This window comes from Streptomyces chlorus, from assembly GCF_042655885.1.
GTDB classification, from domain to species: Bacteria; Actinomycetota; Actinomycetes; order Streptomycetales; family Streptomycetaceae; genus Streptomyces; species Streptomyces chlorus.
Window position 1 is genome coordinate 147,064 of the sequence record NZ_JBHSOA010000018.1, and the last position, 56,885, is coordinate 203,948.

The 56,885-nt window shown below is 71.0% G+C and carries 51 protein-coding genes and 2 pseudogenes; 41 read left to right on the forward strand and 12 right to left on the reverse strand.

Annotation, left to right across the window (positions count from 1 at the left end; genetic code table 11):
* Nucleotides 1-404: 404 nt before the first annotated feature.
* Complete coding sequence (locus tag ACFPZI_RS10485; protein WP_381361264.1) at nt 405-806, reverse strand: hypothetical protein; 402 nt, start codon at nt 804-806, stop codon at nt 405-407.
* A gap of 839 nt (nt 807-1,645) precedes the next feature.
* Here ACFPZI_RS10485 and ACFPZI_RS10490 point away from each other — a divergent pair.
* Nucleotides 1,646-2,299 (forward strand): annotated as a pseudogene (locus ACFPZI_RS10490) (tyrosine-type recombinase/integrase); the annotation flags it as partial.
* A gap of 20 nt (nt 2,300-2,319) precedes the next feature.
* On the opposite strand, the gene ACFPZI_RS10495 reads toward ACFPZI_RS10490, so the two are convergent.
* A complete protein-coding gene (locus ACFPZI_RS10495) occupies nt 2,320-3,687 on the reverse strand; it encodes a CAP domain-containing protein (RefSeq protein WP_381361472.1) in 1,368 nt (455 codons plus the stop codon).
* A 165-nt stretch (nt 3,688-3,852) separates the two neighbouring features.
* Here ACFPZI_RS10495 and ACFPZI_RS10500 point away from each other — a divergent pair, with 165 nt between their 5' ends.
* The 5 genes and pseudogenes from ACFPZI_RS10500 to ftsY all read left to right on the forward strand — a co-directional run bounded on the left by ACFPZI_RS10500 (nt 3,853) and on the right by ftsY (nt 10,885).
* Nucleotides 3,853-4,134 (forward strand): acylphosphatase, encoded by a 282-nt coding sequence (locus ACFPZI_RS10500; RefSeq protein ID WP_381361267.1) that lies wholly within the window; start codon nt 3,853-3,855, stop codon nt 4,132-4,134.
* 379 nt (nt 4,135-4,513) lie between these two features.
* Entirely contained in the window at nt 4,514-4,717 is a 204-nt protein-coding gene (locus tag ACFPZI_RS10505) for a hypothetical protein (RefSeq protein WP_004924871.1), read from the forward strand.
* 250 nt (nt 4,718-4,967) lie between these two features.
* The gene (smc, locus tag ACFPZI_RS10510) at nt 4,968-8,633 is read left to right on the forward strand and encodes a chromosome segregation protein SMC (RefSeq protein ID WP_381361270.1); all 3,666 of its coding nucleotides are present in this window, start codon (nt 4,968-4,970) and stop codon (nt 8,631-8,633) included.
* A 243-nt stretch (nt 8,634-8,876) separates the two neighbouring features.
* A pseudogene (locus ACFPZI_RS10515) lies at nt 8,877-9,170 on the forward strand (MFS transporter); the annotation flags it as partial.
* 515 nt (nt 9,171-9,685) lie between these two features.
* On the forward strand, nt 9,686-10,885 hold the full coding sequence (gene ftsY / locus ACFPZI_RS10520; protein WP_381361272.1) for a signal recognition particle-docking protein FtsY: 1,200 nt from the start codon (nt 9,686-9,688) through the stop codon (nt 10,883-10,885).
* Nucleotides 10,886-11,036: 151 nt separating this feature from the next.
* Here the strand turns inward: ftsY and ACFPZI_RS10525 are convergent, their stop codons facing one another.
* The gene (locus tag ACFPZI_RS10525; RefSeq protein ID WP_381361275.1) at nt 11,037-11,702 is read right to left on the reverse strand and encodes a bifunctional DNA primase/polymerase; all 666 of its coding nucleotides are present in this window, start codon (nt 11,700-11,702) and stop codon (nt 11,037-11,039) included.
* A gap of 447 nt (nt 11,703-12,149) precedes the next feature.
* On the opposite strand from ACFPZI_RS10525, the gene nsdA reads away from it, so the two are divergent.
* From nsdA to ffh, 5 genes are all read left to right on the forward strand, one after another.
* Entirely contained in the window at nt 12,150-13,643 is a 1,494-nt protein-coding gene (gene nsdA / locus ACFPZI_RS10530; RefSeq protein WP_381361277.1) for a transcriptional repressor NsdA, read from the forward strand.
* Between the two features lie 465 nt (nt 13,644-14,108).
* On the forward strand, nt 14,109-15,449 hold the full coding sequence (locus tag ACFPZI_RS10535; protein WP_381361280.1) for an ammonium transporter: 1,341 nt from the start codon (nt 14,109-14,111) through the stop codon (nt 15,447-15,449).
* On the forward strand, nt 15,446-15,784 hold the full coding sequence (locus ACFPZI_RS10540) for a P-II family nitrogen regulator (protein WP_381361283.1): 339 nt from the start codon (nt 15,446-15,448) through the stop codon (nt 15,782-15,784). Before ACFPZI_RS10535 ends, ACFPZI_RS10540 begins: the two co-directional genes overlap by 4 nt.
* A 28-nt stretch (nt 15,785-15,812) precedes the next feature.
* Complete coding sequence (locus tag ACFPZI_RS10545) at nt 15,813-18,338, forward strand: [protein-PII] uridylyltransferase (protein ID WP_381361286.1); 2,526 nt, start codon at nt 15,813-15,815, stop codon at nt 18,336-18,338.
* 220 nt (nt 18,339-18,558) lie between these two features.
* On the forward strand, nt 18,559-20,109 hold the full coding sequence (ffh, locus tag ACFPZI_RS10550) for a signal recognition particle protein (protein ID WP_381361287.1): 1,551 nt from the start codon (nt 18,559-18,561) through the stop codon (nt 20,107-20,109).
* Nucleotides 20,110-20,203: 94 nt separating this feature from the next.
* On the opposite strand, the gene ACFPZI_RS10555 is transcribed toward ffh, so the two are convergent.
* Complete coding sequence (locus ACFPZI_RS10555) at nt 20,204-21,112, reverse strand: class I SAM-dependent methyltransferase (protein ID WP_381361290.1); 909 nt, start codon at nt 21,110-21,112, stop codon at nt 20,204-20,206.
* A gap of 607 nt (nt 21,113-21,719) precedes the next feature.
* Between ACFPZI_RS10555 and ACFPZI_RS10560 the strand changes: the two genes are divergently transcribed.
* The 17 genes from ACFPZI_RS10560 to ACFPZI_RS10640 all read left to right on the forward strand — a co-directional run bounded on the left by ACFPZI_RS10560 (nt 21,720) and on the right by ACFPZI_RS10640 (nt 35,105).
* Entirely contained in the window at nt 21,720-22,322 is a 603-nt protein-coding gene (locus tag ACFPZI_RS10560; RefSeq protein WP_381361293.1) for a hypothetical protein, read from the forward strand.
* Nucleotides 22,323-22,658: 336 nt separating this feature from the next.
* Nucleotides 22,659-23,078, forward strand: a complete 420-nt coding sequence (gene rpsP / locus ACFPZI_RS10565) for a 30S ribosomal protein S16 (protein WP_381361296.1) — start codon at nt 22,659-22,661, stop codon at nt 23,076-23,078.
* Nucleotides 23,079-23,080: 2 nt separating this feature from the next.
* A complete protein-coding gene (locus ACFPZI_RS10570; RefSeq protein WP_005479813.1) occupies nt 23,081-23,320 on the forward strand; it encodes an RNA-binding protein in 240 nt (79 codons plus the stop codon).
* A gap of 81 nt (nt 23,321-23,401) precedes the next feature.
* Complete coding sequence (gene rimM, locus ACFPZI_RS10575) at nt 23,402-24,010, forward strand: ribosome maturation factor RimM (protein WP_381361299.1); 609 nt, start codon at nt 23,402-23,404, stop codon at nt 24,008-24,010.
* Nucleotides 24,010-24,843, forward strand: coding sequence for a tRNA (guanosine(37)-N1)-methyltransferase TrmD (gene trmD, locus ACFPZI_RS10580; RefSeq protein ID WP_381361302.1), 834 nt, complete (start codon nt 24,010-24,012; stop codon nt 24,841-24,843). Before rimM ends, trmD begins: the two co-directional genes overlap by 1 nt.
* Before the next feature lie 131 nt (nt 24,844-24,974).
* Nucleotides 24,975-25,325 (forward strand): 50S ribosomal protein L19, encoded by a 351-nt coding sequence (rplS, locus tag ACFPZI_RS10585; protein ID WP_381361304.1) that lies wholly within the window; start codon nt 24,975-24,977, stop codon nt 25,323-25,325.
* Nucleotides 25,326-25,358: 33 nt separating this feature from the next.
* Entirely contained in the window at nt 25,359-26,111 is a 753-nt protein-coding gene (lepB, locus tag ACFPZI_RS10590; RefSeq protein WP_381361306.1) for a signal peptidase I, read from the forward strand.
* A complete protein-coding gene (gene lepB / locus ACFPZI_RS10595; RefSeq protein WP_381361309.1) occupies nt 26,104-27,198 on the forward strand; it encodes a signal peptidase I in 1,095 nt (364 codons plus the stop codon). The genes lepB (ACFPZI_RS10590) and lepB (ACFPZI_RS10595) overlap by 8 nt, the downstream gene beginning before the upstream one ends.
* Nucleotides 27,086-28,078: a signal peptidase I gene (gene lepB / locus ACFPZI_RS10600; RefSeq protein WP_381361312.1), complete on the forward strand. Its 993-nt coding sequence runs from the start codon at nt 27,086-27,088 to the stop codon at nt 28,076-28,078. The genes lepB (ACFPZI_RS10595) and lepB (ACFPZI_RS10600) overlap by 113 nt, the downstream gene beginning before the upstream one ends.
* A gap of 77 nt (nt 28,079-28,155) precedes the next feature.
* On the forward strand, nt 28,156-28,941 hold the full coding sequence (gene lepB / locus ACFPZI_RS10605; RefSeq protein WP_381361315.1) for a signal peptidase I: 786 nt from the start codon (nt 28,156-28,158) through the stop codon (nt 28,939-28,941).
* Nucleotides 28,931-29,485, forward strand: a complete 555-nt coding sequence (locus ACFPZI_RS10610; protein ID WP_381361318.1) for an NUDIX hydrolase — start codon at nt 28,931-28,933, stop codon at nt 29,483-29,485. Before lepB (ACFPZI_RS10605) ends, ACFPZI_RS10610 begins: the two co-directional genes overlap by 11 nt.
* A 114-nt stretch (nt 29,486-29,599) precedes the next feature.
* Nucleotides 29,600-29,908 (forward strand): DUF2469 domain-containing protein, encoded by a 309-nt coding sequence (locus ACFPZI_RS10615; protein ID WP_003965949.1) that lies wholly within the window; start codon nt 29,600-29,602, stop codon nt 29,906-29,908.
* A gap of 100 nt (nt 29,909-30,008) precedes the next feature.
* Nucleotides 30,009-30,413, forward strand: a complete 405-nt coding sequence (locus ACFPZI_RS10620) for a YraN family protein (RefSeq protein ID WP_381361323.1) — start codon at nt 30,009-30,011, stop codon at nt 30,411-30,413.
* Nucleotide 30,414: 1 nt separating this feature from the next.
* Nucleotides 30,415-32,040 carry a YifB family Mg chelatase-like AAA ATPase gene (locus tag ACFPZI_RS10625; RefSeq protein WP_381361326.1) on the forward strand — a complete coding sequence of 542 codons (1,626 nt, stop codon included), beginning with the start codon at nt 30,415-30,417 and terminating at the stop codon, nt 32,038-32,040.
* Nucleotides 32,037-33,224, forward strand: coding sequence for a DNA-processing protein DprA (gene dprA / locus ACFPZI_RS10630; RefSeq protein WP_381361329.1), 1,188 nt, complete (start codon nt 32,037-32,039; stop codon nt 33,222-33,224). Before ACFPZI_RS10625 ends, dprA begins: the two co-directional genes overlap by 4 nt.
* 334 nt (nt 33,225-33,558) lie before the next feature.
* Nucleotides 33,559-34,401: an RNA polymerase sigma factor WhiG gene (whiG, locus tag ACFPZI_RS10635; protein WP_381361332.1), complete on the forward strand. Its 843-nt coding sequence runs from the start codon at nt 33,559-33,561 to the stop codon at nt 34,399-34,401.
* 146 nt (nt 34,402-34,547) lie between these two features.
* Nucleotides 34,548-35,105: a TetR/AcrR family transcriptional regulator gene (locus ACFPZI_RS10640; RefSeq protein ID WP_381361474.1), complete on the forward strand. Its 558-nt coding sequence runs from the start codon at nt 34,548-34,550 to the stop codon at nt 35,103-35,105.
* Nucleotides 35,106-35,153: 48 nt separating this feature from the next.
* Here ACFPZI_RS10640 and ACFPZI_RS10645 read toward each other — a convergent pair whose 3' ends face one another.
* On the reverse strand, nt 35,154-35,852 hold the full coding sequence (locus ACFPZI_RS10645) for a peptidoglycan DD-metalloendopeptidase family protein (RefSeq protein WP_381361334.1): 699 nt from the start codon (nt 35,850-35,852) through the stop codon (nt 35,154-35,156).
* 279 nt (nt 35,853-36,131) lie between these two features.
* On the opposite strand from ACFPZI_RS10645, the gene rpsB reads away from it, so the two are divergent.
* The 11 genes from rpsB to ACFPZI_RS10700 all read left to right on the forward strand — a co-directional run bounded on the left by rpsB (nt 36,132) and on the right by ACFPZI_RS10700 (nt 47,190).
* Entirely contained in the window at nt 36,132-37,106 is a 975-nt protein-coding gene (gene rpsB / locus ACFPZI_RS10650) for a 30S ribosomal protein S2 (RefSeq protein ID WP_381361336.1), read from the forward strand.
* Nucleotides 37,107-37,308: 202 nt separating this feature from the next.
* Nucleotides 37,309-38,145, forward strand: a complete 837-nt coding sequence (gene tsf / locus ACFPZI_RS10655) for a translation elongation factor Ts (RefSeq protein ID WP_381361339.1) — start codon at nt 37,309-37,311, stop codon at nt 38,143-38,145.
* A 189-nt stretch (nt 38,146-38,334) separates the two neighbouring features.
* Nucleotides 38,335-39,090, forward strand: coding sequence for a UMP kinase (pyrH, locus tag ACFPZI_RS10660; RefSeq protein WP_381361341.1), 756 nt, complete (start codon nt 38,335-38,337; stop codon nt 39,088-39,090).
* Nucleotides 39,091-39,271: 181 nt separating this feature from the next.
* Nucleotides 39,272-39,829, forward strand: a complete 558-nt coding sequence (frr, locus tag ACFPZI_RS10665) for a ribosome recycling factor (protein ID WP_381361344.1) — start codon at nt 39,272-39,274, stop codon at nt 39,827-39,829.
* A complete protein-coding gene (locus tag ACFPZI_RS10670) occupies nt 39,829-40,956 on the forward strand; it encodes a phosphatidate cytidylyltransferase (protein WP_381361347.1) in 1,128 nt (375 codons plus the stop codon). The genes frr and ACFPZI_RS10670 overlap by 1 nt, the downstream gene beginning before the upstream one ends.
* 83 nt (nt 40,957-41,039) lie before the next feature.
* Complete coding sequence (locus ACFPZI_RS10675; RefSeq protein ID WP_381361349.1) at nt 41,040-41,216, forward strand: hypothetical protein; 177 nt, start codon at nt 41,040-41,042, stop codon at nt 41,214-41,216.
* Between the two features lie 43 nt (nt 41,217-41,259).
* Nucleotides 41,260-42,366 (forward strand): dual-specificity RNA methyltransferase RlmN, encoded by a 1,107-nt coding sequence (rlmN, locus tag ACFPZI_RS10680; RefSeq protein ID WP_381361352.1) that lies wholly within the window; start codon nt 41,260-41,262, stop codon nt 42,364-42,366.
* Nucleotides 42,367-42,604: 238 nt separating this feature from the next.
* Nucleotides 42,605-43,693 carry a thiamine ABC transporter substrate-binding protein gene (locus tag ACFPZI_RS10685; protein WP_381361355.1) on the forward strand — a complete coding sequence of 363 codons (1,089 nt, stop codon included), beginning with the start codon at nt 42,605-42,607 and terminating at the stop codon, nt 43,691-43,693.
* A complete protein-coding gene (locus ACFPZI_RS10690) occupies nt 43,669-45,342 on the forward strand; it encodes an ABC transporter permease (protein WP_381361358.1) in 1,674 nt (557 codons plus the stop codon). The genes ACFPZI_RS10685 and ACFPZI_RS10690 overlap by 25 nt, the downstream gene beginning before the upstream one ends.
* The gene (locus tag ACFPZI_RS10695; protein WP_381361361.1) at nt 45,343-46,368 is read left to right on the forward strand and encodes an ABC transporter ATP-binding protein; all 1,026 of its coding nucleotides are present in this window, start codon (nt 45,343-45,345) and stop codon (nt 46,366-46,368) included.
* A 24-nt stretch (nt 46,369-46,392) separates the two neighbouring features.
* The gene (locus ACFPZI_RS10700; protein WP_381361364.1) at nt 46,393-47,190 is read left to right on the forward strand and encodes a maleylpyruvate isomerase family mycothiol-dependent enzyme; all 798 of its coding nucleotides are present in this window, start codon (nt 46,393-46,395) and stop codon (nt 47,188-47,190) included.
* 83 nt (nt 47,191-47,273) lie between these two features.
* Here the strand turns inward: ACFPZI_RS10700 and ACFPZI_RS10705 are convergent, their stop codons facing one another.
* The 5 genes from ACFPZI_RS10705 to ACFPZI_RS10725 all read right to left on the reverse strand — a co-directional run bounded on the left by ACFPZI_RS10705 (nt 47,274) and on the right by ACFPZI_RS10725 (nt 52,776).
* Nucleotides 47,274-48,008 (reverse strand): LAETG motif-containing sortase-dependent surface protein, encoded by a 735-nt coding sequence (locus ACFPZI_RS10705; RefSeq protein WP_381361365.1) that lies wholly within the window; start codon nt 48,006-48,008, stop codon nt 47,274-47,276.
* Between the two features lie 499 nt (nt 48,009-48,507).
* A complete protein-coding gene (locus ACFPZI_RS10710) occupies nt 48,508-49,899 on the reverse strand; it encodes a hypothetical protein (protein WP_381361368.1) in 1,392 nt (463 codons plus the stop codon).
* Nucleotides 49,881-50,630 (reverse strand): ABC transporter ATP-binding protein, encoded by a 750-nt coding sequence (locus tag ACFPZI_RS10715; protein WP_381361371.1) that lies wholly within the window; start codon nt 50,628-50,630, stop codon nt 49,881-49,883. The genes ACFPZI_RS10710 and ACFPZI_RS10715 overlap by 19 nt, the downstream gene beginning before the upstream one ends.
* 251 nt (nt 50,631-50,881) lie before the next feature.
* Nucleotides 50,882-52,255, reverse strand: coding sequence for an aspartate aminotransferase family protein (locus ACFPZI_RS10720; protein WP_381361374.1), 1,374 nt, complete (start codon nt 52,253-52,255; stop codon nt 50,882-50,884).
* Nucleotides 52,256-52,257: 2 nt separating this feature from the next.
* A complete protein-coding gene (locus ACFPZI_RS10725) occupies nt 52,258-52,776 on the reverse strand; it encodes an Lrp/AsnC family transcriptional regulator (protein WP_381361378.1) in 519 nt (172 codons plus the stop codon).
* A 181-nt stretch (nt 52,777-52,957) separates the two neighbouring features.
* On the opposite strand from ACFPZI_RS10725, the gene ACFPZI_RS10730 reads away from it, so the two are divergent.
* Nucleotides 52,958-54,397 (forward strand): gamma-aminobutyraldehyde dehydrogenase, encoded by a 1,440-nt coding sequence (locus tag ACFPZI_RS10730; protein WP_381361381.1) that lies wholly within the window; start codon nt 52,958-52,960, stop codon nt 54,395-54,397.
* Nucleotides 54,398-54,511: 114 nt separating this feature from the next.
* Nucleotides 54,512-55,039 (forward strand): hypothetical protein, encoded by a 528-nt coding sequence (locus ACFPZI_RS10735; RefSeq protein ID WP_381361384.1) that lies wholly within the window; start codon nt 54,512-54,514, stop codon nt 55,037-55,039.
* Between the two features lie 15 nt (nt 55,040-55,054).
* Here ACFPZI_RS10735 and ACFPZI_RS10740 read toward each other — a convergent pair whose 3' ends face one another.
* Both ACFPZI_RS10740 and ACFPZI_RS10745 read right to left on the reverse strand, forming a co-directional pair.
* A complete protein-coding gene (locus ACFPZI_RS10740; RefSeq protein WP_381361385.1) occupies nt 55,055-55,741 on the reverse strand; it encodes a glycerophosphodiester phosphodiesterase in 687 nt (228 codons plus the stop codon).
* Between the two features lie 59 nt (nt 55,742-55,800).
* On the reverse strand, nt 55,801-56,877 hold the full coding sequence (locus ACFPZI_RS10745; RefSeq protein ID WP_381361388.1) for an adenosine deaminase: 1,077 nt from the start codon (nt 56,875-56,877) through the stop codon (nt 55,801-55,803).
* Nucleotides 56,878-56,885 lie beyond the last annotated feature (8 nt).

Sequence of the window (56,885 nt, forward strand, 5' to 3'; positions counted from 1 at the left end):
GCGTACTGCTGTGAACCTCTGGTACGGGAACCTCTAGTAGCCGAAGAAGTGACGCGCCGGGTCTCCGACCTGCGGTCGCCTCACCGATCAACGCTGTGACCTGTGGCTGAGCCGTCAACGGTTGTCAGCGTTGGTCGCCGTTGAGCACCCCCGCACGGCCCAGAGACGGCCCGAGCAGGGGTGCTGTGGTGCGCGCCCCTCGATGCGAACTACGGGCGGGACGGTCGCTGAGGTCTGCCCGGCTGATCAGACGTTCGCCGGCAGATGATGTTGGTCGGCTGCAGTCGCGGCAGTTGCTGTACTTCACTGCTGTACAGCACCGGTCGACCACCAAAGAGGGCGCGGTGTGTGCGTACTCCGACTAGAGAGCCGTACAACGGCCACACACCGCGCTCCGAAGGTGCTCAGTCTCCGTAGTCTCCGTAGCCGCCGTAGCCGCCGTAGCCGCCGTAGCCGCCGTAGCCGCCGTAGCCGCCGTGGTCTCCGTAGCCGCCGCCGTAGCCGCCGTAGCCGCCGTAGCCGCCGTAGCCGCCGTGGCCGCCGTAGCCGCCGCCGTAGCCGCCGTAGCCGCCGTGGCCGCCGCCGTAGCCGCCGCCGTAGCCGCCGCCGTAGCCGCCGTGACCGCCATAGCCACCGCCGTAGCCGCCGTGACCGCCGCCGTAGCCGCCGTAGGAGCTCACGGAGGTCTGGGCGTGAGTCGGAGCGGCGGCAGCTGCGGTCCCCGCCGTACCGATCGCGGCACCAGCGGCCACGAGAACGCCGGCTGCGGAAACCGCAAAGAGGTGCTTCAGACGCTGCGCCTGCATGATTTATGCCTTCCCTCTGGTCGACTTGCGCGTTGTCGGACGCGCGATTGTCGGCCGCGGCCATAATGAAGATGCGCGGCGTGATCTTGAATTCGCCACGTGTCATGCGGGAATAGCTTCCCTGCCCGGCTCCGTAGTCCCGCAGTGCGGGGGTTTCACGAATGCGCGGAGGCCGCGGTCTTCAAGGATCCGCCGGAAGGGGCATACCGCCGGGTTCCGGCTCCTCCTGATATACGCTAGTCGCCCTTTGAGCAATCGCATCTTGGGCGGGCTGTCAACCGTTTGCCGCTTCGAGCGTGGCGGGTCCAGGTCGGCCCGGTGGTCCGCGATGACTGCGGAAGACCCGCCTGCCGCCCCGATTGCCCCAGCCTGCAAGATCGCGTAACCGGACTTGGGTTGACCTGGCGGTGGGCCCACCAGCGCCTTTCTGGCGCCCTCACCGGGGTTCCCCACTGTTTCCCCTCCGGAACCCGTCCGATCGGGCACGCAAGGGGTACGAGTGGCTGCCTGTGCGTGGCTATGGCGACGGGGTCGGCTTCCTGCGCCGGGTGAATCGACGGCAGGCTACCCAGAGGTTGATCAAGAACAGCACTGATCCGGCGATGGGGTCTGTACGGTCAACGGCTCTGTCTCACATGCGGTGGTGACAGAACGTCATCGCTGATGTGCCTGGTCCGAACTCCGAGGAGAGCAGTCGCAGACGCACCATCGAGCGGAACAGACACGGTGTCGACGGTCGCGTCACCCGTGCTGGTCTGGGAGTGTTACTGCCAGCCACGGCAACTGCTTACCGTCACCGCCACATGTGAGACAGAGCCGTTCGCTGTACAGACCCCATGGCAGTGCGAGCGGCCTTGCCGGAGAGCTACCAAGCTCTCGTGAACGTCGCCGCCGGATGCGGCCTGCGACAGGGGGAGGTCTTCGGCTTGGCCGTGGAAGACGTGGACTTCCTCGGCGGGGTTATGCACGTCGTCCGGCAGGTCAAGCTTCTGCAGAGGCATCGGCCGGTGTTCGCTCCACCCAAGGGAGGCGAGGAACGTGACGTGCCCTTGCCCGAGTCGGTGGCCTTCGCGTTGGCTGCGCACCTGAAAAGTCAACCGGCCGTAGAGGTCACCCTGCCGTGGAAAACACTCGACGGCCCTCCGGTCACGGCATCGCTGGTCTTCACCGGTTCCATGGGGCTGTCCCTCGATCGGAGCCGCTTCAACGATCGCGTGTGGCGGCCGGCACTTCGGGCTGCGGGCGTGGAGATCGGGCGGGACAACGGCATGCACGCGCTGAGGCACTTTTACGCCTCGGTGCTCCTGGACGCGGGGGAGAGCATCAAGGCTCTCAGCGCGTACCTGGGCCACCACGACCCCGGCTTCACGCTGCGCACGTACACGCACCTGATGCCGTCCAGTGAGACCCGGACCCGGGCCGCCGTCGATAACGTGTTCCAGGGTGATGACCCTACGGAAGACGGCCCGGAGACGGCCCAGGGCCCGGTCTAAGCCTCTGACCTGCGGTTATCTCAGTAGCCGAAGTTCTGGGTCCACCACGGGCCGCCGGAGTCGAAGTGCACGCCCACGCCCAGGGTCTTGAAGTCGCAGTTCAGGATATTCGCCTTGTGGCCGGGGCTGTCCATCCAGGCCTCCATCACGGACGCGGCGGTGGCCTGGCCGCGGGCGATGTTCTCCCCGCCGAGGTCGGATATCCCGGCCGCCGACGCCCGGTCCCACGGCGTGTCGCCGTCGGGGTCGGTGTGGTCGAAGAAGCCGCGGTCGGCCATGTCCTTGCTGAACGCCGTGGCCAGACCGGTCAGCGAGCTGTTCGCGGCCACCGGACTGCAGCCCACCTTGGCCCGCTCCTGGTTGACCAGCTGGAGCACCTGGGCTCCGGCGACGGCCTCCTCGGACACGGTCACCGGGCTGCTGGGCGTCTCCTTCTCCGGTTGCGGGGCGGTCCTGCGCTCCGGAGCCGTCGTCTTCTCCGACACCTCCTCGCTCGGTGTCGTCGACGGCTTCTCCTCCGCCGTTTCGGCCTCCGCGGGCGCCTTCTTCTCCGGCGTCTTCGTCGCCTTCTTGTCGGACGAGTCCGACGGCGAGGGCTTGGGGGAGGCGGCGCGTTCGGCGTCGCGGCTCGCGGGGTTGCCTGCGTCGCGGCTCGGGCTCTCGAGGCTGCCCGAGGTGCCGCCGAACTCGCCGGGCGTGTTGGTCGGGGTGCCCGCGGCCTCGACGCTGTCGGCGGGGGCGCTGTCGCCGCCCAGCTTGTAGTTCTCGAGACCGGGAACCACGCCCGTGGCCACCGCGACCGTGCCGAGGGCCATCGCGGCGGACACCCCGAGCAGGCCGGTGCGGACCGGGGTCGCGGCCTTCTTCTTCCGGCGTCGTCCGCCCGCGTGCCGGTCGCTCTCGCCGGGCGTGAAGCCGTTGTCCGGGGAACCGCCCTGCGGGAAGTCCTCGCGCCGGAGGCCGTCACTCGCGAACACGGCCGTGTCGGCGGCGGCCGTGTCCGCGGCGGCGGCCGTGTCCGCGGCGGCGGCCGTGTCCGCGGTCATGGAGCGGCCCGGGCCCGCGTCGAAGCCGCCGCTCTGGTGGCCGTTCCCCTGGTAACCGTTCTCCGGGTGGGCGCCTCCGGAGGAGCCGCCCTGCGTGAAGTTCCCCGCGTAGCCGTCCCCGGGAGCGTTCTCCATCGCGAAGAGGTAGGCCTCGCTCCGCGCGGACGTCTCGGCGTACGCCTCCGGGTTCAGATAGGGGGCGATGCCCATCGTCGGAGCGTCTTCGGCGTGAGCACCCAGCGGGCCGCGGCTTCCGTCGTACAGGTCGTCGTGCTGAGTGACCCCCGTGGCGGCGCGGCCCGTGGCGGCGCGGCCGGCGGCGGAGCGTCGGTGGCGTCCCATGTTCTGGCCTTCCTCGTTCTTGCGGTCGGTCGACTCGTCCTCGCGTTCAACACGAAACTCACACCATCGAGTGAGTTTCATATGAGATTCATTCGATCGGGACGGTACCGCATGCCGCCAGGGGAGGGAGTGCCCCGAGTGACATTGTCCGGTTAGGTTGCAGTCATGAGCGAGGATGTGCGACTGGTTGCCTGGGTGCGAGGACGCGTCCAAGGTGTGGGTTTCCGCTGGTTCACGCGGGCCAAGGCGCTGGAGATCGGCGGCCTGAGTGGCTTTGCTCTCAATGTGGCGGACGGACGCGTCCAGGTGGTCGCGGAGGGTTCCCGCGAGCGCTGCGACGGACTGCTCGACTGGCTCCAGGACGGCGACACGCCCGGGCATGTGGACGGTGTCACCGAGATCTGGGACACACCCCGTGGCGGATACGACGGCTTCGCCATCCGCTGAGCCCGCCGCCCCCGGAGGGCCTCCGGGGGGCCGGGTGGCCGGCGCGGCCGGCTCTCCGAAGCGGAAAAGTCCTGGTGATCGCCAAGGCCCGCGAGGTCGTGGGAAGCTCCCCCGCACCGACGGCCGCCGCGCCGAGAGCGCCCGCGGGAATCGCGGCGCAGCCGCCCGGCGGCCGTGTGCGCCGGGTCGTCGGCCGATACGGCGTGTGATCGTGTTGACCGTCAAACTTTTTGGTGAGACGCTGAAAGTCCCCGCGCACCTTAGCTGTTTGGCATGGCTGAACGGCAGTACAACTCCAGGTCTGCCAGGCATCGCGGGTGCTCATCCCTCACGACCCACACCGCACAGGTCGGTCACGCATTGTGGAGGACCATCCATCATGGCAAAGGCGCTTCTCGGTTACGTCGGCGGCTCCGACCCGCGACTCCTCGCCGAGATGCGACGGCTCCAGCAGCGCGTCCAGGACCTGGAATCCGAACTCGTACGGATCCAGGCGGAGAACGACGAGCTTGCGGCTGCCGCTTCTCACGACAGGATCATGGAGAGCGTTGACGCACACCAGGCGGAGCCTGCGCTGACCTGATCACTGCACCGCTCCACCGCGGCGCAGCAGTGGTCGGTCCGCCCGTCAGCACCGCCACGTTGTCAGAGGTGCAAGGGACGCCCCGGCGTCCCTTCTTTCTTTCCTCCGCACCCCCGCGCCGCCCGGATCCCCAAGTTCCTTGCTCCGTGCATCCTTTCACCGTCTTTAACATTTGGTTTGCCCTGCGCGTTCATCCGCGAAACCGACGGTTCATGGAGTGGGACATCCCGGACGGGTAAAGTCCGGCGGCGTGCACCTCAAGGCCCTGACCCTCCGCGGCTTCAAGTCGTTCGCGTCGGCGACCACGCTCCGATTCGAACCGGGGATCACGTGCGTCGTCGGTCCGAACGGCTCGGGCAAGTCCAATGTCGTGGACGCGCTCAGCTGGGTCATGGGCGAGCAGGGCGCCAAGTCACTGCGCGGCGGCAAGATGGAGGACGTCATCTTCGCCGGCACCACGGGCCGCCCGCCGCTCGGCCGGGCCGAGGTGTCCCTGACCATCGACAACGCCGACGGGGTCCTGCCCATCGAGTACGCCGAGGTCACCATCACGCGGATCATGTTCCGCAACGGCGGCAGCGAGTACCAGATCAACGGCGACACCTGCCGCCTCCTCGACATCCAGGAACTGCTCTCCGACTCCGGCATCGGCCGTGAAATGCACGTCATCGTCGGCCAGGGCCAGCTGGACTCCGTCCTGCACGCCGACCCGATGGGCCGCCGCGCCTTCATCGAGGAGGCCGCGGGCGTCCTCAAGCACCGCAAGCGCAAGGAGAAGGCGCTGCGCAAGCTGGACGCGATGCAGGCCAACCTCGCGCGCGTGCAGGACCTCACCGACGAACTGCGGCGCCAGCTCAAGCCCCTCGGTCGCCAGGCGGCGGTCGCCCGGAGGGCCGCCGTCATCCAGGCCGACCTGCGCGACGTCCGCCTGCGCCTCCTCGCCGACGACCTCGTGCGCCTGCGCGAGGCCCTCACGGCGGAGAACGCCGACGACGCCGCCCTCAAGGAGCGCAAGGACACCGCCGAGCGGGAACTGCGCAAGGCCCTCCAGCGCGAGACGGTCCTCGAGGACGAGGTCCGCCGCCTCACCCCGCGTCTGCAAAACGCCCAGCAGACCTGGTACGAGCTGTCCCAGCTCGCCGAGCGGGTCCGCGGCACCATCTCGCTCGCCGACGCGCGCGTGAAGAGCGCCACCTCCGCACCCCCCGAGGAGCGCCGCGGACGCGACCCCGAGGACCTGGAGCGCGAGGCCGCCCGCGTCCGCGAACAGGAGGCCGAGCTGGAGGCCGCCCTCGAAGCCGCCGAACGTGCCCTGGAGGACACGGTCGCCCACCGCGCCGAGCTGGAACGCGAACTCGCCCAGGAAGAACGGCGCTTGAAGGACGCCGCGCGTGCCATCGCCGACCGGCGGGAGGAACTCGCCCGCCTCACCGGTAAGGTCGGCGCCGCCCGCTCGCGCGCCGCGGCGGCCCAGGCCGAGATCGAGCGCCTGGCGGCCGCCCGCGACGAGGCCCGGGAACGGGCCGCCGCCGCCCAGGAGGAGTACGAGACCCTGCGGGCCGAGGTCGACGGCCTCGACGCCGGCGACGCGGAACTCGCCGGACAGCACAACAAGGCCAAGCAGCGGCTCGCCCAGGCCGAGGCCGCCCTCACCGCCGCCCGCGAGGCGGCCACCGCCGCCGAACGCGAGCGCGCGGCGACCCGGGCCCGCCACGAGGCCCTCGCCCTGGGTCTGCGCCGCAAGGACGGCACCGGCGCGCTGCTCGCGGCCCAGGACCGGCTCACCGGACTGCTCGGGCCCGCCGCCGAACTGCTGACCGTCACCCCCGGCCACGAGGCCGCCCTCGCCGCCGCCTTCGGGGCCGCCGCCGACGCCCTCGCCGTGACCAGCCCCTCCGCCGCCGCCGAGGCGATCCGCCTGCTGCGCACACAGGACGCGGGCCGCGCCGCCCTGCTCCTCGCCACCGCCCCGGACACCTCGCATGCCGGGGTGCACGACGGCCCGCACGAGCAGCGAGCCGACGGTTCGTACGGGGCACACGAGCCGTACGGGGCACACGAGCCGCTCACCGACGTACTCGACGCGCAGTGCGCCGCCGATCTGGTGCGCGGGCCCGCCGAGCTGCTGCCCGCCGTGCGCCGGCTGCTGCGCGGGATCGTCGTCGTCGGCACCCTGGAGGACGCCGAGGAGCTGCTGTACATGCGGCCCGAGCTGACCGCCGTGACCGCCGAGGGCGACCTGCTGGGCGCGCACTTCGCGCACGGCGGCTCGGCGGGCGCCCCGAGCCTGCTGGAGGTGCAGGCATCCGTGGACGAGGCCGCCGCCGAGCTGGAGGAGCTTGCCGTGCGGTGCGAGGAGCTGACCCGGGCACAGCACACGGCGACCGGGGACCGCGGCCGGTGCGCCGCCCTCGTCGAGGAACTGGGGGAGCGGCGCCGGGCGGCCGACCGGGAGAAGTCCTCCGTCGCCCAGCAGCTCGGCCGGCTCGCCGGGCAGGCCCGCGGGGCCGCCGGGGAGGCTGAGCGGTCCGCCGCCGCCGCGGCCCGGTCGCAGGAGGCCCTCGGCAAGGCGCTCGGCGACGTGGAGGAACTCGCCGAACGGCTCGCCGTCGCCGAGGAACTGCCGTTCGACGAGGAGCCCGACACCTCCGTGCGCGACCGGCTCGCCGCCGACGGGGCCAACGCCCGACAGACCGAGATGGAGGCCCGCCTCCAGGTGCGGACGCACGAGGAGCGCGTCAAAGGACTCGCCGGGCGGGCCGACTCCCTGGACCGGGCCGCCCGTACGGAACGCGAGGCACGCGCGCGTGCCGAGCAGCGGCGGGCCCGACTGCGGCACGAGGCGGCCGTCGCCGAGGCCGTCGCCGCCGGCGCCCGGCACCTGCTCGCACACGTCGAGGTGTCCCTCGCGCGTGCCGACGAGGAGCGCGCCGCCGCCGAGGCCGCGAAGGCCCACCGCGAGCAGGAACTCGCCCGCGCGCGGACCGAGGGACGCGATCTCAAGGCAGAACTCGACAAGTTGACGGATTCAGTTCACCGGGGCGAGGTACTCGGCGCCGAGAAGCGGCTGCGGATGGAGCAGCTGGAGGCCAAGGCGCTGGAGGAACTGGGTGTCGAACCGGGGGGACTGGTGGCGGAGTACGGCCCGCACCAACCGGTGCCGCCCTCGCCCTCCGCCGAGGGTGAGCGGCTGCCGGACGCCGAGTCCGACAGCGACTCCGCCGCGGGGTCGCACCCGCGCAACAGGCCCCGCCCCTTCGTGCGGGCCGAGCAGGAGAAGCGCCTGAAGACCGCCGAGCGCGCGTACCACCAGCTCGGCAAGGTGAACCCGCTCGCCCTGGAGGAGTTCGCCGCGCTGGAGGAACGCCACCAGTTCCTCGGCGAGCAGCTGGAGGACCTGAAGAAGACCCGCGCGGATCTGTTCCAGGTCGTCAAGGAGGTCGACGAGCGCGTCGAGCAGGTCTTCAGCGAAGCCTACTGGGACACGGCCAGGGAGTTCGAGGGAGTCTTCTCCCGGCTGTTCCCCGGCGGCGAGGGGCGGCTGGTGCTGACCGACTCCGACAACATGCTCACCACGGGCGTGGACGTCGAGGCGCGTCCGCCGGGCAAGAAGGTCAAGCGGCTGTCGCTGCTCTCGGGCGGCGAGCGGTCGCTGACCGCCGTGGCGCTGCTGGTGTCGATCTTCAAGGCGCGGCCGAGCCCGTTCTACGTCATGGACGAGGTCGAGGCCGCTCTCGACGACACCAACCTCCAGCGGCTCATCCGGATCATGCAGGAGCTGCAGGAGGCCTCGCAGCTGATCGTGATCACGCACCAGAAGCGCACCATGGAGGTCGCCGACGCGCTCTACGGCGTCTCCATGCAGGGCGACGGCGTGTCCAAGGTCATCAGCCAGCGCCTTCGCCAGGCGACCTGACGAGCCCTCAGTCTTCTCCGGCTTTGGCTTCACGTTGCGAATCCGAGCTCACGCGTATCTGGATTCATCCTGTGAATCCGTGACCATTTCGCGACCCATCCCCAATTTCGACTTCAGGACTTGAAGACATAGTCTCAGCGGCATCGCATTTACCTTCAGGTACCTTCAGGTGAACATCGAAGGGCTGACACCCACCCGGCGCCGATGCCGGTGGCCCGAGGAGTTACGAACACCGCCCACTTCGCGGCGGCGGCCGCCCGCGTGTTCGTCCTCTCCTTCGCCCTGTCGTGGGGTGTGGTCGTCTGGGTCATGCTCGGCGAGATGTTCCCCGACCGGATCCGCGCCGCCGCCCTGGGCGTGGCAGCCGCCGCGCAGTGGATCGCCAACTGGGCCATCACCGCGAGCTTCCCGTCGCCGGCCGACTGGAACCTGTCGGTGACCTACGTGATCTACACCGTGTTCGCCGCGCTCTCCATCCCGTTCGTCCTGAAGTCCGTCAAGGAGACGAAGGGCAAGGCCCTGGAGGAAATGGGCTGACCGCGGCCGCAAGGCCGGTGCCGACGGGCCCCCTCAGGGCCGGTCCGTCCCATGAACCGAGGAGAAGGGTTCAAGTCCCCGCTGCCCCTCTCCTCGTACCCCCGCCGCCCCGCTCCGGACCCGTCCGGGCCGGGGCGGCGGTGTGCCGTGCCCCGGCTCCGCACATTCCTCGGGCGTGGGAATCCGGTACCGCCCTTTGCGCGCGGCTCCTCCACCGTCGTGGCCGCCGAACGCACCGCCGACCACACCGCTGAGCGGATCCCGGCCGCTCCCGGCCGACTGCCGCCACGGCGGTCTGCGCGGCCGGTCGCAGCGGGTCGTACAGCCGGTCGCAGCGGGTCGTACAGCGGACCGCCGAGCTCGTCGGGGGAGGCGTCCGGAGCAGCCGGACGGAAACGTACGACCGTGACGGGCATGACCTCGTCCCCCTTCACCCTGCACCGGGCGGCACGGACCGCGTCATGCGGGCCGCCATCAGCACGACCGGGGTGCCCATGGCTGATACTGGGGCTGTTATGGACATCGTCATCCTTGCTGTAGTCATCGCCGTGATCGTGGTCGGCGCGCTCGGCGGGCTCATCGTCGGCAGCCGCCGCAAGAAGCAGTTGCCCCCGCCGCCGCCCACCGCCCCCGACATCACCGCCCCCCCGGCCGAGCCGCACGTCGGCGACGAGGCCGAGACGCCGCGGGAGGAACCGCGGCGCACCGTAGAGGAGGTTGATCTTCCGGACGGCTCCGCCCCGGTCGTCATCGAGGAGCCGCCCACCGAGGCGCCCGCGATCGAGATCCCGGAGCCCACCGCCGGCCGGCTCGTCCGGCTGCGCGCCCGTCTCTCCCGCTCGCAGAACGCGCTCGGCAAGGGCCTGCTCACGCTGCTGTCCCGCGAGCACCTCGACGAGGACACCTGGGAGGAGATCGAGGACACGCTGCTCACCTCCGACATCGGTGTGCAGCCCACCCAGGAGCTGGTCGATCGGCTGCGCGAGCGCGTGAAGGTGCTCGGCACACGCACCCCCACGGAGCTGCGCGGACTGCTCCGCGAGGAACTGGTCGCCCTGGTCGACCCCAGCATGGACCGCACCGTGCGCACCGGGAACGAGACCGGTGGGCCGGGCATCGTGATGGTCGTCGGGGTCAACGGCACCGGCAAGACCACCACCACCGGCAAGCTCGCCCGGGTGCTGGTCGCGGACGGCAACACCGTTGTCCTCGGCGCCGCCGACACCTTCCGTGCCGCCGCCGCCGACCAGCTCGAGACCTGGGGCGAGCGGGTCGGCGCCCACACCGTGCGCGGCCCGGAGGCCGGCGACCCGGCCTCCGTCGCGTTCGACGCGGTCAAGGAGGGCAAGGAGATGGCCGCGGACGTCGTGCTCATCGACACCGCCGGCCGGCTGCACACCAAGACCGGCCTCATGGACGAGCTCGGCAAGGTCAAGCGGGTCGTGGAGAAGCACGCCCCGCTGGACGAGGTGCTGCTCGTGCTCGACGCCACCACCGGCCAGAACGGCCTGGTCCAGGCCCGGGTCTTCGCCGAGGTCGTCAACATCACCGGCATCGTGCTCACCAAGCTCGACGGCACGGCCAAGGGCGGCATCGTGGTCGCCGTCCAGCGCGAACTGGGCGTCCCGGTCAAGCTGATCGGTCTCGGCGAGGGCGCGGACGACCTGGCGCCGTTCGAGCCGGACGCGTTCGTGGACGCGCTCATCGGGGAGTGAGACCCCGGGGCGGCCGGCCGGACCGGACCGCCACGGAAAAGCGAAGAAGCGCCCGCTTCCGGAACCCGGAAACGGGCGCTTCGCCGTTCACCACCACAGAGCCCGGTCACCGCTACCGGAGCCGGCCGGTACGCCGGTGCCCCTGCGACGCCTATGCCTGCGACCGGTGCACCACATACGCCAGCGTGCCCAGCACCAGGCGGGCCTCCGGCGGCCGGGGCGCCGAGTCGAGGGCGGGGGAGCGCAGCCAGCGCACCGGGCCGCGACCGCCCCGGTCGGACGACGGAGCCGTGATGTGCGTACCGGGGCCCAGGCCGCGCAGGTCGAGGGCGGCCGGGTCGTCCCAGCCCATGCGGTAGAGCAGCTCGGGCAGCGCGGCGGCGGCCCCGGGGGCGACGAAGAACTGGGCGCGGCCGTCAGGGGTGGCGGCGACGGGGCCGACGGGCAGTCCCATGCGCTCGAGCCGGGCCAGCGCGCGGCACCCGGCGGGCTCGGCCACCTCGATCACGTCGAACGCCCGTCCGACCGGCAGCATCATCGCGGCACCCGGATACTCGGCCCAGATCTCCGACACGTCGTCCAGCGGGGACCCGGCGGGGATCTCCGGCGCGAAATCCAGCGGATGCGCACCCGGTGCCCGGCATCCCGTCCGGCCGCAGGAGCAGGTACCGGCGGCGGCGCGGGCGCCCGGCACCACATCCCAGCCCCACAGTCCGGTGTACTCCGCCACGGCGGTGCCCTCCGACCCGCGGCCCCGGCGGCGCGAGCCGGACCGGATGTCACGGATGCCCCGGCTGATACCGATCGTGAAGCCCATGCCCCCTCCAACGGGTCCGACGTACCGGTGGTTACGCAGTGGGCGCGACGCGTGACTCTCTGTTCTCGACTTCCCCGTGCGGCCCTGCTCGGTCGGCGCTTCGAAGCGCCGTGGGTGGTGCGCACGATGGCGCGCGCCCCCGTGTGCGTCACCGCATCCATTCTTGGCTGTCCTGTGTCAAGTGAAGCGTGGGACGGCCACGGTGAGTTCATCCGATGGGGTGGCGAATGGTGGCGATTACGGGTTCGCCATGGCTGGACGGGTGATCGTGGGACTACGTTGTGTGCACGGTTTCTCGGGGCACATGCGCCGAACGGGTATGCCGGAGGCAACTCGGCTTTCCGTTCGAAGGGTGGGAACCGCCGGACGGCGGCCCCGACAATCGGCATTCTGATAGGGCTTGGCGCACTCAGCGGCACGTGGTTTTCAGGAAATGGGGGCGTTCCAGTGAGCGGCAACGGCGGTGGCGGGACGAACGCTGCGAGTACTCAGAAGCGTCCGAACGAGCTGCTCGCCTCGTGGTTCATCCGCAGCGGCTGGTCCAAGGGCGAGCTCGCCCGCCAGGTCAACCGCAGGGCCCGCCGGCTGGGCGCCGGCCACATCTCCACCGACACCTCGCGGGTGCGCCGCTGGCTGGACGGCGAGAATCCGCGCGAGCCCATCCCCCGGATCCTCTCCGAGCTGTTCTCCGAGCGCTTCGGCGTCGTCGTGTCCGTCGAGGACCTGGGCCTGCGCACCACCCGGCCCTCGCCCTCCGCGACCGGCGTCGACCTGCCCTGGACGGGCCCGCAGACCGTGGCCCTGCTCAGCGAGTTCTCGCGCAGCGACCTGATGCTCGCGCGGCGCGGCTTCCTCGGGAGCTCGCTGGCCCTTTCCGCGGGCCCGTCCCTCATCGAGCCCATGCAGCGCTGGCTCGTCCCCTCGCCGTCCGCCGCGCGGTCCCGCCCGGAGCCCGAGCCGGCCTCCGTCGGCCGTGCGCGCGGCCGGCTGTCCCAGCCGGAGCTGGACCTGCTGGAGACCACCACCGTGATGTTCCGGCAGTGGGACGCCCAGTGCGGCGGCGGCCTGCGCCGCAAGGCGGTCGTCGGGCAGCTGCACGAGGTGACGGACCTGCTCCAGGACCCCCAGCCCGACCCGATCCGGCGGCGCCTGTTCAAGGTCGCCGCCGAGCTCGCCGAACTGGCCGGCTGGATGTCGTACGACGTCGGGCTGCAGCCCACCGCGCAGAAGTACCACGTCCTCGCCCTGCACGCGGCGAAGGAGGCCGGGGACCGGCCGCTCGGCTCGTACATCCTGTCGAATCTGAGCCGGCAGATGATCCACCTCGGCCGGCCCGAGGACGCCCTGGAGCTCATCCATCTCGCGCAGTACGGCAGCCGTGACTGCGCGAGCCCCCGCACCCAGTCGATGCTGTATGCGATGGAGGCCCGCGCCTACGCCAACATGGGCCAGCCCGGCCGGTGCAAGCGCGCGGTCAGAATGGCCGAGGACACCTTCGCCGAGGCCGACGAGTGGGACGAGCCGGACCCCGACTGGATCCGCTTCTTCTCCGAGGCCGAGCTGTACGGCGAGAACTCCCACTCCTTCCGCGACCTCGCCTACGTGGCGGGCCGCAGTCCCACCTACGCCGCGCTCGCCGAGCCGTTGATGCGGCGGGCCGTGGAGCTGTTCGCCGCGGAGGCGGACCGGCACCAGCGGTCGTACGCCCTCAACCTGATCGGCATGGCCACCGTGCATCTGCTCCAGCGCGAGCCCGAGCAGGGAGCGGTTCTCACCACCGACGCCATCAAGGCGGCCAAGAAGGTCCGCTCCGAGCGTGTCAACACTCGTATCCGAAAGACGGTCGACACGGCCGTCCGCGACTTCGGCGACCGGGCCGAGGTCGTCGACCTCACCGAGCGGCTCGCCATCGAACTGCCGGAGACCGCCGAAGCGGTCTGACGCCAGGAAAGACCCCGGAAAGACCCCGGAAGAACCTCGGAGATCTTCAGGAATCCCGGGGAGATCCGGGAAAACCCCAAGCCCCGGCCGCGGCCGGTCCTCCCGAACTGCCCGACTCGGCTCCCCCATGCCAGGTCATCGGAAGGCCCGCCGCGGTCGGCTTTCTGTTTTTTGCGCCTGAACCGGCGCCGCTCTCGCGGATCTGGGTGCTCGCCGTCGTGGTTCCTCCATTGATGGCTGCGGTGCCATGTGATGAAGATTGCGCCACGACAACGATCGACGCGCCCCGCATCCGGCAGTTCATCGACGCGTAACACGCTGGGTGCCTTCGTCACGGCGGCGAAACAGCGAGGGGCTTCCACCGAAACGGCGCTGCGCGAATCTCTTGGCGCAGGACCGGCCCACCCCTCACGACCCGCTCAGGCTTCGCCCGCACGGGGCCGTACCAATGACGAGGAGACGCCGATGGCACCAGCCGTCACCCTTGCCGCGGAAGCGCCCACGCTCTCTGCCGCCAACACAGGGTTCATGCTCATCTGTACCGCTCTGGTGATGCTCATGACGCCAGGCCTGGCCTTCTTCTACGGAGGCATGGTCCGGGTCAAGAGCACCCTGAACATGCTGATGATGAGCTTCATCAGTCTGGGAATCGTCACCATTCTGTGGGTGCTGTACGGCTTCTCCATGGCGTTCGGCACCGACTCCGGCGGCGTCGTCGGCTGGAACTCCGCCTGGGTCGGGCTGAGCAACATCGGCCTGACCGAGCTGTGGGGCGGCTACACCATCCCCGTCTTCGTCTTCCTGGTCTTCCAGCTGATGTTCGCCGTCCTCACCCCCGCCCTGATCAGCGGCGCGCTCGCGGACCGCGTGAAGTTCACCGCGTGGGCGCTGTTCATCGCGCTGTGGGCCACCATCGTCTACTTCCCGGTCGCCCACTGGGTCTGGGGCGCCGGCGGCTGGGCCTTCGAACTGGGCGTCATCGACTTCGCCGGCGGGACGGCCGTCCACATCAACGCCGGTGCCGCCGCGCTCGGTGTGATCCTGGTGATCGGCAAGCGGGTCGGCTTCAAGAAGGACCCGATGCGCCCGCACAGCCTGCCGCTGGTCATGCTCGGCGCCGCGCTGCTGTGGTTCGGCTGGTTCGGCTTCAACGCAGGTTCCTGGCTCGGCAACAACGACGGCGTCGGCGCGCTGATGTTCGTCAACACCCAGATCGCCGCCGCCGCCGCCCTCCTCGGCTGGCTCGCCTACGAGAAGATCCGCCACGGCGCGTTCACCACGCTCGGCGCCGCTTCCGGCGCGGTCGCGGGCCTGGTCGCCATCACCCCGGCCGGCGGCGCGGTCACCCCGCTCGGCGCGATCGCCGTCGGCGCCATCGCCGGTGTGCTGTGCGCCATGGCCGTCGGCCTGAAGTACAAGTTCGGCTACGACGACTCCCTGGACGTCGTCGGCGTCCACCTCGGCGGCGGCATCATCGGCTCCCTCCTCATCGGCTTCTTCGCCAGCGGCAAGGGCCAGTCCGACGTCGCGGGCCTCTTCTACGGCGGCGGCCTCGACCAGTTCTGGAAGCAGTGCGCCGGTGTCTTCGGTGTCCTCGCCTACTCCCTGGTCGTCTCCGCGCTCCTCGCCTTCCTCCTCGACAAGACGATCGGTATGCGAGTCTCCGAGGACGACGAGGTGACCGGCATCGACCAGGCCGAGCACGCCGAGACCGCATACGACCACAGCGGTGCCGGTGGCGGCGCCGCCCGCAGCACCGCCACGGCGCCCGCAGCCCAGGCCGAGAGCAAGAAGGTGGACGCATGAAGCTCATCACCGCCGTCGTCAAGCCGCACCGGCTCGACGAGATCAAGGAGGCCCTGCAGGCCTTCGGGGTACACGGCCTGACGGTCACCGAGGCCAGCGGCTACGGCCGCCAGCGCGGCCACACCGAGGTCTACCGCGGTGCCGAGTACACCGTCGACCTGGTCCCCAAGATCCGCATCGAGGTGCTGGTCGAGGACGCCGACGCCGAGCAGCTGATCGATGTCGTCGTCAAGGCGGCCCGCACCGGCAAGATCGGTGACGGCAAGGTCTGGTCGATCCCGGTCGACACGGCCGTACGGGTCCGGACCGGCGAGCGCGGCCCGGAAGCGCTCTGAGACAGACCGACGGAACAGGAGTCGCCGGGTGACGAGCACCGACACGCACGACGAGGCACAGAACTCGGGACCCAGCGGCTACGCGGCGGCCCGGCTGCGCCTCCTCACCGAGGAGGCACGGTCCGGGCCGCCGCGCCGTGCCGCCCTCGCCCGGCTCACGGACGACTGGCTCACCGGACTGTTCGCCGCGGGCACCGAACAGCTGCGCGGGGCCTCCCTGATCGCGGTCGGCGGCTACGGGCGCGGCGAACTGTCCCCGCGCAGCGACCTCGACCTGCTCCTGCTGCACGACGGCAGCGACCCCGGGGCCGTCGCCGCCCTCGCCGACCGGCTCTGGTACCCCGTGTGGGACCTGGGCATCGCCCTCGACCACTCCGTACGCACCCTGGCCGGGGCCCGCCGCACCGCCGGCGAGGACCTCAAGGCCCAGCTGGGCCTCCTGGACGCCCGGCACATCGCCGGGGACCTCGGACTCACCGCCGCCCTGCGCACCGCCGTCCTGGCCGACTGGCGCAACCAGGCACCGAAACGCCTCCCCGAACTCCAGGAGCTCTGCGCCGAACGCGCCGAACGGCAGGGCGAGCTGCAGTACCTCCTGGAACCCGACCTCAAGGAGGCCCGCGGCGGGCTGCGCGACGCCACCGTGCTGCGCGCCGTCGCCGCCTCCTGGCTCGCCGACGCCCCGCGCGAGGGACTCGCCGACGCCCGCCGCCGGCTCCTCGACGTACGGGACGCGCTGCACCTGACGACCGGCCGCGTCACCGACCGGCTCGCGCTCCAGGAACAGGACCAGGTCGCCGCCGAACTCGGCCTGCTCGACGCCGACACCCTGCTGCGCCAGGTGTACGAGGCCGCCCGGGCCATCGCGTACGCCGGCGACGTCACCTGGCGCGAAGTCGGCCGCGTGCTGCGCTCCCGGGCCATGCGGCCGCGACTGCGCAAACTTGCAAGGGAGCGAAGCGACTTCCTCAGAAGGGCGGTGGCGGGCGACGGGAGGGCGCTGGGCGGCGGAAAGCCGAGCGCCGAGCGCTCGCCGCTGGCCGAGGGCGTCGTCGAGCAGGACGGCGAGGCGGTCCTCGCCCGTGCCGCCCGCCCCGAACGCGACCCCGTGCTCCCGCTGCGTGCCGCGGCCGCCGCCGCACAGGCGGGACTCCCGCTGTCGCTCCACGCCGTCCGGCGCCTCGCCGCCACCGTGCGCCCGCTGCCCAGCCCCTGGCCCGCCGAGGCCCGCGAACAGCTGGTGACCCTGCTGGGCGCCGGCCGCCCCACCGTCGACGTCTGGGAAGCACTGGAGGCGGCAGGCCTGATCACGCGGCTGCTGCCGGACTGGGAGCGGGTCCGCTGCCGCCCGCAGCGCAACGCCGTGCACCTGTGGACCGTCGACCGGCACCTCATCGAGACGGCGGTCCACGCCTCCGCCTTCACCCGGCGCGTACACCGCCCCGACCTGCTCCTGGTCGCCGCGCTGCTGCACGACATCGGCAAGGGCCGGCCCGGCGACCACTCCGTGGCCGGCGAGACCATCGTCCGGGACATGGCCGCGCGGATCGGCTTCGACCGCGCCGACGCGGGCGTCCTCGCCACCCTCGTACGCCACCACCTGCTGCTCGTCGAGACTGCCACCCGCCGCGACCTCGACGACCCGGCCACGGTGCGCGCGGTCGCCGACGCCGTCGGCACCCAGGGCACCCTGGAGCTGCTGAACGCCCTGACCGAGGCGGACGCACTGGCCACCGGACCGGCCGCCTGGTCGGCCTGGCGCGCCTCACTCGTCGCCGACCTGGTCACACGCGTCTCGGCGGTGCTGGCCGGGGACCCGCTGGAGGAACCCGAGGCCGCCGAGCCCACCGCCGAGCAGGAACGGCTCGCCCTCGAGGCGCTCGCCACCGGCGGCCCGGCGCTGTCCCTGCGTGCCCAGACCGAACCGCCGACCGGGCCCCCGACCGGGCAGGCGGACACCCCGCAGCCGACCGGCGAACCGGAACCCCTCGGCGTGGAGCTGCTGATCGCCATACCCGACCAGGCGGGCGTGCTCCCCGCGGTCGCCGGTGTGCTGGCCCTGCACCGACTGACCGTCCGCACCGCCGAACTGCGCACCCTCGAACTGCTGGAGGGCGTCGAGGGATCCGTCCTGCTGCTCGACTGGCGGGTCGCCGCCGAGTACGGCTCGCTGCCCCAGGCCGCCCGCCTGCGCGCCGACCTCGTCCGCGCCCTGGACGGCACCCTGAACATCGCCGGCCGTCTCGCCGAACGCGACGCCGCCTATCCGCGCCGCCGGGGCGTGGTCCCGCCCCCGGCCCGGGTGACAGTCGCCCCGGCCACGTCCCGGCTGGCCACGGTGATCGAGGTCCGGGCACAGGACGCACCGGGGCTGCTGTTCCGGATCGGGCGGGCGCTGGAGGACGCGGAGGTGCGGGTGCGCAGCGCGCACGTGAGCACCCTGGGCGCGAACGTTGTCGACGGTTTCTACGTCACCGGCCCGGAGGGCGCGCCGTTGCCGGGTGAAGAGGCGGCGGCGCTCGCGGGGAAGCTGGAGGAGACCTTGCGGGCGTGACCTTTCAGTCATGTCATGCGTTCACCGGATGTGCTCCCCGCTGATGCGGGGGTGATCCGGCGACCGACAACCGTTCGGAGAGAGTGTCCAGCTGCTCCCCGCCGACGCGGGGGTCCGCCCCCGACCACTGACTGCAGCGGGCGGGGGCGATTTGCTTGCCGGGCCGGATACCCTGGAGGGCAGCCCAGTTCCGCCCCCGACCTCGAGGACCGACGCCACCGTGTTCGATACCCTCTCCGACCGCCTCAGCGCGACTTTCAAAAACCTCCGCGGCAAAGGCAGGTTGTCCGAGGCGGACATCGACGCCACGGCCCGCGAGATCCGTATCGCCCTCCTCGAAGCGGACGTGGCCCTGCCCGTCGTCCGGGCGTTCATCAAGAGCGTCAAGGAGCGGGCGCTCAGCGCCGAGGTCTCCAAGGCCCTCAACCCCGCACAACAGTTCGTCAAGATCGTCAATGACGAACTGACCTCCATCCTCGGCGGCGAGACCCGTCGCCTGCGGTTCGCCAAGCAGCCGCCGACCGTGATCATGCTGGCCGGTCTGCAGGGTGCGGGTAAGACCACCCTCGCGGGCAAGCTCGGCCACTGGCTCAAGGAGCAGGGCCACTCGCCGCTCCTGGTCGCCTGTGACCTCCAGCGCCCCAACGCCGTCAACCAGCTCAGCGTCGTCGCCGAGCGCGCCGGCGTCGCCGTCTACGCGCCCGAGCCGGGCAACGGCGTGGGCGACCCGGTCAAGGTCGCCAAGGACTCCATCGAGTTCGCCAAGTCCAAGGTCCACGACATCGTCATCGTGGACACCGCCGGACGCCTGGGCATCGACCAGGAGATGATGCGGCAGGCCGCGGACATCAGGGACGTGGTCTCGCCCGACGAGATCCTGTTCGTCGTCGACGCGATGATCGGCCAGGACGCCGTCAACACCGCCGAGGCCTTCCGCGACGGCGTCGGCTTCGACGGCGTGGTGCTCTCCAAGCTCGACGGTGACGCCCGCGGTGGTGCGGCCCTGTCGATCGCCTCGGTGACCGGCAAGCCGATCATGTTCGCGTCGAACGGTGAGAAGCTCGACGAGTTCGACGCCTTCCACCCCGACCGGATGGCCTCCCGCATCCTCGACATGGGTGACCTGCTCACCCTGATCGAGCAGGCGGAGAAGACGTTCAGCCAGGACGAGGCCGAGAAGATGGCCTCCAAGCTGGCGTCGAAGAAGGGCCAGGACTTCACCCTGGACGACTTCCTGGCTCAGATGGAGCAGGTCAGGAAGATGGGCAGCATCTCGAAGCTGCTCGGCATGCTGCCCGGCATGGGACAGATCAAGGACCAGATCAACAACCTCGACGAGCGGGACGTCGACCGCACGGCCGCGATCATCAAGTCGATGACCCCGGCCGAGCGCCAGGACGCGACGATCATCAACGGCTCGCGCCGCGCCCGTATCGCCAAGGGCTCCGGCGTCGAGGTCAGCGCGGTGAAGAACCTTGTCGAGCGCTTCTTCGAGGCCCGCAAGATGATGTCCCGCATGGCCCAGGGCGGCGGCATGCCGGGGATGCCCGGGATGCCGGGCATGGGTGGCGGTCCCGGCCGGACGAAGAAGAAGCAGAAGCAGGCCAAGGGCAAGCAGCGCTCCGGCAACCCCATGAAGCGCAAGCAGCAGGAGGAGGAGGCCGTCCAGCGCCGCGCCGCCGCGGTCGAGGGGGACAACGCCTTCGGGCTGCCGCAGCAGGGCAGCCAGGACTTCGAGCTGCCGGACGAGTTCAAGAAGTTCATGGGCTGATCGCTTTGGGGCCGGCGGCCCTTCCCACGTCACGGGGGCACCTCTTCGGCAAGAGGTGCCCCCGTGGCGTAGGTGCGCAGTGTCCTCGACGGTGTCAGGGGGTCCGGGCGATCAGATACCGGAAGACGTTCGGCATCCACACCGTCCCGTCCCGCCGTTCGTACGGATGCAGCGCCTCGGCGATTTCCTTGTCCACCTGGATCCGGTCCGTCGCCGTGATCGCCGGGTCGAACAGTCCCGTCGACAGCAGGCCCCGTACGGCGCTGTCCACGTCGGCGTATCCGAAGGGGCAGGTCACCCGTCCCGAGCCGTCCGGCCCGAGGCCCGCCCGCCGGGCGACGTCCTCCAGGTCGTCACGGTGCGCGGGGCGCCAGGTTCCCGTGCCGCGCAGCGGCTCCGCCTGCCTGGTGGTCACCCGGAGCACGGACGCCGTGGCGCAGCGCTCCGGCGGACCCCAGCCGGTGAGCACCACGGCCGCTCCGTGGCCGGCGAGCGGAACCGCCTCGGCGAGCTGTTCGCTCAGCCCGTCCGCGTCCCCCGTGAGGCATCCGATGGGTTCGAAGGCGGTCACCACGGTGTACGCGGGGCTGTCCCCGTCGGCCGTGTCCGTACCGGAAGTCGTCGTGTCCGCCGTGTCCGCTGTGCCCCGGCGGACCATGTCCCCGGGGGAGCCGTCCACGATCCGGGCGTCCGTACGCGCGTGTGCGTCCCGTCCGGAGGGCAGCAGCCGCTCGCGCGCGAGGGCCAGCAGGTCCGACGAGGTGTCGACACCGGTGACCGCGGCGCCTAGGGAGGCCGCCATCAGCAGGGCGAGTCCGGAACCGCAGTCGAGGCCGAGCAGCCGCGTCCCGGACCCCACGTCCAATCGCTCGTAGACGGCCTCGTAGAGCGGCACGAGCATCCTCTCCTGTATCTCGGACCAGTCACGCGCGCGTGCCTGCCGGTCCACGCGAGGGCCGTGGCCTGTGCGAGGAAGGTGCTGCCGCACGAGCGTAGGTGTCATAGGTGAGCGCCCCAATCAGCCGAGAGTTGCCGCGCCGCCCATCGCCTCGCCCCCGCGCGGCGCGCTCGCACTACCCCCGTCATGCCAGGAAACTCCGCCCTCGACCCGGCGTCCAGTGGAGCGGGGCGGTGGCTTGGGAGTCGCTCGTGCCAGTGGCAAGAATTCACATTCCGGTAATCCGGGGGAGACGGGATGGTTCTGGCCAAGGTCCACAAACCGGTGATCACGGACGGGTCCGGGACAGGCGGCAGGGGCGGCGGACGGGCCGATGCCGGGTGTCGGCGGCGGACGGGGTAACGTCGTGACCGTGACACGCGCCCGCGGAGCCGGGGCCGGTCCGGGGTCGCTCCGTCGCGAGAGCGGCCGAAACGCCCCTTGCGCATTCTTGGGTCACGGGAGCACCGGCGCGCGGACACCGCGTACACGCCGGGCCGGGGGGCCGTGTACGTCAGCCTACGCACCACCTTGAGGTGAGCTGTGAGGCTTCTCCGCAGATCAGCGCACCCGCCCTCGGCGGGACGCATGAGCGCATACTGACGGGTAAGGGCAAATTATTTGGGATGCCCCGGAATCGGAACACAGAGGCACCCCGGCTCGTTGTCATTACGTGAGCACGACACAGACACCACCTGTACTCGCCGCAGAACTGGCGCAGGCGTGGGCCGATATTCAGCGGTACCACCCCGAGCTGCCCGATCTTGCCGCGCCCGAGTCCCTGATCGGGGAGTCGTCGTCCGCGTGCGGTCACGAGCTCTCCTTCGAGCGACTGCTGCACGAGGCAGTCCATGGCATCGCCGCCGCACGCGGCGTACGCGACACTTCCCGAGCCGGCCGCTACCACAACCGCAGATTCCTCGCGATCGCCGAGGAGTTGGGCCTGGACCACCCCGACGAGCCGCATCCCAGCAGCGGCTTCTCGCTGGTCTCCCTCACCCCGGAGGCGAAGCGCCGCTACCGTCCGACAGCCGAGCGCCTTCAGCGCGCCCTGAAGGCACACTCCGTCGCGACCGCGGGCGACACCGCCCGCAGCTTCCGCGGTCCGGCGGCGCGACATGGCTCGTCCGGCGGTGGTGTGCGGGTCAAGGCCGTCTGCGACTGCGGCCGCAATGTGCGGGTCGTCCCGTCGGTCCTGGCGCAGGCCCCCATCGTCTGCGGCGGCTGCGGCAAGCCGTTCCGGATTCCCGAGGGGGTGGCCGCGGCCGCGAGCTGACAGCAATCCGGCATCTCGTGGGTGCCGGACGCACGTCAGACGCGCGGATGCCGTCCACGCCCGCGCATCCGTGACAGTCGTGCCGCCTCGCCGGCACCCGGCACCCGGCACGGTCTCCGTCGCGCCGGGTGCCGGCGAGGCGTACCCCGGTGCGGCCTGCCGCACCCGCGGTCCCCGGCGTCCCGCGGGGTGTGGCAGAATGGCTAGCTGTACTCGACGGCCGCACAGGAACCCTCTCTCCTCCGGCTGACGCGTCCATCGGGCATTCGGGTACCGCAACCCCACGCGGCCGTCTCGCGTGCCCAACCACGTCAAAATCCAGGAGAACCCACTCCCGTGGCAGTCAAGATCAAGCTGAAGCGTCTGGGCAAGATCCGTTCGCCTCACTACCGCATCGTCGTCGCCGACTCCCGTACCCGCCGTGACGGCCGGGCCATCGAGGAGATCGGCAAGTACCACCCGACGTATCACCCGTCGGTGATCGAGGTCGACGGTGAGCGTGTGGCGTACTGGCTCGGCGTCGGCGCCCAGCCGACCGAGCCCGTGCTCGCCATCCTGAAGAAGACCGGCGACTGGCAGAAGTACAAGGGCGAGCCCGCCCCGGCTCCGCTGCTCCAGCAGGCCGAGAAGGCCGGCCGCCCGTTGTTCGAGGCGCTTGGCGGCGAGGACGAGGGCAAGGGTGAGGCCATCACCCAGAAGAAGAAGACTGAGAAGAAGGACGAGGCCCCGGCCGAGTCCGCGTCGACCGAGGCCTGAGCATGCTCGAGGAGGCTCTCGAGCACCTCGTGAAGGGCATCGTCGACAATCCTGACGATGTGCAGGTCGCCTCGCGCGACCTGCGTCGCGGGCGTGTGCTCGAGGTCCGGGTCCACCCGGACGACCTCGGCAAGGTGATCGGCCGCAACGGCCGCACCGCACGCGCCCTGCGCACCGTCGTGGGCGCCATCGGCGGCCGCGGTGTCCGTGTCGACCTCGTCGACGTGGACCACGTCCGCTGACGCTCAGCGCAACCGGCTCGGGCCGGGGAGGGCCTCCGGGCCGTCCCCGGCCCGTCGTCGTACGACAGGAGATCAAGCACAGTGCAGCTGGTAGTCGCTCGCATCGGCCGTGCCCACGGCATCAAGGGCGAGGTCACCGTGGAGGTCCGCACCGACGAGCCGGAGCTGAGGCTCGGGCCCGGTGCCGTCCTGGCCACCGATCCCGCCTCCGCCGGACCGCTCACCATCGAGACCGGCCGGGTGCACAGCGGCCGCCTCCTGCTGCGCTTCGAGGGCGTCCGCGACCGCACCGGCGCCGAGGCGCTGCGCAACACCCTCCTCATCGCCGAGATCGACCCGGACGAGCAACCCGAGGGCGAGGACGAGTACTACGACCACCAGCTGATCGACCTCGACATCGTCACCCGGGACGGGCAGCCGGTGGGCCGGATCACCGAGATCGCCCACCTGCCGACGCAGGACCTCTTCGTGGTGGAGCGCCCCGACGGCAGCGAGGTGCTCGTGCCGTTCGTGGAGCAGATCGTCACCGAGATCGACCTCGAGGAACAACGCGCGGTCATCGACCCGCCGCCGGGCCTCATCGACGACCGGTCCGCCCGCGACGAAGTCGCTGATGGACACGGCGCCTCATCGCGGGACGAGACCGCTGTCGCGCCGGACGAGACCGCTGCCTCACGGGACGAGGTGTGATGCGGCTCGACGTCGTCACCATCTTCCCCGAGTACCTCGAACCGCTGAACGTCTCCCTCGTCGGCAAGGCACGCGCGCGTGGACAGCTGAACGTCCAGGTGCACGACCTCCGCTCCTGGACCCACGACCGGCACAACACCGTCGACGACACCCCGTACGGCGGCGGCCCCGGCATGGTCATGAAGACCGAGCCGTGGGGCGAGGCGCTCGACGAGATCCTGGCGGACGGCTACGAGGCCGGCGCGCACGTGCCCGCCCTGATCGTCCCCACCCCCAGCGGCCGCCCCTTCACCCAGGAACTCGCCGTCCACCTCTCCGAGCGCCCCTGGCTGATCTTCACCCCGGCCCGCTACGAGGGCATCGACCGGCGCGTCGTCGACGAGTACGCGACCCGCATGCCGGTGTACGAGGTATCCATCGGCGACTACGTCCTGGCCGGCGGCGAGGCGGCCGTCCTCGTCGTCACCGAGGCCGTGGCCCGGCTGCTGCCCGGTGTCCTGGGCAACGCCGAGTCCCACCGGGACGACTCCTTCGCCCCGGGCGCCATGGCCGGCCTCCTGGAAGGCCCCGTCCACACCAAGCCGCCCCTCTGGCGCGGCCGGGGAATTCCCGAGGTGCTGCTCAGCGGCCACCATGGGAAGATCGCCCGCTGGCGGCGCGACGAGGCGCTGAGGCGCACCACGGCCAACCGGCCCGACCTCATCGAGCGCTGTGAGCCCAAGGCCTTCGACAAGAAGGACCGCGAGATGCTCTCCATCCTGGGCTGGGAGCCGGACCCGGCCGGGGAGCCGTACGGCCGATTTTGGCGCAGGACCGGTGCCGTGGAAGAATAGGCCGCTGTTGTGCGTCGTCCGGCGTGCGCCCCTGCCGCAGGGGGACACGACGTCCGCCCCGAACCGCACACCCCGATCCGAACCCCTATTGCCGTTGATGACCTGCGGCATCAACGAAGAAAGCAGACGAAATGTCTCACCTGCTCGACTCCGTCGACTCCGCGTCGCTGCGCAGCGACCTCCCGAACTTCCGTCCCGGTGACACCGTCAACGTCCACGTGCGCGTCATCGAGGGCAGCCGCTCCCGTGTGCAGCAGTTCAAGGGCGTGGTGGTCCGCCGCCAGGGTGCCGGCGTGCGCGAGACCTTCACGGTCCGCAAGGTCTCCTTCTCCGTCGGCGTCGAGCGCACCTTCCCGGTGCACACCCCGATCGTCGAGAAGATCGAGCTCGTCACCAAGGGCGACGTCCGCCGTGCCAAGCTGTACTACCTGCGTGAGCTGCGCGGCAAGGCGGCGAAGATCAAGGAGAAGCGCGAGAACTGAGCGCTTCCCGAGGCCGGATAACATCTGGCCTCGATGGACACCGAAGCACAGTCGACGGAGCGCGACCGCTCCCCCCACCCGGCCGGACCCGAGGACACCTCGGGGGCCCCGGGCCCGGAGGGACGGTCGCGTTCCGCGTTGGCAGGGCACCTCGCGGGATGGCTCCCCGGGGGGCGGGTCACCGCGGCCCTGCTCCTCGTGCTGCTGCTCCTGCTGGCGCTCAGTACCTTCGTGGTCCGGCCGTTCCAGATCCCCAGCGGATCGATGGAGCCCGCGTTGAGGGCCGGGGACCGTGTTCTCGTACTCAAGTTGGCATACCGTTTTGGTGCCGGTCCGCAGCGCGGCGACATGGTTGTGTTCGACGGCACCGGGTATTTCGGGGACGCCGACTACATCAAGCGCGTTGTCGGTGTGGGCGGGGACCACGTGGTCTGCTGCGACAAGGACGGGAGGATCCGGGTGAACGGCCGGTCGGTCGACGAGTCGGGTTTCCTGTTCCCCGGCGAGAGCGCCTCCACGGTGCCCTTCGACGTCGTCGTCCCCGAGAAGCGCCTGTTCGTCCTCGGCGACCACCGCGGCTCCTCCAGCGACTCCCGTGACCATCTCGGTTCGCCCGGCGGCGGCATGATCCCGGTGAGCAGGGTGATCGGCCGAGCCGACTGGATCGTCTCGCCCTTCGGCCGCGCCACCCGGCTGCACCGCCCCGACGCCTACGCGCGCGTGCCGGCTCCGGTGCCGACCGACCGGGCGAACGCGGCGCACCCGGGGGAGGGGCCCCATGGGTAACCGCGGCAAACCCCGCGGCGTCCCGGCGAGCGCCGCGGACAACCTGCTGCCCACCGGCGCGCGCCGCGCGGTGAGCGCGTCGAGCGGACGCAGCCGGGCCGACCGGCGCAAGCTTCAGCGGAAGGTCAAGCGGCGCCGTCGGCACGGCGCGGTCAAGGAGATACCGCTGCTCATCGGGGTTGCCGTCCTGATAGCGCTGGTACTGAAGACGTTCCTCGTCCAGGCCTTCGTCATCCCGTCCGGCTCCATGGAGCAGACGATCCAGGTCGGTGACCGTGTCCTGGTGGACAAGCTGACCCCGTGGTTCGGCTCCAAGCCGCAGCGTGGGGACGTCGTCGTGTTCAAGGACCCCGGCGGCTGGCTGCGGGACGAGCAGCCCACCCCCCAGGAGGAGGACCCGGTCGGCATCAAGCAGGTCAAGGCCGGACTCACCTTCATCGGCCTGCTGCCTTCGGAGAACGAGAAGGACCTCATCAAGCGGGTCGTGGGGGTCGGTGGCGACCAGGTCCAGTGCTGCGACACGCAGGGACGGGTCACCGTCAACGGGGTGCCCCTGGAGGAGGGTGACTACCTCTTCCCGGGGAACGCCCCGTCCACGACGCCGTTCGACGTCACCGTGCCCCAGGGGCGCCTGTGGGTGATGGGCGATCACCGGTCCAACTCCGCCGACTCCCGTGCCCACCAGGACACCGACTACGGCGGCACCGTCTCCGAGGAGGAGGTGGTGGGCCGGGCCATGGTCATCGCCTGGCCGTTCGGTCACTGGAACATGCTGGACGAACCGACGGCTTACGCGTCCGTGTCGGACTCGACGCCAGGGTCGACCGCTGCCGCCCAGCTGTCGCATAGGGTTGCCCCGGATGATTCGAACGGAATGATTCAGCTCCCGAGCCCTGCGGAACTCCCGCTCGTTATGGGAGTGGTGGGCCTGCGCCGCGTATGGGGCAGGCGGTGGCACGGAGTGAGGAGCTGGCGTGGGGGATGTGGCGGTTGGCGCACGGTCCGGAGCCGACGGCGAGGAGTACCGCGGGCGTCCCGCGGAGCCCTTCGTCCCGGTCGAGGACGGCGCCGTGACCTTCGGGAGTGACTTCCCGGCGGCAGGAGAGGGAAGAGTGGCGGACGACCGGTCGGAGAGCGGCGGCCGAGGGCCGGACGAGCCGCCCCGCGAGCAGAAGAAACCACGCTCCTTCTGGAAGGAGCTGCCCATCCTGGTCGGTATCGCGCTGGTCCTGGCGCTGCTGATCAAGACGTTTCTGCTGCAGGCGTTCTCCATCCCGTCGGACTCGATGCAGAACACCCTGCAGCAGGGTGACCGTGTCCTGGTCGACAAGCTCACCCCCTGGTTCGGCTCCGAGCCCGAGCGCGGCGAGGTCGTGGTCTTCCACGACCCGGACAAATGGCTGGCGGGCGAGCCCACGCCCGACGCGAACCCGCTGCAGAAGGTCCTCAGCTGGATCGGTCTGATGCCGTCCGCGGAGGAGAAGGACCTGATCAAGCGGGTCATCGGGGTCGGCGGCGACGTCGTCGAGTGCAAGGGCACCGGCCCGCTGACGGTCAACGGCGTCGCCCTGAACGAGGCGGACTACGTCTACCCGGGCAACACCCCGTGCAGCCAGGACGACCAGGGCGGCCAGTTCAAGGTCGAGGTCCCCGAGGGCAAGCTCTGGGTCATGGGCGACCACCGGCAGAACTCCCGGGACTCCCGCTACAACCGGGCCGACAAGAACAACGGCATGGTCCCGGTGAGCGACGTCGTCGGCCGTGCCGTCGTCATCGCCTGGCCGGTCGGCCGCTGGGACATGCTCGAGGTCCCGGACACCTTCGACCAGCCGGCGCTGGGTACGCAGGCATCGGCATCCGCGGCGCTGACGGTGGCACCCCAGGGAATCGCGCTCGTAGGTGCGGTGCCGCTGGTGCTGTGGCGGCGCAGGTGGGACCGTCGGCGCGAGGACGGGCCCAAGGCCTGAGCGCGGCGGGCGGCCGCGAGGTGATTGCCCGAAGGAGGGGCTGACCCGGTCCGGTACTGCCGGGTAGGGTGCCGCCCATGACTGGCCAGAGCACGACACGTACGGCTTCGCGGGGCGGCGGTGCGGGCCGGGGCCCGGCGGGCAGTCGGACCGGGCAGCGACTGTCCTCACTGACCGTGGCGCTGGGCCTGGTGCTGTTCCTTGGCGGGTTCGTCTGGGGAGCGCTGGTGTACCTGCCGTACACCGTGCCCACCCCCTCGATGGCGCCGACGATCGGTCCCGGTGACCGGGTGCTGGCCCAGCGCGTCGAGGGCGGCGACGTCCGTCGCGGCGACGTCGTGGTCTTCAAGGACGACAACTGGGCAAACGTACCGGTCGTCAAACGGGTGGTCGCCGTCGGCGGGGACACCGTCTCCACCGGACAGGACGGCAAGCTGAAGGTCAACGGTACGGAGATCGACGAGCCGTATCTCTCCGAGGACGAGGCGACCGGGCTGGGCGCCTTCCCGGAAGTGACCGTGCCGAAGGGCCGCCTGTTCCTGCTCGGTGACGAGCGAAGCGGCTCACTGGACTCGACCTCCCATCTCACCGACACCGCGAACGGCACCGTCTCCCGCGAGGCGGTCGAGGCCCGGGTCGACGCGGTGGTCTGGCCCATGGACGGCATGCTGAAGGCCCCGACAGGCTTCGAGAAGCTCGGCGAACTCTCCGCGCCGGGGCCGCTGCCGACGGTCGTCGCCGTGGTCATCGGCGGTGCCGTGCTCATTCTCGGCGGGGCCGCGTACGGTCCGCTCGCCCAGCGGGCCGGCGCCTCCCGGGCCCGTAGTGCGGACGCGGGAGCGAGGGTGGGCAGTGCCCGCTGAGACGGCCCACGCCACCGGCGATTCCTACGAGGGCCAGAGCCAGGGCCAGGGCCAGAGCGAGGGCGGGCTGCGCAGGGTCGCCCGCGTCGTCCTGCTGGACCCGAGGGGTCGCATCCTGCTGCTGCACGGCCATGAGCCGGACGACCCCGCCGACGACTGGTGGTTCACACCCGGCGGCGGCGTGGAGGGTGACGAGACCCGTGAACAGGCGGCGCTGCGGGAGCTCGCGGAGGAGACCGGCATCACGGAGGTGGAGCTGGGACCCGTGCTGTGGCGGCGGACGTGCTCCTTCCCGTTCGCGGGCCGCCGCTGGGACCAGGACGAGTGGTACTACCTCGCCCGCACCACCAGGACGGCCACCGGGGCCACGGCGCTGACCGAGCTGGAGCGGCGCAGTGTCACCGGAGCACGCTGGTGGACATGCCCGGAACTGGCTCGGGCCCATGAGACGGTGTACCCGACGAGACTCGCCGAGCTGCTGCGCACCCTGCTCGACGAGGGTCCCCCGGCCGGACCCGTGACCCTGGACACCGAGATCGTCTAGCCGCAGGCCCCGGGGGCCGTCCGGCGGCGTCCGGCGGGTCGGCCCGGTTCGGGGACGGCGGCCCCCGGGACTGGCGCACAATGGTGGGATCGCACAGGTGAAGGGGAACATGCCATGAGCGCCGAGGACCTCGAGAAGTACGAGACCGAGATGGAGCTGAAGCTCTACCGGGAGTACCGCGACGTCGTCGGTCTGTTCAAATACGTGATCGAGACCGAGCGCCGCTTCTATCTGACCAACGACTACGAGATGCAGGTGCACTCGGTCCAGGGCGAGGTGTTCTTCGAGGTGTCCATGGCGGATGCCTGGGTCTGGGACATGTACCGGCCGGCCAGGTTCGTGAAGCAGGTGCGCGTCCTGACATTCAAGGACGTGAACATCGAGGAGCTCAACAAGAGCGACCTGGAGCTCCCGGGCGGGTGACCTGAGGTTCCCGGCGGGGACATGATGCACCCCGGCGGATGACGGAGTTTTCCACAACCGCCGGGTTTTCCACCAAGATCCACTCCGGATGGCCGGCTGCGTGACGGTTGGCGCCGGAGGTGGTGCCGACATGAACCCACAACAGCAGGCACGCAGCGCACTCGGCAGGTACGGCGAGGCGCTGGCCGCGCGGCGGCTGGCGCAAGCCGGAATGACGGTCCTGGAGCGCAACTGGCGCTGCGGCAGGACCGGCGAGATCGACATCGTGGCCAGGGACGGCGACGTCCTCGTCGTCTGCGAGGTGAAGACCCGCAGGGCCACGTCCTTCCAGCACCCCATGGAGGCGGTCACCCCCGCCAAGACGGATCGCCTGCGGGGCCTGGCGCAACGCTGGCTCCAGGAGCACGGGGGAGCACCGCCCGGCGGCGTCCGCATCGACCTGGTCGGCGTCCTGCTGCCGAAGCGTGGCGCGCCCCAGGTGGAGCATGTCCGGGGGGTGGCCTGAGATGGGGTTCGCCCGTACGTGCTCGGTGGCGCTGGTCGGCGTCGAGGGCGTGGTCGTGGAGGTCCAGGCCGACCTGGAACCGGGAGTGGCGGCGTTCACACTGGTGGGGCTGCCGGACAAGAGCCTGACGGAGAGCCGCGACCGGGTCAGGGCAGCGGTCGTCAACTCCGGGGCGGAATGGCCGCAGAAGAAACTCACCGTGGGCCTCAGCCCGGCGTCGGTGCCGAAGGCCGGCAGCGGTTTCGACCTCGCCGTCGCCAGCGCCGTCCTGGGCGCCGCAGAGCGGATCGACCCGCGGGTGCTCGCCGACCTCGTGATGATCGGCGAGCTGGGACTGGACGGCAGGGTGCGGCCGGTCCGGGGCACGCTGCCCGCGGTCGTCGCGGCGGCCGACGCCGGGTACGAGCAGGTCGTGGTGCCCGAGTGCGCCGCCGCCGAGGCCTCGCTGGTGCCGGGCGTGTCTGTGCTGGGCGTCCGCAGCCTGCGCCAGCTGATCGCCTTCCTCACCGACGAGCCGGTGCCAGAGGAGGAACCAGCCCACCAGGGGCGGCCCGATCCGCTCCTCGCCGGACTGCGGATGCCCGGCACCGGCGCGGCCACCGGCATGCACAGCACCGGCGCGGCACAGTACGACACCGGCCACGACCTCGCGGACGTCGTCGGTCAACTCCCGGCGCGGACCGGGGTGGAGGTGGCGGCGGCCGGCGGACACCACCTTTTCCTCGAGGGGCCGCCAGGAGCGGGCAAGACCATGCTCGCGGAGCGGCTGCCCTCGCTCCTGCCCCCGCTCGACCGGCAGGATTCCCTGGAGGTCACCGCCGTGCACTCGGTGGCCGGCCTGCTGCCCCCGGACAAGCCCTTGATCGACACCGCCCCCTACTGTGCCCCGCACCACTCGGCCACCATGCAGGCGCTCGTCGGCGGCGGCCCCGGTATGGCCCGCCCCGGAGCCGTGTCGCTCGCGCACCGGGGTGTGCTCTTTCTGGACGAGACCCCCGAGTTCGGCAGCCACGCCCTGGATGCCCTGCGCCAGCCGCTGGAGGCCGGGCACGTCGTCATCGCACGCAGCTCGGGCGTGGTGCGCTTCCCAGCGAGGTTCCTCATGGTGCTCGCCGCCAACCCCTGTCCCTGCGGCCGCTTCTCGCCGAAGGACACCCTGTGCGAGTGCCCGCCCTCGTCGATCCGCCGTTACCAGTCCCGGCTGTCCGGCCCGCTGCTCGACCGGGTCGACCTGCGGGTCGAGGCCGAACGCGTCACCCGCGCCGAACTGACCGCCGACGGAGCCTGTGGCGAGTCCACCGCCACGGTCGCCGACCGGGTGCGCGCGGCCCGGGAACGTGCGGCGAGGCGGCTCGCGGGCACCCCGTGGCGCATCAACAGCGACATCCCCGGGCGGGAGCTGCGCAACCGCTGGCACGCGGCACCCGGCGCGATGGACGACGCCGAGCGGAGCCTGGAGCGAGGCGTGCTCAGCGCGCGCGGACTCGACCGGGTGCTGCGGGTCGCGTGGACGGTCGCCGACCTGGTCGGCCGCGACCGGCCCGACGCCAGGGACGTCGCCCTCGCACTGCACCTGCGCACCGGCGTCCCGCGCGGGGTGCCCATGGCGATCGGGGCACTGACATGAGCGGCGCCGCCGAGTCCGCCGCCGAGTCCGCCACCGGGCCCGTGGACGGCGAACTCCTTGCCCGGATCTTTCTCACGCGCGTCGTCGAACCAGGAGACGAGACCGCTGGGCGGTGGGTACGGGAGCTGGGCGCGCGGGAGGTGGCGGCACGGCTGCGGGCAGGGGGCGAGCCGTTGCCGGGGGCGAGCGGCCGGCGCTGGGCCGGGCTGCTGGCACGGGCCGAGCGGGCGGGCCCCGGCCGGGATCTCGCTGTCGCGCGGGGCGCCGGGGTGCGGTTCGTGTACCCCGGGACGGCCGAGTGGCCCCGGCAGCTCGACGACCTGGGGGACGGCCGGCCCCTCGGGCTGTGGGTGCGCGGCCCCGCCGATTTGCGGATGTGGGCGCTGCGCTCGGTCGCCGTCGTCGGCGCCCGCGCCTGCACCGAGTACGGCGCCCACATGGCGGCCACCCTCGCCGCCGAGCTCGCCGAGCGCGGCTGGGTCGTGGTCTCCGGCGGCGCCTACGGGGTCGACGGCGCCGCTCATCGCGGCGCGCTCGGCTCGGGCGGTGCCACCGTCGCCGTACTCGCCTGCGGCGTCGACCGGCCCTACCCGCGCGGACACACCGGACTCATCACCAGGATCGCGGAACAAGGTCTGGTCATCGGCGAGTTGCCGCCCGGCGATCACCCGACTCCGAGCAGGTTCATTCTCCGAAACCGGGTCATCGCCGCACTCACCCGGGGCACTGTGGTCGTCGAGGCCGCGCACCGCAGCGGCTCCCTGGTGACCGCCAGGGCGGCCGGGCACCTCGGACGTCACACGATGGGAGTACCGGGGCCGGCCACCAGCGGACGCTCGGCCGGGGTGCACGAACTGCTGAGGCAGGGGGCGGTACTGGTCACCGATGCCGCGGAGATCGTCGAACTGGTCGGGGACATGGGCGAACTGGCCCCGGAACGATGTGGGCCGGTGCTGCCCCGGGACCTGCTGCACCCCACCGCCCGCCAGGTCCTCGAGGCGCTGCCCGCGCGCGGCGCGGCCCTCGCCGACGGAATCGCGCGCGGCGCACGGACCACCCGGGACGACGCGATCGCGAGGCTGTACGAACTGCGAGCGCTTGGTTACGTCGAACGACACGGCGACGGTTGGAAGTTGACACGCCAGGCGGTGATCCCGGCCGACGATGGTTCCGGCGTGCCCTGACGGAGGGTGTTCGGCCGTCCGGGGGAACGGCTACATCCCTTGGAAAATACGTCAGTTGGAGCACCCAGGTGATCACACAGAGCGACGTGGTTCACCCGGTGGGGTGACGTGCGGGACGCCCTCGCACCCGACCCGACCCCACTTCCTCGCACACCGCGACCCCTTAGTCACGCTACGCTCACAAGCGTCCCGGCACGGAACGACGGCACGGAAGGGCGCCCGGCAGGCGATACCGCAGGCGATACGGACGGGCAGCGCAGACAGGCAGCTCGGCATCAGACAGACAGCTCACCCAGGCAGCACCAGTCCACTGCAGAACGGCACAAGGCGACGAATGCCCCAGCACACCTCCGGGTCCGACCGGGCGGCGATCCACCCAGCCGCCCGCGACGGTGGCAGCGTGCGGCCGCCCGCTCCCTCGACGCTCGACGAACTGTGGCGGTCGTACAAGGCGACGGGCGACGAGCGGCTGCGGGAGCAGCTGATCCTGCATTACTCGCCGTTGGTGAAGTACGTCGCGGGCCGGGTCAGCGTGGGGCTGCCGCCCAATGTCGACCAGGCGGACTTCGTCTCCTCCGGGGTGTTCGGGCTGATCGACGCGATCGAGAAGTTCGATGTCGACCGGGAGATCAAGTTCGAGACCTACGCGATCACCCGCATCAGGGGCGCGATGATCGACGAACTGCGGGCCCTGGACTGGATTCCGCGCTCGGTGAGGCAGAAGGCGCGCAAGGTCGAGCGGGCGTACGCGACGCTGGAGGCACGGCTCAGGCGTACGCCGACGGAGAGCGAGGTCGCCGGCGAGATGGGCATTGCCGTGGACGAGCTGCACGCGGTTTTCAGCCAGTTGTCGCTCGCCAACGTCGTCGCCCTGGAGGAGCTGCTGCACGCCGGGGGCGACGGCGGCGACCGGCTCAGCCTGATGGACACCCTGGAGGACACCGCCGCCGACAACCCGGTGGAAGTGGCCGAGGACCGGGAACTGCGACGGTTCCTGGCGCGGGCGATCAACACGCTCCCGGAACGGGAGAAGACCGTGGTCACGCTGTACTACTACGAGGGGCTCACCCTGGCCGAGATCGGCCATGTGCTGGGGGTCACCGAGAGCAGGGTCAGCCAGATCCACACCAAGTCCGTGCTCCAGCTCAGGGCGAAGCTGGCGAGCTTCCGGGGCTGAGCCGGCCGGCTCGACCTGCCGTCCGAGCCGGACGCCGGGCCCGTCGGTGAGATATGACCGTCCGACCTGCGGTTTCGTCCGGGGGACTCCCGCCTCGCGCGGCGCGTCCGTAAAGTGGTGGCGTGCCAAGGATTCGAGCGGCCTCCGTGGCCGAGCACCGGTCGATGCAACGCGCCGCCCTGCTGGACGCGGCACGCTCCCTGCTGTCCGAGGGCGGTACGGAGGCGCTGACCTTCCCCGCCCTCGCCGAGCGCACGGGCCTGGCGCGCTCGTCCGTCTACGAGTACTTCCGGTCCCGGGCGGCTGTCGTCGAGGAACTGTGCGAGGTCGACTTCCCGGTCTGGGCGGCCGAGGTGGAGACGGCGATGGCCGCGGCCGACGGAGCCGAGGCCAAGATCGAGGCGTACGTCCGCAAGCAGTTGGAACTGGTCGGGGACCGGCGTCACCGGGCCGTGGTGGCGATCTCCGCGAGTGAACTCGACGCGGGTGCCCGGGAGAAGATCCGCGCGGCACACGGCGGCCTCATCGCGATGATCGTCGAGGCCCTGGGCGAACTGGGTCACGACCAGCCCCGGCTCGCGGCGATGCTGCTCCAGGGTGTGGTCGACGCGGCGGTGCGCCGCATCGAACTCGGCGCCGCCGAACACCCGGAGACGATCACGGAGGCAGCGGTCGCCATGACCCTGCGCGGCGTCCAGCCCTGACGGCCGCCGCCTCGCCGCCCCGGCCTCTCCCGTCACCCGCCCGGCCGGTCACTCGGGTACCGGCAGGCCGAGGACCGGGAGGAGCCTCGGCGGGCCGTTGCGCAGGAGCCAGGGCGGGAGCAGGGCGAGCGGGTCGAGATAGACGTCCGCTCTGAGCAGGCCCCAGTGAAGGCAGGGGGCCGCGCAGTGAGGGCTTCTCGCAGGGTCCGCCGCCGCCACTGCGCCGATCACCTCGCCCGGTGCCACCTCGGCCCCTTTCTCCACCGACGGGACGACCGGCTCGTAGGTCGTACGCAGCGGCGGCGTCCCCGTGCCCGACAGCTCCACCGAGACGACGCCCCGCCCGGCCACCTGCGCGGCGAAGGAGACCCGGCCCGCCGCCACCGCCCGCACCGGCGTCCCCGGCGCCGCCGCCAGGTCCACTCCCCGGTGCCCGCGCCCGTACACGGTCTCCGGTGGTTCCCAGCCCCGCAGCACCCGGGGCCGTACCCCCACGGGCCAGACCCGTCCGACGGCCGGTACTCCGGCATCGACGTCCGGCGCCCCGGCACCGGGGGCGGGGGCCCCAGCCCCGGCACCGGGGGCCCCAGCCGCGTCCCCAGCCCCAGCCGGGTTCCCGGCGCCGGCCGTGAGCAGCGGCGGCAGTGCTGCCGGCAGTGACGGCGGCGGCGACAGCAGGGTCGTCGGTGTCAGGATCAGCAGGACGATCAGGCGTGCCCATGCCCTCGGAAATCGGCTCACTCGCATGCCGGAGAGCCTCCCCGGAATCCGTGATCACGGCCCGGACCTGTGGACCACCACCCGGTTGTGGACAACGGCGTCACCCAGTACCCCGCGGGTCCCGTACACTTCTGGTGGCGACTCGGGTCACCGGGTCGACTTCGCACGCCCCGACATCAGGACTGGTCACGGCCGCTCCCGGTGTCAGCGCCCCTCGGTCCTTCGTGGCAACGGCGCGTCGTGGGCGTCAGGCGCGGGAGCCGCCGGTTCCCGCGGCACAACCGAGAAAATCAAGGAGATGCGGCCATGGCCGTCGTCACGATGCGGGAGCTGCTGGAGAGCGGCGTCCACTTCGGTCACCAGACCCGTCGTTGGAACCCGAAGATGAAGCGCTTCATCTTCACGGAGCGCAACGGCATCTACATCATCGACCTGCTCCAGTCGCTGTCGTACATCGACCGCGCCTACGAGTTCGTCAAGGAGACCGTCGCCCACGGCGGCACGGTCATGTTCGTCGGTACGAAGAAGCAGGCGCAGGAGGCCATCGCGGAGCAGGCCACCCGCGTCGGCATGCCTTACGTCAACCAGCGCTGGCTGGGCGGCATGCTCACCAACTTCTCGACCGTCTACAAGCGTCTGCAGCGCCTCAAGGAGCTCGAGCAGATCGACTTCGAGGACGTGGCCGCCTCCGGCCTCACCAAGAAGGAGCTGCTGGTCCTCTCCCGCGAGAAGGTCAAGCTGGAGAAGACCCTCGGCGGTATCCGCGAGATGCAGAAGGTGCCCAGCGCCGTCTGGATCGTGGACACCAAGAAGGAGCACATCGCGGTCGGCGAGGCCCGGAAGCTCAACATCCCGGTCGTCGCCATCCTCGACACCAACTGCGACCCCGACGAGGTCGACTACAAGATCCCGGGCAACGACGACGCGATCCGCTCCGTCACCCTGCTCACCCGCGTGATCGCCGACGCGGTCGCCGAGGGCCTCATCTCCCGCTCCGGTGTCGCCACCGAGGGCAAGGGCGAGAAGGCCGCCGGCGAGCCTCTCGCCGCGTGGGAGCGCGACCTGCTCGAGGGTGAGAAGAAGGCCGACGAGACCCCGGCCGCCGCCGAGGCCGAGAAGCCCGCCGAGGCTCCCGAGGCCGAGGCCCCCGCCGCCGAGGCTCCCGAGGCCGAGGCCCCCGCCGCCGACGCCCCGGCCGCCGCCGAGGCCGAGGCCGAGAAGCCGGTCGAGGAGGCCCCCGCGGCCGACGCCGCCCCGGCCGCCGAGGCCGACCAGGCCTGAACTGCCCGTCAGTGCTGATGACGGCGGGAGCGAGTGACATGATCCCCCATTGCCTGAAGGGCATGGGAGGTTCCCCCACCGCTCCCGCCGTTCACCCGTAGGCGCGCGGCGCGTCACGGTTCCCCAGCTGGGACAGCTCACTGTGGACCGCAGACCCCGCAGATCTCCGATTCTCCAGACTTCGAGAAAGATTCACAGACTCATGGCGAACTACACCGCCGCCGACGTCAAGAAGCTCCGGGAGCTCACCGGCGCCGGCATGATGGACTGCAAGAAGGCGCTGGACGAGGCCGAGGGCAACGTCGAGAAGGCCGTCGAGGCGCTCCGTATCAAGGGCCAGAAGGGCGTCGCCAAGCGCGAGGGCCGCTCCGCCGAGAACGGCGCCGTGGTCTCGATCATCGCCGACGACAACTCCTCCGGCGTCCTCGTCGAGCTGAAGTGCGAGACGGACTTCGTCGCCAAGGGCGAGAAGTTCCAGGCCGTGGCCAACGCCATCGCCGAGCACGTCGCCGCGACCTCCCCGGCCGACATCGAGGCCCTGCTCGCCTCCGAGATCGAGGCCGGCAAGACCGTCCAGGCGTACGTCGACGAGGCCAACGCCAACCTGGGCGAGAAGATCGTCCTGGACCGCTTCGCCCAGTACACCGACGGCTACGTGTCGGCGTACATGCACCGCACGATGCCCGACCTGCCCCCGCAGATCGGTGTTCTCGTCGAGCTCGACAAGCCGAACGCCGAGGTCGCCAAGGGCGTCGCCCAGCACATCGCCGCGTTCGCGCCGAAGTACCTCTCCAAGGAGGACGTGCCGGCCGAGGTCGTCGAGACCGAGCGCCGCGTCGCCGAGGAGACCACCCGCGCGGAGGGCAAGCCCGAGGCCGCCCTGCCGAAGATCGTCGAGGGGCGCCTGGGCGGCTTCTTCAAGGAAGCCACGCTGCTGGGCCAGCCCTATGCGCTGGACAACAAGAAGTCCGTCCAGAAGGTTCTGGACGAGGCCGGTGTCACCCTGAAGCGCTTCGCGCGCATCAAGGTCGGCATCTGAGTCGTACCGCGACGGGCGTGCGACCCCTATAGGGTCGTCAGCAGTCGTTCGGACACGCCGTCACGCACGCGCGCGTGCCGGACGACAGCAGATCTGACGAGGAGGCCATTGCCGCATGGGATGCGTACCACACCCCACCGGCAGTGGCCTCCTTCGTATGTGCAACAGGTGAAAGAGGCGGGATCCCCGATGACCAAGGCTGAGAAGAGCGACGGCGGCACAGTGCACGGACGGTTTCTGCTGAAGCTGTCCGGAGAGGCCTTCTCCGGTGGCGGAGGCCTGGGCGTCGATCCCGACGTGGTGCACGCCGTCGCACGCGAGATCGCGGCGGTCGTCCGTGACGGCGCCGAGATCGCCATCGTCATCGGCGGCGGCAACTTCTTCCGCGGTGCCGAACTGCAGCAGCGCGGCATGGACCGGGCCCGCTCGGACTACATGGGCATGCTCGGCACCGTGATGAACTGCCTCGCGCTCCAGGACTTCCTGGAGAAGGAGGGCGTGGACTCCAGGGTCCAGACCGCCATCACCATGGGCCAGGTCGCGGAGCCCTACATCCCGCTGCGGGCCGTACGGCACCTGGAGAAGGGCCGCGTGGTCATCTTCGGCGCCGGCATGGGCATGCCGTACTTCTCCACCGACACCACCGCCGCCCAGCGCGCCCTGGAGATCGACGCCGAGGCCCTGCTGATGGGCAAGAACGGAGTGGACGGGGTCTACGACTCCGACCCGAAGACCAACCCCGACGCGGTGAAGTTCGACCACCTCGGGTACGGCGAGGTCATCACGCGTGATCTGAAGGTCGCCGACGCCACGGCCGTCACCCTGTGCCGCGACAACAAGCTCCCCATCGTCGTCTTCGAACTGCTGACGGAGGGCAATATCGCGCGCGCCGTCAAGGGTGAGAAGATCGGCACACTGGTGGGTGACCCGGCGGACCGGAAGTGACCGGACCACAAGCACCCGTCCGAGGGGCGACACCCCCGGGGGACGGATGGGACGGACCGGACCGGGGGATGGACAATGTCCCACTGGTCGGGAACCGTGCAGGAACAAGACGCGACGCAGCCGGCCGCCGCCCCGACAGGGAACCGCGGCCGGGCCTACTCAAGACACGCAGGAGCAAGTGGTGATCGAAGAGACCCTCCTCGAGGCCGAGGAGAAAATGGAGAAGGCCGTCGTGGTCGCCAAGGAGGACTTCGCCGCGATCCGCACCGGTCGTGCGCACCCGGCGATGTTCAACAAGATCGTGGCCGACTACTACGGCGCGCTGACCCCGATCAACCAGCTGGCCTCGTTCTCCGTGCCCGAGCCGCGCATGGCCGTGGTGACGCCGTTCGACAAGAGCGCACTGCGCAACATCGAGCAGGCCATCCGCGACTCCGACCTGGGCGTCAACCCGAGCAACGACGGCAACATCATCCGCGTGGTGTTCCCGGAGCTGACCGAGGAGCGCCGTCGCGACTTCATCAAGGTCGCCAAGGCCAAGGGCGAGGACGCCAAGGTCTCCATCCGCGCCGTGCGCCGCAAGGCCAAGGACGGCATCGACAAGATGATCAAGGATGGCGAGGTCGGCGAGGACGAGGGCCGCCGTGCGGAGAAGGAGCTCGACGACACCACCGCGAAGTATGTCGCCCAGGTGGACGAGCTCCTGAAGCACAAGGAAGCGGAACTGCTCGAGGTCTGATGAACGAATCTTCCTGGGGGGCGCCCCCGCAGGCCGGGTACTGGGGGCCGCCCGACCAGGGGCCCGACCAGGTAGCTGTCCCGGCGGGTCCCCCGTACGACGCGCACCACGCGCAGCAGACTCGTCCCATGCCGGTCGTGTCCGGCGCACCCGAACACGGCGGTGGTCAGGAGAGGGACCAGGCGGCTGCTCGGCCGAGCGGCCCCCTGGTCCGAGACGAGCCGACACGGGCGCGTCCCCGTCCCGGGGAGATGCCGCAGAATCCGGAGTCCATGTCCGACGTCCCGCAGCCGGTGCCCCCGCCGCAGAAGAAGAGCGCGGGGCGTGATCTGCGTGCCGCGATAGGGGTCGGTGTCGGGCTCTGCGCGCTGGTCGCCGTGTCGCTGTTCGTCGTCAAGGCCGTCTTCGTCGGCGTCGTCGCCGTCGCCATAGTGGTGGGCCTGCGGGAGCTGACCAAGCGGCTGGAGGAGCGCAAGGGCATCAAGGCGCCGTTCGTGCCGCTCGCGGTCGGCGGTACGGCCATGATCGTCTCCGGATACGCCTGGGGCAGTGACGGCGCGTGGATCGCGATGGCGTTCACCGCGCTGGCGGTGCTGGTCTGGCGGATGGCCAGGCCGCCCGAGAACTACCTCAGGGACGTCACGGCGGGGGTCTTCGCCGCGTTCTACGTGCCGTTCCTGGCGACCTTCGTGTCGATGATGCTGGCCGCGGACGACGGGCCCTGGCGGGTGCTGACGTTCATAGTGATCACGGTCGTCGCCGACACCGGTGCGTACGCCGTCGGCTGGCGCTTCGGCACGCACAAGCTCGCCCCGCGCATCAGTCCCGGCAAGACCCGCGAGGGCTTGCTGGGCGCGGTCGCCTTCGCCATGGTGGCGGGCGCGCTGTGCATGCAGTTCCTGATCGACGACGGCACCTGGTGGCAGGGGCTGCTGCTCGGACTCGCGGTCTCGGTCAGCGCCACCCTCGGCGACCTGGGCGAGTCCATGATCAAGCGGGACCTCGGCATCAAGGACATGGGCACCCTGCTGCCCGGTCACGGCGGCATCATGGACCGCCTGGACTCCCTGCTGCCGACGGCTCCGGTGGTGTGGCTGCTGCTGGTCCTGTTCGTCGGCTCCGGCTGACCCCTGCCCACGTGGCCGGACCGGGCCCCCGTCCCACTGTCGGACGGGGGCCCGACCGCTGTCCCGGTGGGTAAGGTCGCTCCATGGCGCGGGCGAGGCGGGGGGACGACGGCGGGTACTACGGTGACCTGCCCTGTCAATGGTGCGATGCGCTCCTCGACCAGAAGGGCCGCCGCAGGCCGCGCCGCTACTGCGGCCCCTGGCACCGCACCAAGGCCTACGTCACCGGGTTCTTCGTCGCCATCGCCGGCCTGTTCTGAGCCGCTCGGGGCACCCGTGTGGATCTGCGACACTGGTAGGGCCATGCCTAAGCCCGGAGAACTGACCTTTGTCGCGCCGCGCGGTTCCAAGAAGCCGCCGCGGCACCTTGCCGACCTCACGCCCGCCGAGCGCAAGGAAGCGGTCGCGGCGACCGGTGAGAAGCCGTTCCGTGCCAAGCAGCTCTCGCAGCACTACTTCGCGCGGTACGCGCACGATCCGGAGCAGTGGACCGACATTCCCGCCGGGTCCCGGGCCAAGCTGCGGGAGGCGCTGCTTCCCGAGCTGATGACGGTGGTCCGGCATATGTCCACCGACCAGGGCACCACCCGCAAGACGCTGTGGAAGATGTTCGACGGGACCCTCGTCGAGTCGGTGCTCATGCGGTACCCGGACCGGGTGACGATGTGCATCAGCTCGCAGGCGGGCTGTGGCATGAACTGCCCGTTCTGTGCGACCGGGCAGGCCGGTCTCGACCGGAACCTGTCCACCGCGGAGATCGTGCACCAGATCGTGGACGGGATGCGGTCGCTGCGGGACGGGGAGGTTCCCGGCGGACCGGCGCGGCTGAGCAACATCGTCTTCATGGGAATGGGCGAGCCGCTCGCCAACTACAACCGGGTCGTGGGCGCCATCCGCCGCCTGACCGACCCCGAGCCGGACGGCCTCGGGTTGTCCCAGCGCGGGATCACCGTGTCGACGGTCGGGCTCGTGCCGGCGATCAACCGGTTCTCCGACGAGGGCTTCAAGTGCCGCCTCGCCATCTCCCTGCACGCGCCCGACGACGAACTGCGCGACACCCTCGTCCCCGTGAACACGCGGTGGAAGGTGCGCGAGGTCCTGGACTCCGGGTTCGAGTACGCGGCCAGGTCCGGGCGGCGGCTGTCCATCGAGTACGCGCTGATCAGGGACATCAACGACCAGGCGTGGCGCGGTGACCGGCTCGGGCGGCTGCTCAAGGGCAGGCCCGTGCACGTCAACCTCATCCCGCTCAACCCGACGCCCGGCTCCAAGTGGACCGCCTCGCGGCCCGAGGACCAGAAGGCGTTCGTGGACGCGATCGCCGCGCACGGGGTGCCGGTGACCGTCCGGGACACCCGGGGGCAGGAGATCGACGGGGCCTGCGGTCAGCTCGCCGCGAGCGAGAGGTAGTCTGGCCGGCACAGGAGCAACAACTGCATACCGGATAACCACACGTTCATTTTCCGACAGGGGAGCGCCACAGCGCTGAGAGTGCGGCATCGGCCGCAGACCCTCCGAACCTCGCCCAGGTCATTCTGGGTAGGGAGATCGGTCATCACTCGAGCTGTTACGCCCTGCCCGGGACACCTGCGAGGGGCCCCGGGCAGGGCCGCGTCTCTTCCTGGTCACCCCCAGGAGGAAAAAACCGGTGAACATCACCAAGAAGGTCACGATCCTGGCCGTCGGGCTGGGCCTGGTCACACTGTCCGCCTGCGGTTCGTCCGACGGCGGAGGCGACGGCGGGAGCGACGCCGGGTCGAAGACCGTGACTCTCGTCAGCCACAACTCGTGGGCCGCGTCCAAGGACGTCGTCGCCGCCTTCGAGAAGGAGTCCGGCTACAAGCTCAGGGTCCTGGAGGACGGCGACGCCGGGCAGGCCGCCAACAAGGCGATCCTGACCAAGGACAACCCCCAGGGCGACGTCTTCTTCGGCGTCGACAACACCCTCCTCTCCCGCGCCCTCGACAACGGGCTGTTCCAGCCGTACGAGGCGAAGGGCTCCGATCTCGTCCTGCCGGAGTACCGCGTCGACGAGGACAAGCACCGGGTCACACCCGTGGACACCGGTGATGTCTGCGTCAACTACGACAAGGCGTGGTTCGACGAGCGGGGTCTCACCCCGCCGCGGACCTTCGACGACCTGATCGAACCCGAGTACAAGGATCTCCTCGTCACGGAGAACGCCTCCACCTCCTCGCCCGGCCTCGGCTTCCTGCTCGGCACCGCCGCGAAGTACGGCGACGAGGGCTGGCCGGACTACTGGAAGAAGCTCAAGGCCAACGGCGTGAAGGTGGTCGGCGGCTGGGAGCAGGCCTACAACGAGGAGTTCTCCGGCTCGGCCGGCGGCAAGCAGGCCAAGGGCGACCGGCCGCTGGTGGTGTCCTACGCCTCCTCGCCGCCCGCCGAGGTGATCTACGCCGACCCGAAGCCCAGGACCGCGCCCACCGGTGTCGCCGACGGCACCTGCTTCCGCCAGGTGGAGTACGCGGGGCTGCTCAGCAACGCGAAGAACCCCGAGGGTGGCAAGGCGCTGCTCGACTTCCTGCTCACCAAGGAGTTCCAGGACGACATGCCGCTGAACATGTTCGTCTACCCGGTGCGCGAGGGCGCCCAGGTGCCCGAGGACTTCGCGCGGTACGGTCCTCAGGCCGAGAAGCCCGAGACCATGGCCCCGGCGAAGATCGCCGACCACCGTGACCAGTGGGTCAAGTCGTGGACCTCGCTCGTACTGAAGTGAACCGAGCCGCGGCGAGGCGGCGCAAGGCCGCGGCGCGGCTCGGTCTGATGGCCGTGCCCGCCGCGTTCTTCGCCGTCTTCTTCGCCTACCCCGTCACCGCGATCGTCGCGCGGGGACTGGAGGCCGACGGGGTCTGGCAGCTCGGGCGGATCGGGGAGGTGCTGGCGCAGTCCGACGTCCGGCAGGTGCTGTGGTTCACCACCTGGCAGGCGCTGGTCTCCACCGTCCTCACCCTCCTGATCGCCCTGCCCGGCGCGTACGTCTTCGCCCGCTTCGACTTTCCCGGCAAGCAGTTGCTGCGGGCCGTGGTCACCGTCCCGTTCGTGCTGCCGATGGTCGTCGTCGGTACGGCGTTCATGGCGCTCGTGGGCCGCGGCGGGCTGCTCGACGAGCTGTGGGGTCTGCGGCTGGACACCACCGTGTGGGCGATTCTGCTGGCGCACGTCTTCTTCAACTACGCCGTCGTCGTACGGACCGTCGGCGGACTGTGGGGGCAGCTCGACCCGCGGCAGGAGGAGGCCGCGCGCATGCTCGGCGCCTCCCGGTTCACGGCCTGGCGGACCGTCACGCTGCCCGCGCTGGCGCCCGCCGTGGCCGCCGCCGCGCTGATGGTCTTCCTGTTCACCTTCACCTCGTTCGGTGTGGTGCAGATCCTCGGCGGGCCCACCTTCGCCACCCTGGAAGTGGAGATCTACCGGCAGACGTCGGAGATCTTCGACCTGTCCACCGCCGCCGTCCTGACGATGATCCAGTTCGTCGCGGTGGGCGCGATCCTCGCCCTGCACGCCTGGACCGTACGGCGGCGGGAGACCGCGCTGCGGCTGGTGGACGCCTCCGGGACCGCGCGGCGGCCGTACGGCGCCGGGCAGTGGGCGCTGCTCACCGGGGTCGTCGCCACCGTCGCCGTCCTGCTGCTCCTGCCGCTCGCGGTGCTGGTGGAACGATCCTTCGGCGACGCGGGCCTCGGCCACTACCGGGCGCTGACCCGCGACGACGGGGGCGTGTTCCTGGTCGCGCCGATCGAGGCGGTCGGCAACTCCCTGCGGTACGCGGCCCTGGCCACCGTCATCGCCGTGGTGATCGGAACCCTGGCATCCGTCGCGCTCACCCGGCGGGACGCGGGACGGCTGGTGCGGGGCTTCGACGCCCTGCTGATGCTGCCGCTCGGGGTGTCCGCCGTGACCGTCGGCTTCGGGTTCCTGATCGCCCTCGACGAGCCGCCCCTGGACCTGCGTTCCTCCTGGATCCTGGTGCCGCTCGCGCAGGCGCTGGTCGGTGTCCCCTTCGTCGTACGGACCATGCTGCCCGTGCTGCGGGCCGTGGACGTGCGGCTTCGGGAGGCGGCGGCGGTGCTCGGGGCATCGCCGTGGCGGGTGTGGCGGGAGGTGGACCTGCCGATGGTGCGACGGGCCGTACTCGTCGCGGCGGGGTTCGCCTTCGCCGTGTCGTTGGGGGAGTTCGGGGCAACGGTGTTCATCGCACGGCCGGACAACCCGACACTGCCGGTGGCCGTGGCACGGCTGCTGGGCCGGCCGGGGGAGCTCAACTACGGGCAGGCGATGGCCCTGTCGACGATTCTGATGATCGTGTGTGCGGTGGCGCTGCTGGTCCTCGAGCGGCTGCGGACCGACAGATCCGGGGAGTTCTAGATGCTGTTGAGTCTCGAGAGTGCCACCGTCCGCTTCGGCGGGCGAGCGGTGCTGGACACCGTGGATCTTCAGGTCGCCGAGCACGAGATCGTGTGCGTGCTCGGCCCCAGCGGCAGCGGCAAGTCCACGCTGCTGCGGGCGGTGGCCGGACTGCAGTCCCTCGACGCGGGGCGGATCTCGCTCGCCGGGCGCGACCAGGCTGGCGTGCCCGCGCACCGGCGCGGGGTCGGGCTGATGTTCCAGGACCACCAGTTGTTCCCACAGCGGGACGTGGGCGGCAACGTGGCCTTCGGGCTGCGGATGCACGGGGCGTCCCGCACCGAACAGGCCAGCCGGGTAAGGGAGTTGCTGGACCTCGTCGGGCTGCCCGGGGCGAGGGGGCGGGCCGTGGCCGCACTGTCCGGCGGAGAGCAGCAACGCGTCGCGCTGGCCCGCGCGCTGGCGCCCAGCCCTCGGCTGCTGATGCTCGACGAGCCGCTCGGCCAGCTCGACCGGTCGCTCCGGGAGCGGCTCGTCGTCGAACTGCGCGAGTTGTTCGGCCGGTTGGGCACCACCGTGCTCGCCGTGACGCACGACCAGGGTGAGGCGTTCGCCCTGGCCGACCGGGTCGTGGTGATGCGGGACGGGCGGATCGCCCAGTCCGGTACGCCCCTCGAGGTGTGGCAGCGCCCGACCGACGCGTTCGTGGCGCGCTTCCTCGGTTTCGAGAACGTGGCCGAGGCGACGATCACCGCGGATGTCGCGGTGACGCCCTGGGGCAAGATCCCGGTGCCGGCGGACGCCCCGCAGGGCACGCGCACCCTGCTGGTCCGGCCCGCCGGCGTCCGTCTGGTCCCGGACGGGGCGGACCTGCGCTGCACCGTGGCCGCGCGCACCTTCCGCGGCACCCATGTCGCCGTCCGCCTCCAGCCGGGGGACGGCGACGGGCCCCGCCTGGAGGCCGCCTGCGCCCTCCGGGCGGCACCGGAGGTCGGGGACGAGGTCGGGGTGGAGTTCGACGCGGCCGAAATCGTCGTGCTCGGGTAAGGGGGCCTGCCTAGAGTGAGCGGCATGACCTCACTCGCGCACGACCGCTACTGTGACGAAATCGCCGACCAGGTAGGCCGGTTGCGGTCCGTGGTGACCTCGGGGGCCGACCTGGACGGCACGGTGCCCACCACCCCGAAGTGGTCGCTGGAGGAGCTCGTCCGGCATGTCGGCGGCGCTCTGCGCTGGGCGGCGCTGATGGTGCGCACCCGGGCCGAGAAGGAGATTCCCGAGGAGCGCGTGCCGGGATTCGACGGGCCCGACGCGTGGGGCGAACCGGCCGCGCTGGACGCGTGGCTGGCCGAATCCGGTGAACTGCTCGTCGAGGCGCTGCGGGAAGCCGGGCCGGACGCCGGGGTGTGGAGCTGGGCCGGAATCTGCAACGCCGGGTTCTGGGCCCGCCGTATGACGCACGAGCTGACCGTCCACCGCGCGGACGCGGCCCTTGCCGCCGGGCTGCCCTACGAGGTCGCGCCCGATGTCGCCGCCGACGCGATCGACGAGTGGCTGGAGATCGTGCAATGGGCGCAGCGGACACTGCCGGAGGACACCGCGCGGGAGCTGCGCGGCCCGCATCGGAGCATCCATCTGCACGCCACCGACACCGTCCCGGAGGTGAACGCGGAATGGAGCATCGAGCTGACCGAGGAGGGTGTCTCCTGGCGCCGCGGCCACGTGAAGGCCACGGTCGCCCTCCGTGGCCCGCTCACCTCCGTGCTCCTCGCCTTCTACCGTCGGCTGCCGCTCGACGCACCCGAGGTGGAGGTGCTGGGCGAACGGGAGTTGCTGGAGTTCTGGCTGGAACGGGCGACGTTCGGGTGAGGTGAACCGCCGGGACGGAGGACCCCCGCAGAGCGATGGCCCGCCCCACCGGGGACGGGCCATCACCTCATGTCTTTGAGACGTCAGCTGTCGCTGCTCGCCCCACGACGGCGCATGCCGAAGAAGACCGCACCGCCACCGACGGCGACCAGGGCCGCCGCGATACCGGCGATCAGGCCGGTGTTGGAGTCGGCGCCGGTCTCGGCGAGGTTCGACTCACCGACGGCGGGCGACGGAGCGTTGTCCGAGGTGTCCGCCGGAGCGCTGCCCTCGGGCGCCGGCTCCGACTCCGAGGGAGTCGGCGTGCCGGGCTCGTCCTCGTCCTCGGCCGGGGTCGAGGCGGAGTCCGACGGCGTCGGAGCGGGCTCCGACGGAGCCGGGGTCTCCTCGTCTTCCTTGCAGGCCGTGGCCGGGGTGGTCAGGTTCGGCTTGATGTCCTCGTCCACGTAGGGCTTGGCCTTGACGTGGATGCGGTACTCGGCGTTGGGCTGCCAGTCCTCCTCGAAGGTGATGGTGACACCCTCGCGGGAACCCTTGACGACCTGCTCGCCGATCTTCTTCTCGTCGGCACCGTTGTTCTCCAGGAACACGGTGACGGTGGCGGGAACGCCCGCCGGGTCGACGTCGGTGACGGTGATGACACCCTTGTCACCGACGCACTTCGCCTCGGCCGAGAACTCGTTGATGTTGCAGGCGGCCGCGCTGCCGGCGAGACCGATGGTGAGTGCGGCCGACGCGGAGACGACACCGAGGGCGCGTACGGTGCGTGCGACGGTACGGCGCGAGGCCGTACGGCGTGATACGGACAGAACTGCCACGTTTGTCCTTTACGTGATATGCAAATGCGGGGGGTTGAGGGAGTGTTGATGAGGCATCAGCACTCCCATGAAGCTCCCAGGTCTATAAGCGCCGCATAAGTAGTGTCAACGCATATGCCGATAGCAGGCCAACGCTTTACTGTTTTGTTAGCTTTCCAGGCGTTTCAACGCTCCCGCACGGTGCCGGCGGCGCCCGGCAGTGACGACCGCGCCCGCGTTCCGGCAGGCCGGCAGCCCGTCCTCGCGGGTGGCGTCAGCGACGTACTCGGCGGTGGGAGGCGACGCGTTCGGCGGCTCGTGCCCGTGGAGTCGGCGGTCGGACGCCGACCGAGGGTAGCCCTTTTGTCACCGCTCGCCCATCTCGAAGGCAGCGCGCGGCCAGTTGGTGACCGACGGGTCGAACGAGGGTGCCGGAGCGATGAGTTCGCAGGCCTCGACCGGCAGGGCGTCGTCGCGTCGAGGGCGTCGGACGTCGAGGCGTCGTGGGCGGCGCGCGGCCTCAGAGGGCCAGGGGCAGTGCCGACAGTTCGGCCACGATCACGGTCAGCGGGCCGAACAGGGCGAGGAGCGCGCCGGCCCTGAGTACAGCGGCCCGGCGCGGTGTCGAGGCGGGAGCCCCGAGACGCAGCAGCGCGGCCGTGGTGCCGGCGTGCGCCTGTTTGGCCTCGACAGCGGCCGTCAGCAGCGTCGCCACGGTGCAGCCGGTCACCAGGAGCACGCCGAGCAGGGCGAGCGGGCCGGCCGACAGGCCGTCGGCGTAGTACAGCGAGCCCATGGCGTACGCGCCCGACAGGACGGCGCAGACCACGCCCAGCGGACGGCCGATCCTGGTGGCCTCCGTCATGAGGACCCGCCCGGCCAGCAGGCGCAGGGCACCCGGGCGGACCGACTGAAGCAGCCGGCCGCACAGATGGGTGAGACCGGGACCGGCCAGGATCAGACCGATGGCGGCCAGCATCGGACCGGCCGGCGCGCCGGGCCGGTCGCCGGGCGCGGTGCCGGCGCCGGTACGGCTCGCGTAGGCCTCCACGGCCAGGCCCACGGCCAGTACCGCGATGCCCCAGGGGAGACCTGACGGTGCCGTGCCGGCGCCGGGCGCCGGGACCGCGGCAGCCGAAGCGGGGCTTCCCTCCGTGTCGTGCGGCCCGTGCGCCCGCTCGGGGTCCTCCCCCGGAAGATCCGCCCGCAGCCGATCCTGCTGTGCCTGTGCCTCCTCCGGCGTTCGCTGCTGGGCGGCGGGCGGCCGGCGGCCGTGGGTCGCCGTCTCCAGGTGTCTGCCGAAGCGTCCGTACGACCCGAACGTCTCCCGCACCGCCGTGGCACGGTACGCGCCGAAGCGGCCGTACGCCGTCCGCTCCGAACGGGACGGTCCCGCCGCCCCCTCGCGCGGGCGCAGCGCCACCGCCACCGCCACCGAGGCGCTCACCGGCACCAGCGTCAGCAGTGTCAGGGTCGCCGGGAGCGGCAGCGGCCGGCCGACAGCCAGGAAGTCGGTGCCGGCACCGTCGGAGGGCATGCCGGTGAGGTCGCCGCGCAGGTGGAGGAAGACGAGCAGCGCGATCATCGACCCCAGCGCGCAGGCCAGGGCCGTGGTCGTCGAGGAGATCGCCCTCAGCCGGGCCGGGCCGAGGCCGAGCGCGGAGAGCCCGGACCGGGGCCTGGTCCCCGGGTCGGTCCGGGCCACCGCGACCGCGAAGTACACCGTGGCTGCCAGCGGGGCCGCGCACCAGGCCAGCCGGAGCAGCGAGGCGGACGGCGTGCCCGGGTGGCCGATCGCGTGGCCGAGGGCGCACAGCAGCAGAAAGCCCGTGCCCGCCGAGGCCGCGGCTACCAGGAGGCGGCGCAGCTGGACGGCCGGACGGGCGCCTTGGGTCAGACGGAGAGCGAGCACGCGGCCCGGCCCTCCGTCTCGGCGGTCCCGGAGACCGGAGGCAGATGTACGGTGCGCACCCGGCGCCCGTCGAGCAGCGACACCGTGCGGTCGGCGAGGGCCGCGGTGTCCGCGTCGGCGGTGGCGAGGAGCACCGTGATGCCGTGCGAACGGGCCGCCGTGGTCAGCGTGCGCAGGACGTGCCGCCGGTCGGCGCGGTGCAGCGGGGCGGTCGGCTCGTCGGCGAACAGCACCGAGGGAGCCGGGGCGAGGGCGCGGGCGATGCAGACCCGCTGGCGCTCCGCGTGCACCAGGTCCGCGGGGTGCTTGCGGGCCTTGTCACCGATGTCGAGCCGCTCCAGCCACTCCAGGGCCGTCGCCCTGGCCGGGCGGCGGGCGGTGCCGCGCAGCATCAGGGGGAGGGCCGCGTTCTCCCAGACGTTCAGCTCGGGGACGAGCACCGGCGCCGGGTCGATCCAGCCGAAGCGCTCCCGGCGCAGCCGTTCGCGGGCGGCCGGGCGCATGGTGTGCACGGGCACGCTGTTGAACCAGACCTCGCCGCCCGCCACGGGCACCAGTCCGGACAGGCACCGCAGCAGGGTCGTCTTGCCACTGCCTCGCGGGCCGCCGACGGCGAGGATCTCGCCCTCCCCGACGCCGAGCGAGATCCCGCTCAGCCCGGGTGAGCCGTCGTTGTGCCGGAAGTGCAGGGCGCGTGCCCAGAGCACGTCGTTGTCCGGTGGGGCCACCATGGCGTACACCTCGGTTCGGATCAGAAATGCCGTGCGAGATTCGTGAATCCCCCATGCGGGGGAACGAAAGCAAAGCCGATCGGTCACTGGGCACGCTAGGCAGCACGCGACGGGACGCCGGACAGCACGCGGCCCCGGACCGCCGTTTCTCACTCGAACGGGCGGCACCGGGGCCGTATTCGATCATTCCAACCGAAGATCACAACCGAAGATCACAGCGGGAGAGCACGGCTGAAGAGCGCGGTGCGGGGTCACAGCTTCGTCCATGCCTCCGACAGGGTGGCGCGCAGGATCTGCTCGATCTCGTCGAACGTCTCCTGGTCGGAGATCAGCGGCGGGGCGAGCTGGATGACCGGGTCGCCGCGGTCGTCGGCACGGCAGTACAGGCCGTTCTCGTACAGCTTCTTGGACAGGAAGCCGTACAGGACGCGCTCGGTCTCGGCGTCGTCGAAGGTCTCCTTGGTGTGCTTGTCCTTGACCAGCTCGATGCCGTAGAAGAAGCCGTTGCCGCGGATGTCACCGACGATCGGCAGGTCGTACAGCTTTTCCAGCGTCGAGCGGAAGGCGTCCTCGTGGTCCAGCACATGCTGGTTGAGGCCCTCGCGCTCGAACAGGTCGAGGTTGGCGACGCCCACCGCGGCCGAGACGGGGTGGCCGCCGAAGGTGTAGCCGTGCAGGAAGACGTTGTCACCCTGGTAGAACGGCTCGGCGAGGCGGTCGGAGACGATGCAGGCGCCGATGGGGGAGTAGCCGGAGGTCATGCCCTTGGCGCAGGTGATCATGTCCGGGACGTAGCCGAACTTGTCGCAGGCGAACGTCGTGCCCAGGCGGCCGAAGGCGCAGATGACCTCGTCGGAGACGAGCAGGACGTCGTACTGGTCGCAGATCTCGCGGACCCGCTGGAAGTAGCCGGGCGGCGGCGGGAAGCAGCCGCCGGCGTTCTGCACCGGCTCGAGGAAGACCGCGGCGACCGTGTCCGGGCCCTCGAAGAGGATCTGCTGCTCGATCTGGTCGGCGGCCCAGCGGCCGAACGCCTCGGGGTCGTCGCCGTGGATCGGGGCCCGGTAGATGTTGGTGTTCGGCACCTTGCGGGCGCCCGGCACCAGCGGCTCGAACGGGGCCTTCAGGGCCGGCAGGCCGGTGATCGCCAGGGCCCCCTGCGGGGTGCCGTGATAGGCCACCGCGCGGGAGATGACTTTGTACTTGGTCGGCTTGCCGGTCAGCTTGAAGTACTGCTTGGCGAGCTTCCAGGCGGTCTCCACCGCCTCGCCGCCGCCGGTCGTGAAGAAGACCTTGTTCAGGTCGCCCGGCGCCTCGTGGGCCAGCCGCTCCGCCAGTTCCACGGCCTTGGGGTGGGCGTAGGACCACACCGGGAAGAAGGACAGTTCCTGCGCCTGCTTGAAGGCGGTCTCGGCGAGCTCGACCCTGCCGTGCCCCGCCTGGACGACAAACAGTCCGGCGAGACCGTCGAGGTACCGCTTGCCCCTGTCGTCGTAGATGTGGGTGCCCTCGCCGCGGACGATGGTGGGCACGGGGGAGTTCTCGTACGAGGACATGCGGGTGAAGTGCATCCACAGGTGGTCGTACGCGGCCTTGCTGAGGTCCTTGGGGCTGTCGGTGCTCACGCTTATCGGGTCCCCCACATGTAGGTCTGCTTCTTGAGCCTGAGGTAGACGAAACTCTCGGTGGAGCGCACGCCGGGCACGGCCCGGATGCGTCGGTTGATGACCTCCAGAAGGTGGTCGTCGTCCTCGCAGACGATCTCGACCATGAGGTCGAAGGAGCCCGCGGTCATCACCACGTACTCGCACTCGTCCATGGCGCTCAGCGCGTCGGCCACGGACTCCACGTCTCCCTCGACGTTGACGCCGACCATCGCCTGCCGGCGGAAGCCCACTGTGAGCGGGTCCGTGACGGCGACGATCTGCATCACGCCCTGGTCGAGCAGCTTCTGGACGCGCTGGCGCACGGCCGCCTCCGACAGGCCGACGGCCTTGCCGATGGCGGCGTAGGGCCTGCGGCCGTCCTCCTGGAGCTGCTCGATGATGGCGAGGGAGACGGCATCCAGGTGGGGACCGCCGCCGTTCCTGGACTCACGGGAGTCCTTGGGTTCTGCGCTTCGACTGGCCACACGGTCACTGTGCACGACGTCTCGACTGTTCCGCAAGGCACATTCGATGAAATCCGTTGTTGAGAGGGTTGATGTTTGCGGATTTCGCAGGCTTGGGGTGGGTGGGGGTGTTGAATGCGTCAGGGGTCCGTCTAGGGTGGGTGTCTCAGAGGTTGGACACCTGGGGCACCTACGAGGAAGATCGGGAGGACCTGCAGTGAGCACCGAGCTGCGACGTCTGCGCAACTACATCGGCGGTGCGTTCCGTGACGCCGCCGACGGACGGACCACTGAGGTGGTCAACCCCGTGACAGGTGAGGCGTACGCGACCGCGCCGCTGTCCGGGCAGGCCGATGTGGACGCCGCGATGGCGGCCGCCGCCGAGGCCTTCCCCGGCTGGCGCGACATCACGCCCGCCGAGCGGCAGAAGGCCCTGCTGAAGGTCGCGGACGCCATCGAGGAGCGCGCCGAGGAACTCATCGCGGCCGAGGTGGAGAACACGGGCAAGCCCATCGGGCTGACCCGCACCGAGGAGATCCCGCCGATGGTCGACCAGATCCGCTTCTTCGCGGGCGCGGCGCGGATGCTGGAGGGCCGCTCGGCCGGTGAGTACATGGAGGGCCTGACCTCCCTCGTTCGCCGTGAGCCGGTCGGAGTCTGCGCCCAGGTCGCCCCCTGGAACTACCCGATGATGATGGCCGTGTGGAAGTTCGCCCCGGCGATCGCGGCGGGCAACACGGTCGTCCTCAAGCCCTCGGACACCACCCCGGCCTCCACGGTCCTGCTCGCCGAGATCCTCGGCTCGGTCCTGCCGACGGGCGTCTTCAACGTCGTCTGCGGCGACCGCGACACCGGCCGCATGATGGCCGAGCACGAGACCCCGGCGATGGTGTCCATCACCGGTTCGGTGCGGGCCGGTATGCAGGTCGCCGAGTCCGCGTCCAAGGACCTCAAGCGCGTCCACCTGGAGCTGGGCGGCAAGGCGCCGGTCGTCGTCTTCGAGGACACCGACATCGCCAAGGCCGTGGAGGGCATCTCCGTCGCGGGTTTCTTCAACGCCGGCCAGGACTGTACGGCCGCCACGCGTGTCCTCGTCCACGAGTCGATCCACGACGAGTTCGTCACCGCCCTCGCCAAGGCCGCCGCCGACACGAAGACGGGCGCTCCCGACGACGAGGACGTCCTCTTCGGCCCGCTCAACAACGCCCACCAGCTGGCCCAGGTCGAGGGCTTCATCGACCGGTTGCCCGCGCACGCGCGCGTGGAGGCCGGCGGCAAGCGCGTCGGCGACAAGGGCTTCTTCTACGCGCCGACCGTGGTCTCGGGCCTGAAGCAGGACGACGAGATCATCCAGAAGGAGGTCTTCGGCCCGGTCATCACCGTCCAGACCTTCACCGACGAGGACCAGGCCGTCGCGTACGCCAACGGCGTCGAGTACGCGCTGGCCTCCTCGGTGTGGACCAAGGACCACTCCCGCGCGATGCGCATGTCCAAGAAGCTCGACTTCGGCTGTGTGTGGATCAACACCCACATCCCGCTCGTCGCCGAGATGCCGCACGGCGGCTTCAAGAAGTCCGGCTACGGCAAGGACCTCTCCGCGTACGGCTTCGACGACTACACGCGCATCAAGCACGTGATGACGTCGCTCGACGCGTAGGCGCTCCGCTGGGGGGAGCCGGACGAACAGCCTCCCGGACGCCGTTCGGGCCCCGCCGTCCAAAGGGCGCGGCCCGCTTTTGAACGCGTTCAACTCTGGGCGTACTCTGCCGCCATGAGCGACAGAGCCGCCCTGCTCAAGGGCATTCGCGTCTGGCTGGTCTTCTTCGTCGTCTGCCTGGTGCTCAGCGGCGCCACGGCCTTCCCCCTGGTGCACGAACTGCGCTGGACCGAGGAGGTGCTCCGCTCCCTGGGGACACCGGAGCACCTTCCCGCCCTCATGGAGTGGATCGAGCGGGTCCGGGACGGACTCGACGCCGCCGACGCCGAGTACCCGTTCCTCCTCTACGGCACCGACTGGCTGGCCTTCGCCCACCTCGTGATCGCCGTCGCCTTCTACGGCCCCTACCGCGACCCGGTCCGCAACATCTGGGTCATCGAGTTCGGCATGATCGCCTGCGCAGGCGTCATTCCGCTCGCCCTCGTCTGCGGCCCGGTCCGCGGCATCCCCTTCTGGTGGAGCGTCATCGACATGGCGTTCGGGGTGTTCGGCGTGATCCCGCTGTACGCCGTACGGAAGAAGATCAAGCGGCTGGAGGCACTCACCCCGTACGCCGTGCCGGCCCCCGCGTCCTTGGCATGATCCGCCGGACGGGCCCTACCGGGGGGCGCGCAGGGCGCACAGGACGTCGATGCGGTTGGTGGTGATCGAGTCGGCGCCCAGCGCCAGCAGGCGGCGTAGGGAACGGCGGGTGTCCGGGGTCCACACGGAGAGCAGACAACCGTCCGCGTGGACCCGGTCGGCGAGGGCCCGGTCGACCAGGCTGAAGCGGTAGTTCAGCCAGCGCGGCCGGATCGCCTCCAGGACACCGGCGCGCGGCGGGGCCAGCGACGTACGGGTGAGGGCGATCTCGGCGGACGGGTCCGCCGCGCGCACGGCGAGCATGGCGGCGGCGCCCGCGCAGTAGTAGACGCGGTCCCGGGCGCCGTGCTCCCGTACGGCGTCCACGATCCGGCGCACCGCACGAGGGGCGGGATCGCCCGGCAGGTCCAGCATGACCCTGCTGCCCTCGGTCGCCGACAGTGCGTCCGGGAGCGTGGGCACACCGCCGTCGGTCAGGCCGCGCACCTCCTCCCAGGACAGCGACGGCAGCGGGCGGTCGTGCCCCCAGAGCCGCTTCAGCGTCTCGTCGTGCAGCAGGACCGGTACGCCGTCCCGGGTGAGGCGTACGTCGAACTCGACCGCGTCCGCGCCCTTGTGGAGCGCGGAACGCAGCGAGGCGAGCGTGTTCTCGCGGACGTGGTACGGGTCGCCGCGGTGGGCCACGGCGGTCACGTTGTGCATGGCAGCCCTTCGCGGGGTCGGTTCACGGAACGACTGGTCCATCGTGGCGGAGGACGGATTCACCGCAGCGGTCGGGAGGCGGGCCAGGACGTGGTGTAGGCATCGATCTCGGCCGCCAGCCGTGCCTTGGCCGGCTCGTCCAGGAACGACGCCTCCACCGCGTTCTTCGCCAGCGCCGCCAGGCCCCGCTCGTCGAGGTCCAGCAGCCGTGCGGCGACCGCGTACTCGGTGTTGAGGTCGGTGCCGAACATCGGCGGGTCGTCGGAGTTGACGGTGACCAGCACACCGGCGCGGACGAACTCCTTGATCGGGTGCTCATCCAGGTCGACGACCGCGCGGGTGGCGATGTTGGAGGTGGGGCACACCTCCAGCGCGATGCGCCGCTCGGCGAGATGCGCGAGCAGCTCGGGGTCCTGGGCGGCGCTGGTGCCGTGCCCGATCCGCTCCGCGCGCAGGTCGACCAGGGCGTCCCACACCGTTCCGGGTCCGGTGGTCTCACCGGCGTGCGGCACCGAGTGCAGGCCCGCGGCGATGGCCCGGTCGAAGTACGGCTTGAACTGCGGCCGGGGCACCCCGATCTCGGGTCCGCCCAGGCCGAAGGAGACCAGGCCCTCCGGGCGCAGCCGGTCGTCGGTGGCGAGCCGGGTGGTCTCCTCGGCGGACTCCAGGCCGGCCTCGCCGGGTATGTCGAAGCACCAGCGGAGCACGGTCCCGAACTCGGACTCGGCCGCCTTGCGGGCGTCCTCGATCGCCTCCATGAACGCCCGCTCGTCGATCCCGCGGCGGGTCGACGAGAACGGGGTGATCGTCAGCTCGGCGTACCGCACCTGCTGTCGGGCCAGCTCACGCGCCACCTCGTAGGTGAGCAGCCGGACGTCCTCGGGCGTGCGGATCAGGTCGACGACGGACAGGTACACGTCGATGAAGTGGGCGAAGTCAGTGAAGGTGAAGTAGTCGGCGAGCGCCTCGGGGTCGGCGGGGACCCTGGAGTCGGGGTGGCGGGCGGCCAACTCCGAGACGATGCGGGGGGAGGCGGAACCGATGTGGTGCACATGCAGTTCGGCCTTGGGCAGTCCGGCGATGAAGTCGTGCGGGCCGCTGCCCGCCTCGGCGGACGCGGCGAGGCGTTCGGTCATGGTCCCTC

What these genes read in the sequence shown, in the direction of transcription:
- ACFPZI_RS10540 (WP_381361283.1), top strand. Translation starts at nt 15,446, where the DNA reads ATGAAGCTCATCACCGCCGTCGTCAAGCCGCACCGGCTCGACGAGATC.
- lepB (WP_381361306.1), top strand. Translation starts at nt 25,359, where the DNA reads ATGGACACCGAAGCACAGTCGACGGAGCGCGACCGCTCCCCCCACCCG.
- lepB (WP_381361309.1), top strand. Translation starts at nt 26,104, where the DNA reads ATGGGTAACCGCGGCAAACCCCGCGGCGTCCCGGCGAGCGCCGCGGAC.
- ACFPZI_RS10645 (WP_381361334.1), bottom strand. Translation starts at nt 35,852, where the DNA reads ATGCGAGTGAGCCGATTTCCGAGGGCATGGGCACGCCTGATCGTCCTG.
- ACFPZI_RS10715 (WP_381361371.1), bottom strand. Translation starts at nt 50,630, where the DNA reads ATGGTGGCCCCACCGGACAACGACGTGCTCTGGGCACGCGCCCTGCAC.
- ACFPZI_RS10570 (WP_005479813.1), top strand. Translation starts at nt 23,081, where the DNA reads ATGCTCGAGGAGGCTCTCGAGCACCTCGTGAAGGGCATCGTCGACAAT.
- ACFPZI_RS10485 (WP_381361264.1), bottom strand. Translation starts at nt 806, where the DNA reads ATGCAGGCGCAGCGTCTGAAGCACCTCTTTGCGGTTTCCGCAGCCGGC.
- trmD (WP_381361302.1), top strand. Translation starts at nt 24,010, where the DNA reads ATGCGGCTCGACGTCGTCACCATCTTCCCCGAGTACCTCGAACCGCTG.
- ACFPZI_RS10735 (WP_381361384.1), top strand. Translation starts at nt 54,512, where the DNA reads ATGAGCGACAGAGCCGCCCTGCTCAAGGGCATTCGCGTCTGGCTGGTC.
- ACFPZI_RS10670 (WP_381361347.1), top strand. Translation starts at nt 39,829, where the DNA reads ATGAACGAATCTTCCTGGGGGGCGCCCCCGCAGGCCGGGTACTGGGGG.
- ACFPZI_RS10500 (WP_381361267.1), top strand. Translation starts at nt 3,853, where the DNA reads ATGAGCGAGGATGTGCGACTGGTTGCCTGGGTGCGAGGACGCGTCCAA.
- ACFPZI_RS10745 (WP_381361388.1), bottom strand. Translation starts at nt 56,877, where the DNA reads ATGACCGAACGCCTCGCCGCGTCCGCCGAGGCGGGCAGCGGCCCGCAC.
- ACFPZI_RS10495 (WP_381361472.1), bottom strand. Translation starts at nt 3,687, where the DNA reads ATGGGACGCCACCGACGCTCCGCCGCCGGCCGCGCCGCCACGGGCCGC.
- lepB (WP_381361315.1), top strand. Translation starts at nt 28,156, where the DNA reads ATGACTGGCCAGAGCACGACACGTACGGCTTCGCGGGGCGGCGGTGCG.
- ACFPZI_RS10740 (WP_381361385.1), bottom strand. Translation starts at nt 55,741, where the DNA reads ATGCACAACGTGACCGCCGTGGCCCACCGCGGCGACCCGTACCACGTC.
- ACFPZI_RS10675 (WP_381361349.1), top strand. Translation starts at nt 41,040, where the DNA reads ATGGCGCGGGCGAGGCGGGGGGACGACGGCGGGTACTACGGTGACCTG.
- ACFPZI_RS10525 (WP_381361275.1), bottom strand. Translation starts at nt 11,702, where the DNA reads ATGGGCTTCACGATCGGTATCAGCCGGGGCATCCGTGACATCCGGTCC.
- ftsY (WP_381361272.1), top strand. Translation starts at nt 9,686, where the DNA reads ATGGACATCGTCATCCTTGCTGTAGTCATCGCCGTGATCGTGGTCGGC.
- ACFPZI_RS10625 (WP_381361326.1), top strand. Translation starts at nt 30,415, where the DNA reads ATGGGGTTCGCCCGTACGTGCTCGGTGGCGCTGGTCGGCGTCGAGGGC.
- ACFPZI_RS10615 (WP_003965949.1), top strand. Translation starts at nt 29,600, where the DNA reads ATGAGCGCCGAGGACCTCGAGAAGTACGAGACCGAGATGGAGCTGAAG.
- whiG (WP_381361332.1), top strand. Translation starts at nt 33,559, where the DNA reads ATGCCCCAGCACACCTCCGGGTCCGACCGGGCGGCGATCCACCCAGCC.
- rpsB (WP_381361336.1), top strand. Translation starts at nt 36,132, where the DNA reads ATGGCCGTCGTCACGATGCGGGAGCTGCTGGAGAGCGGCGTCCACTTC.
- rplS (WP_381361304.1), top strand. Translation starts at nt 24,975, where the DNA reads ATGTCTCACCTGCTCGACTCCGTCGACTCCGCGTCGCTGCGCAGCGAC.
- ACFPZI_RS10535 (WP_381361280.1), top strand. Translation starts at nt 14,109, where the DNA reads ATGGCACCAGCCGTCACCCTTGCCGCGGAAGCGCCCACGCTCTCTGCC.
- dprA (WP_381361329.1), top strand. Translation starts at nt 32,037, where the DNA reads ATGAGCGGCGCCGCCGAGTCCGCCGCCGAGTCCGCCACCGGGCCCGTG.
- pyrH (WP_381361341.1), top strand. Translation starts at nt 38,335, where the DNA reads ATGACCAAGGCTGAGAAGAGCGACGGCGGCACAGTGCACGGACGGTTT.
- ACFPZI_RS10505 (WP_004924871.1), top strand. Translation starts at nt 4,514, where the DNA reads ATGGCAAAGGCGCTTCTCGGTTACGTCGGCGGCTCCGACCCGCGACTC.
- ACFPZI_RS10555 (WP_381361290.1), bottom strand. Translation starts at nt 21,112, where the DNA reads ATGACACCTACGCTCGTGCGGCAGCACCTTCCTCGCACAGGCCACGGC.
- ACFPZI_RS10695 (WP_381361361.1), top strand. Translation starts at nt 45,343, where the DNA reads ATGCTGTTGAGTCTCGAGAGTGCCACCGTCCGCTTCGGCGGGCGAGCG.
- tsf (WP_381361339.1), top strand. Translation starts at nt 37,309, where the DNA reads ATGGCGAACTACACCGCCGCCGACGTCAAGAAGCTCCGGGAGCTCACC.
- rlmN (WP_381361352.1), top strand. Translation starts at nt 41,260, where the DNA reads ATGCCTAAGCCCGGAGAACTGACCTTTGTCGCGCCGCGCGGTTCCAAG.
- ACFPZI_RS10700 (WP_381361364.1), top strand. Translation starts at nt 46,393, where the DNA reads ATGACCTCACTCGCGCACGACCGCTACTGTGACGAAATCGCCGACCAG.